Source organism: Streptococcus cristatus (genome assembly GCF_003943465.1).
Classification (GTDB): Bacteria; Bacillota; Bacilli; order Lactobacillales; family Streptococcaceae; genus Streptococcus; species Streptococcus cristatus_C.
In genome coordinates, this window is sequence record NZ_RJPR01000002.1 from 57,672 (window position 1) to 115,342 (window position 57,671).

The 57,671-nt window shown below is 38.8% G+C and carries 62 protein-coding genes and 2 pseudogenes (2 of these 64 cut by a window edge); 15 read left to right on the plus strand and 49 right to left on the minus strand.

Annotation, left to right across the window (positions count from 1 at the left end; genetic code table 11):
* The 26 genes from rfbB to D8793_RS02890 form a co-directional block, all read right to left on the minus strand.
* A protein-coding gene (gene rfbB / locus D8793_RS02765) for a dTDP-glucose 4,6-dehydratase (protein ID WP_125370492.1) crosses the window boundary here: on the minus strand, window positions 1-647 show its 5' portion. It extends 400 nt beyond the left edge of the window; the window shows 647 of its 1,047 coding nt (coding positions 1-647); the start codon lies at window positions 645-647; the stop codon falls past the left edge of the window.
* A 241-nt stretch (window positions 648-888) separates the two neighbouring features.
* The gene (locus D8793_RS02770; RefSeq protein ID WP_125370493.1) at window positions 889-1,482 is read right to left on the minus strand and encodes a dTDP-4-dehydrorhamnose 3,5-epimerase family protein; all 594 of its coding nucleotides are present in this window, start codon (window positions 1,480-1,482) and stop codon (window positions 889-891) included.
* A 4-nt stretch (window positions 1,483-1,486) separates the two neighbouring features.
* A complete protein-coding gene (gene rfbA, locus D8793_RS02775; RefSeq protein WP_061422743.1) occupies window positions 1,487-2,356 on the minus strand; it encodes a glucose-1-phosphate thymidylyltransferase RfbA in 870 nt (289 codons plus the stop codon).
* Between the two features lie 176 nt (window positions 2,357-2,532).
* A complete protein-coding gene (locus D8793_RS02780; protein WP_125370494.1) occupies window positions 2,533-3,003 on the minus strand; it encodes an 8-oxo-dGTP diphosphatase in 471 nt (156 codons plus the stop codon).
* A 98-nt stretch (window positions 3,004-3,101) separates the two neighbouring features.
* The gene (locus D8793_RS02785) at window positions 3,102-3,872 is read right to left on the minus strand and encodes a hypothetical protein (RefSeq protein ID WP_260471256.1); all 771 of its coding nucleotides are present in this window, start codon (window positions 3,870-3,872) and stop codon (window positions 3,102-3,104) included.
* A gap of 279 nt (window positions 3,873-4,151) precedes the next feature.
* Window positions 4,152-5,255, minus strand: a complete 1,104-nt coding sequence (locus tag D8793_RS02790; RefSeq protein WP_125370496.1) for an NAD(P)/FAD-dependent oxidoreductase — start codon at window positions 5,253-5,255, stop codon at window positions 4,152-4,154.
* An 11-nt stretch (window positions 5,256-5,266) separates the two neighbouring features.
* Window positions 5,267-6,064 carry a Nif3-like dinuclear metal center hexameric protein gene (locus D8793_RS02795; RefSeq protein ID WP_125370497.1) on the minus strand — a complete coding sequence of 266 codons (798 nt, stop codon included), beginning with the start codon at window positions 6,062-6,064 and terminating at the stop codon, window positions 5,267-5,269.
* Entirely contained in the window at window positions 6,051-6,740 is a 690-nt protein-coding gene (locus tag D8793_RS02800; protein WP_125370498.1) for a tRNA (adenine(22)-N(1))-methyltransferase, read from the minus strand. Before D8793_RS02800 ends, D8793_RS02795 begins: the two co-directional genes overlap by 14 nt.
* Window positions 6,741-6,963: 223 nt before the next feature.
* The gene (locus tag D8793_RS02805) at window positions 6,964-7,122 is read right to left on the minus strand and encodes a hypothetical protein (RefSeq protein ID WP_260471104.1); all 159 of its coding nucleotides are present in this window, start codon (window positions 7,120-7,122) and stop codon (window positions 6,964-6,966) included.
* Window positions 7,119-7,730, minus strand: a complete 612-nt coding sequence (locus D8793_RS02810) for a hypothetical protein (protein WP_125370499.1) — start codon at window positions 7,728-7,730, stop codon at window positions 7,119-7,121. Before D8793_RS02810 ends, D8793_RS02805 begins: the two co-directional genes overlap by 4 nt.
* Window positions 7,727-8,359 (minus strand): hypothetical protein, encoded by a 633-nt coding sequence (locus tag D8793_RS02815; protein ID WP_125370500.1) that lies wholly within the window; start codon window positions 8,357-8,359, stop codon window positions 7,727-7,729. Before D8793_RS02815 ends, D8793_RS02810 begins: the two co-directional genes overlap by 4 nt.
* Window positions 8,356-8,982 (minus strand): hypothetical protein, encoded by a 627-nt coding sequence (locus tag D8793_RS02820; RefSeq protein ID WP_125370501.1) that lies wholly within the window; start codon window positions 8,980-8,982, stop codon window positions 8,356-8,358. The genes D8793_RS02815 and D8793_RS02820 overlap by 4 nt, the downstream gene beginning before the upstream one ends.
* Window positions 8,979-9,590: a hypothetical protein gene (locus D8793_RS02825; protein ID WP_125370502.1), complete on the minus strand. Its 612-nt coding sequence runs from the start codon at window positions 9,588-9,590 to the stop codon at window positions 8,979-8,981. Before D8793_RS02825 ends, D8793_RS02820 begins: the two co-directional genes overlap by 4 nt.
* Window positions 9,587-10,216, minus strand: a complete 630-nt coding sequence (locus D8793_RS02830; RefSeq protein WP_125370503.1) for a hypothetical protein — start codon at window positions 10,214-10,216, stop codon at window positions 9,587-9,589. The genes D8793_RS02825 and D8793_RS02830 overlap by 4 nt, the downstream gene beginning before the upstream one ends.
* A complete protein-coding gene (locus tag D8793_RS02835) occupies window positions 10,213-10,821 on the minus strand; it encodes a hypothetical protein (protein ID WP_125370504.1) in 609 nt (202 codons plus the stop codon). The genes D8793_RS02830 and D8793_RS02835 overlap by 4 nt, the downstream gene beginning before the upstream one ends.
* Before the next feature lie 10 nt (window positions 10,822-10,831).
* Window positions 10,832-12,424: a virulence protein gene (locus tag D8793_RS02840; RefSeq protein ID WP_125370505.1), complete on the minus strand. Its 1,593-nt coding sequence runs from the start codon at window positions 12,422-12,424 to the stop codon at window positions 10,832-10,834.
* Complete coding sequence (locus tag D8793_RS02845) at window positions 12,415-12,774, minus strand: cingulin (RefSeq protein WP_125370506.1); 360 nt, start codon at window positions 12,772-12,774, stop codon at window positions 12,415-12,417. The genes D8793_RS02840 and D8793_RS02845 overlap by 10 nt, the downstream gene beginning before the upstream one ends.
* A gap of 1 nt (window position 12,775) precedes the next feature.
* On the minus strand, window positions 12,776-13,048 hold the full coding sequence (locus D8793_RS02850; protein ID WP_125370507.1) for a TIGR04197 family type VII secretion effector: 273 nt from the start codon (window positions 13,046-13,048) through the stop codon (window positions 12,776-12,778).
* A gap of 300 nt (window positions 13,049-13,348) precedes the next feature.
* Window positions 13,349-14,029 carry a DnaD domain-containing protein gene (locus tag D8793_RS02855; protein ID WP_062004960.1) on the minus strand — a complete coding sequence of 227 codons (681 nt, stop codon included), beginning with the start codon at window positions 14,027-14,029 and terminating at the stop codon, window positions 13,349-13,351.
* Window positions 14,030-14,038: 9 nt separating this feature from the next.
* A complete protein-coding gene (gene metA, locus D8793_RS02860) occupies window positions 14,039-14,980 on the minus strand; it encodes a homoserine O-acetyltransferase MetA (RefSeq protein ID WP_005590498.1) in 942 nt (313 codons plus the stop codon).
* Between the two features lie 100 nt (window positions 14,981-15,080).
* Window positions 15,081-15,593: an adenine phosphoribosyltransferase gene (locus D8793_RS02865; protein ID WP_005590499.1), complete on the minus strand. Its 513-nt coding sequence runs from the start codon at window positions 15,591-15,593 to the stop codon at window positions 15,081-15,083.
* 255 nt (window positions 15,594-15,848) lie between these two features.
* Window positions 15,849-16,112 (minus strand): hypothetical protein, encoded by a 264-nt coding sequence (locus D8793_RS02870; protein WP_125383876.1) that lies wholly within the window; start codon window positions 16,110-16,112, stop codon window positions 15,849-15,851.
* 273 nt (window positions 16,113-16,385) lie between these two features.
* Window positions 16,386-16,943, minus strand: coding sequence for a DUF6036 family nucleotidyltransferase (locus tag D8793_RS02875; RefSeq protein WP_125370508.1), 558 nt, complete (start codon window positions 16,941-16,943; stop codon window positions 16,386-16,388).
* A complete protein-coding gene (locus D8793_RS02880) occupies window positions 16,936-17,220 on the minus strand; it encodes a hypothetical protein (RefSeq protein WP_049476214.1) in 285 nt (94 codons plus the stop codon). Before D8793_RS02880 ends, D8793_RS02875 begins: the two co-directional genes overlap by 8 nt.
* A gap of 53 nt (window positions 17,221-17,273) precedes the next feature.
* Window positions 17,274-17,711, minus strand: coding sequence for a hypothetical protein (locus D8793_RS02885; protein ID WP_117281700.1), 438 nt, complete (start codon window positions 17,709-17,711; stop codon window positions 17,274-17,276).
* Window positions 17,704-18,618 (minus strand): IS1595 family transposase, encoded by a 915-nt coding sequence (locus D8793_RS02890; protein WP_125370509.1) that lies wholly within the window; start codon window positions 18,616-18,618, stop codon window positions 17,704-17,706. Before D8793_RS02890 ends, D8793_RS02885 begins: the two co-directional genes overlap by 8 nt.
* Window positions 18,619-18,973: 355 nt before the next feature.
* Here D8793_RS02890 and D8793_RS02900 point away from each other — a divergent pair, with 355 nt between their 5' ends.
* Both D8793_RS02900 and D8793_RS02905 read left to right on the plus strand, forming a co-directional pair.
* Window positions 18,974-20,938, plus strand: coding sequence for an HsdM family class I SAM-dependent methyltransferase (locus tag D8793_RS02900; RefSeq protein WP_002927814.1), 1,965 nt, complete (start codon window positions 18,974-18,976; stop codon window positions 20,936-20,938).
* A complete protein-coding gene (locus tag D8793_RS02905; protein WP_125370511.1) occupies window positions 20,931-21,929 on the plus strand; it encodes a restriction endonuclease subunit S in 999 nt (332 codons plus the stop codon). Before D8793_RS02900 ends, D8793_RS02905 begins: the two co-directional genes overlap by 8 nt.
* A gap of 103 nt (window positions 21,930-22,032) precedes the next feature.
* Here the strand turns inward: D8793_RS02905 and D8793_RS02910 are convergent, their stop codons facing one another.
* The 3 genes and pseudogenes from D8793_RS02910 to D8793_RS02920 all read right to left on the minus strand — a co-directional run bounded on the left by D8793_RS02910 (window position 22,033) and on the right by D8793_RS02920 (window position 25,427).
* Entirely contained in the window at window positions 22,033-22,512 is a 480-nt protein-coding gene (locus tag D8793_RS02910) for a hypothetical protein (protein WP_125386855.1), read from the minus strand.
* A 2-nt stretch (window positions 22,513-22,514) separates the two neighbouring features.
* On the minus strand, window positions 22,515-24,731 hold the full coding sequence (gene recJ, locus D8793_RS02915) for a single-stranded-DNA-specific exonuclease RecJ (RefSeq protein ID WP_125370704.1): 2,217 nt from the start codon (window positions 24,729-24,731) through the stop codon (window positions 22,515-22,517).
* A gap of 105 nt (window positions 24,732-24,836) precedes the next feature.
* Window positions 24,837-25,427, minus strand: a pseudogene (locus tag D8793_RS02920) (HD domain-containing protein).
* Window positions 25,428-25,583: 156 nt separating this feature from the next.
* Between D8793_RS02920 and D8793_RS02925 the strand changes: the two are divergent.
* The 10 genes from D8793_RS02925 to D8793_RS02970 all read left to right on the plus strand — a co-directional run bounded on the left by D8793_RS02925 (window position 25,584) and on the right by D8793_RS02970 (window position 37,670).
* Window positions 25,584-26,720 (plus strand): phosphoribosyltransferase domain-containing protein, encoded by a 1,137-nt coding sequence (locus tag D8793_RS02925; RefSeq protein WP_125386857.1) that lies wholly within the window; start codon window positions 25,584-25,586, stop codon window positions 26,718-26,720.
* An 11-nt stretch (window positions 26,721-26,731) separates the two neighbouring features.
* Window positions 26,732-27,823, plus strand: coding sequence for a cysteine protease StiP family protein (locus D8793_RS02930; protein WP_125370514.1), 1,092 nt, complete (start codon window positions 26,732-26,734; stop codon window positions 27,821-27,823).
* A 188-nt stretch (window positions 27,824-28,011) separates the two neighbouring features.
* The gene (locus tag D8793_RS02935) at window positions 28,012-29,580 is read left to right on the plus strand and encodes a YceG family protein (RefSeq protein WP_125383822.1); all 1,569 of its coding nucleotides are present in this window, start codon (window positions 28,012-28,014) and stop codon (window positions 29,578-29,580) included.
* A 15-nt stretch (window positions 29,581-29,595) separates the two neighbouring features.
* Window positions 29,596-30,726, plus strand: coding sequence for a toxic anion resistance protein (locus D8793_RS02940; protein WP_125370516.1), 1,131 nt, complete (start codon window positions 29,596-29,598; stop codon window positions 30,724-30,726).
* Between the two features lie 92 nt (window positions 30,727-30,818).
* Window positions 30,819-31,418: a TerD family protein gene (locus tag D8793_RS02945; protein WP_015605135.1), complete on the plus strand. Its 600-nt coding sequence runs from the start codon at window positions 30,819-30,821 to the stop codon at window positions 31,416-31,418.
* Between the two features lie 25 nt (window positions 31,419-31,443).
* The gene (locus tag D8793_RS02950) at window positions 31,444-32,139 is read left to right on the plus strand and encodes a TerD family protein (RefSeq protein ID WP_125370517.1); all 696 of its coding nucleotides are present in this window, start codon (window positions 31,444-31,446) and stop codon (window positions 32,137-32,139) included.
* Window positions 32,140-32,156: 17 nt separating this feature from the next.
* On the plus strand, window positions 32,157-32,795 hold the full coding sequence (locus D8793_RS02955; RefSeq protein ID WP_125370518.1) for a TerD family protein: 639 nt from the start codon (window positions 32,157-32,159) through the stop codon (window positions 32,793-32,795).
* A 99-nt stretch (window positions 32,796-32,894) separates the two neighbouring features.
* The gene (locus D8793_RS02960) at window positions 32,895-35,525 is read left to right on the plus strand and encodes a calcium-translocating P-type ATPase, PMCA-type (RefSeq protein WP_125370519.1); all 2,631 of its coding nucleotides are present in this window, start codon (window positions 32,895-32,897) and stop codon (window positions 35,523-35,525) included.
* Between the two features lie 263 nt (window positions 35,526-35,788).
* Complete coding sequence (locus tag D8793_RS02965; RefSeq protein WP_125386859.1) at window positions 35,789-36,571, plus strand: HAD family hydrolase; 783 nt, start codon at window positions 35,789-35,791, stop codon at window positions 36,569-36,571.
* 22 nt (window positions 36,572-36,593) lie between these two features.
* Window positions 36,594-37,670: an HpcH/HpaI aldolase/citrate lyase family protein gene (locus tag D8793_RS02970; RefSeq protein ID WP_125370521.1), complete on the plus strand. Its 1,077-nt coding sequence runs from the start codon at window positions 36,594-36,596 to the stop codon at window positions 37,668-37,670.
* Between the two features lie 48 nt (window positions 37,671-37,718).
* Here D8793_RS02970 and D8793_RS12425 read toward each other — a convergent pair.
* From D8793_RS12425 to miaA, 9 genes and pseudogenes are all read right to left on the minus strand, one after another.
* A pseudogene (locus D8793_RS12425) lies at window positions 37,719-38,701 on the minus strand (IS30 family transposase).
* Window positions 38,702-38,846: 145 nt separating this feature from the next.
* The gene (locus tag D8793_RS02980; RefSeq protein WP_125370522.1) at window positions 38,847-39,866 is read right to left on the minus strand and encodes an acyltransferase family protein; all 1,020 of its coding nucleotides are present in this window, start codon (window positions 39,864-39,866) and stop codon (window positions 38,847-38,849) included.
* Between the two features lie 38 nt (window positions 39,867-39,904).
* Window positions 39,905-40,615 (minus strand): class I SAM-dependent methyltransferase, encoded by a 711-nt coding sequence (locus D8793_RS02985; RefSeq protein ID WP_125370523.1) that lies wholly within the window; start codon window positions 40,613-40,615, stop codon window positions 39,905-39,907.
* A gap of 6 nt (window positions 40,616-40,621) precedes the next feature.
* A complete protein-coding gene (locus D8793_RS02990; protein WP_125370524.1) occupies window positions 40,622-41,377 on the minus strand; it encodes an SDR family NAD(P)-dependent oxidoreductase in 756 nt (251 codons plus the stop codon).
* 24 nt (window positions 41,378-41,401) lie between these two features.
* A complete protein-coding gene (locus D8793_RS02995; protein WP_125370525.1) occupies window positions 41,402-41,893 on the minus strand; it encodes a DUF7832 domain-containing protein in 492 nt (163 codons plus the stop codon).
* A 39-nt stretch (window positions 41,894-41,932) separates the two neighbouring features.
* Window positions 41,933-42,862 carry a ribonuclease Z gene (rnz, locus tag D8793_RS03000; RefSeq protein ID WP_125370526.1) on the minus strand — a complete coding sequence of 310 codons (930 nt, stop codon included), beginning with the start codon at window positions 42,860-42,862 and terminating at the stop codon, window positions 41,933-41,935.
* Window positions 42,863-42,872: 10 nt separating this feature from the next.
* Window positions 42,873-43,496, minus strand: a complete 624-nt coding sequence (locus D8793_RS03005; RefSeq protein ID WP_185760990.1) for a cystathionine beta-lyase — start codon at window positions 43,494-43,496, stop codon at window positions 42,873-42,875.
* Window positions 43,489-44,727 carry a GTPase HflX gene (gene hflX / locus D8793_RS03010; RefSeq protein ID WP_125370528.1) on the minus strand — a complete coding sequence of 413 codons (1,239 nt, stop codon included), beginning with the start codon at window positions 44,725-44,727 and terminating at the stop codon, window positions 43,489-43,491. Before hflX ends, D8793_RS03005 begins: the two co-directional genes overlap by 8 nt.
* A gap of 31 nt (window positions 44,728-44,758) precedes the next feature.
* A complete protein-coding gene (gene miaA / locus D8793_RS03015; protein ID WP_125370529.1) occupies window positions 44,759-45,643 on the minus strand; it encodes a tRNA (adenosine(37)-N6)-dimethylallyltransferase MiaA in 885 nt (294 codons plus the stop codon).
* An 82-nt stretch (window positions 45,644-45,725) separates the two neighbouring features.
* On the opposite strand from miaA, the gene D8793_RS03020 reads away from it, so the two are divergent.
* Window positions 45,726-45,896, plus strand: coding sequence for a DUF3042 family protein (locus D8793_RS03020; protein ID WP_005590510.1), 171 nt, complete (start codon window positions 45,726-45,728; stop codon window positions 45,894-45,896).
* Between the two features lie 262 nt (window positions 45,897-46,158).
* Here D8793_RS03020 and D8793_RS12110 read toward each other — a convergent pair whose 3' ends face one another.
* From D8793_RS12110 to D8793_RS03070, 7 genes are all read right to left on the minus strand, one after another.
* Entirely contained in the window at window positions 46,159-46,539 is a 381-nt protein-coding gene (locus tag D8793_RS12110) for a hypothetical protein (RefSeq protein ID WP_125370530.1), read from the minus strand.
* A gap of 359 nt (window positions 46,540-46,898) precedes the next feature.
* The gene (locus tag D8793_RS03040) at window positions 46,899-48,059 is read right to left on the minus strand and encodes an ABC transporter permease subunit (RefSeq protein ID WP_125370532.1); all 1,161 of its coding nucleotides are present in this window, start codon (window positions 48,057-48,059) and stop codon (window positions 46,899-46,901) included.
* Entirely contained in the window at window positions 48,056-48,919 is an 864-nt protein-coding gene (locus D8793_RS03045) for an ABC transporter ATP-binding protein (protein ID WP_125370533.1), read from the minus strand. Before D8793_RS03045 ends, D8793_RS03040 begins: the two co-directional genes overlap by 4 nt.
* Window positions 48,920-50,010: 1,091 nt before the next feature.
* Complete coding sequence (locus D8793_RS11805; RefSeq protein ID WP_142999379.1) at window positions 50,011-51,357, minus strand: sensor histidine kinase; 1,347 nt, start codon at window positions 51,355-51,357, stop codon at window positions 50,011-50,013.
* A 31-nt stretch (window positions 51,358-51,388) separates the two neighbouring features.
* Entirely contained in the window at window positions 51,389-52,120 is a 732-nt protein-coding gene (locus tag D8793_RS03060; RefSeq protein WP_061422713.1) for a response regulator transcription factor, read from the minus strand.
* A 1-nt stretch (window position 52,121) separates the two neighbouring features.
* Window positions 52,122-52,463 (minus strand): LytTR family DNA-binding domain-containing protein, encoded by a 342-nt coding sequence (locus D8793_RS03065; RefSeq protein ID WP_125370536.1) that lies wholly within the window; start codon window positions 52,461-52,463, stop codon window positions 52,122-52,124.
* Window positions 52,464-52,646: 183 nt separating this feature from the next.
* Window positions 52,647-53,219, minus strand: a complete 573-nt coding sequence (locus D8793_RS03070) for a TetR/AcrR family transcriptional regulator (RefSeq protein WP_125370537.1) — start codon at window positions 53,217-53,219, stop codon at window positions 52,647-52,649.
* A gap of 126 nt (window positions 53,220-53,345) precedes the next feature.
* On the opposite strand from D8793_RS03070, the gene D8793_RS03075 reads away from it, so the two are divergent.
* On the plus strand, window positions 53,346-54,188 hold the full coding sequence (locus D8793_RS03075) for a DegV family protein (protein ID WP_125370538.1): 843 nt from the start codon (window positions 53,346-53,348) through the stop codon (window positions 54,186-54,188).
* A 90-nt stretch (window positions 54,189-54,278) separates the two neighbouring features.
* On the plus strand, window positions 54,279-55,055 hold the full coding sequence (locus tag D8793_RS03080; protein WP_125370539.1) for an XRE family transcriptional regulator: 777 nt from the start codon (window positions 54,279-54,281) through the stop codon (window positions 55,053-55,055).
* 17 nt (window positions 55,056-55,072) lie between these two features.
* Here the strand turns inward: D8793_RS03080 and D8793_RS03085 are convergent, their stop codons facing one another.
* The 4 genes from D8793_RS03085 to D8793_RS03100 form a co-directional block, all read right to left on the minus strand.
* Window positions 55,073-55,501 (minus strand): hypothetical protein, encoded by a 429-nt coding sequence (locus D8793_RS03085; RefSeq protein ID WP_260471074.1) that lies wholly within the window; start codon window positions 55,499-55,501, stop codon window positions 55,073-55,075.
* Between the two features lie 116 nt (window positions 55,502-55,617).
* A complete protein-coding gene (locus tag D8793_RS12380) occupies window positions 55,618-55,752 on the minus strand; it encodes a hypothetical protein (protein WP_371259083.1) in 135 nt (44 codons plus the stop codon).
* Window positions 55,753-56,092: 340 nt separating this feature from the next.
* The gene (locus tag D8793_RS03095) at window positions 56,093-56,638 is read right to left on the minus strand and encodes a DUF1697 domain-containing protein (RefSeq protein WP_125370541.1); all 546 of its coding nucleotides are present in this window, start codon (window positions 56,636-56,638) and stop codon (window positions 56,093-56,095) included.
* A gap of 41 nt (window positions 56,639-56,679) precedes the next feature.
* Window positions 56,680-57,671, minus strand: the 3' portion of a protein-coding gene (locus tag D8793_RS03100) for a DUF2971 domain-containing protein (RefSeq protein WP_125386861.1). 859 nt of this gene lie beyond the right edge of the window; 992 of the gene's 1,851 nt are visible here — the last part of the coding sequence; its start codon lies off the right edge, out of view; it ends in the stop codon at window positions 56,680-56,682.

Consider the following 57,671-nt stretch of genomic DNA (forward strand, 5'->3'; position numbering starts at 1 on the left):
TTTGGCTTGATACCGCTCAAGATATTGGTGATTTGGCGCGGAATGAACTTCTCAATGTGCTGGTAAGGACCATAGTTATTTGAACAGTTAGAAATAGTCGCTTTGACGTCAAATGAACGCACCCAAGCTTTGACAATCAAGTCTGAAGCTGCCTTGGTTGATGAGTAAGGCGAGCTTGGATTGTACTTGGTTTCAGCCGTAAATTTCTCACCTGGACCTTCTCCATGACCTGGCAAGTCTTCACGCAGAGGCAAGTCTCCATAAACCTCGTCAGTCGACACATGGTGGAAACGAATGTCGTACTTACGAGCTGCTTCCAAAAGTGTGTAAGTTCCGATGAAGTTGGTATGGATAAATGGACTCGGGTCATTGAGCGAGTTGTCATTGTGGCTTTCTGCCGCATAGTGAACGATAGCATCAGCTTCAGCTGCCAGATTATCTACCAAGGCTGCATCAGCGATATCTCCAACAACCAACTCAACACGGTCGCCTAAAATTTCTTCAATATTGGCACGATTACCCGCGTAAGTCAGCTTGTCCAGCACAGTCACATGAACATCTGGAAAGTTATTATAAACATAGTGGACAAAGTTAGAACCGATAAAACCAGCTCCGCCTGTCACGATAATTTTTTTGTATTCAGTCATTTTTATTCCTTAAACTTTTTTATAATTGCCTTAAGTGGTGGGGACGCAAGCAAACCTCCGGTTTCATTGCTTATTTTTGAGCCTAATGTCTCAAAAATCCCCTGTCATGTAACAAACTAAACAATTTGTTACATGACTTACACCACAGCGGCAATCATTTCTTTAATTCGCTTCGCTCGGATTAGAGCTGAGCTAAATCATATATTTCAATATAAATTAATGCGTCAGAAAAGAATTCTTCTTACAAATCTTCTTTTCTTAGTGGTTTTACATCCTTGAGTAATGGATGGTTCTTGTCTGCTTCTGAGACTTCTGCTGCTTCTAGGTTTTCCCACTGGATGCCTAGAGCTGGATCTGCATAGTTGACAAAGGCATACTTCGGTTTAAGTTCCAAAGCCCAATAGTCATTCACCAGATAGCTATAAGAAACGGTGTCAGAAAGGACTTGGAAGCCGTTGGCTACGCCGCGTGGCACAAAAATCCCCTTACTGGCATCAATTACTGTCTGGTAGGTGTTACCAAAGGTTTCACCTTCACGCAGGTCTACCCAAGAACCCAGCACCTTACCGTCATCTGCAACAGAGATATACTTGTCCCAAGGCTCAGCATGAAGCCCACGCAGGACATTTTTACGAGAAAAGCTGACATTATTTTGCAGTTTTCCTTCTGCAAAGAAGCTTTCAGGAAAGCCTAGCGGCAGCATTTTTTCCTTTTGGAAATTTTCCTTAAACCAGCCTCGGTTGTCCCCGCGAACAGGGATATCAAATTCTAGCATTCCAGGAATTCCGGGAACTTCACGCGCTGCGAATTCCTTATCAAAAAATTGTTCTGTCATCTTCTTATGCTTCTCCAATCAAACGGAGCAAGTATTGTCCGTATTCATTCTTTTTCAATGGCTGCGCCAATTCATGCACTTGCTCTTTAGTGATGTAGCCCATACGATAGGCAATTTCTTCCAGATTTGCCACCTGCACGTTCTGCATACGCTGAACTGTTTCGATATATTGAGCTGCCTCTAAGAGACTTTCGTGGGTACCTGTATCCAACCAGGCAAAACCACGTCCCATAAGCTCAACAGACAAATCGCCACGATCCAAGTAAGCCTTGTTAACGTCAGTGATTTCCAGTTCTCCGCGAGGACTTGGCTTAATATTCTTGGCAATCTCTACAACATCGTTATCGTAGAAATACAGTCCTGTTACTGCATAGTTAGAGCGCGGCTGTTCTGGTTTTTCTTCGATGGAGATAGCATTCATATTTTCATCAAATTCTACAACACCAAAGCGTTCTGGATCCTTGACATGGTAGCCAAAGACAGTTGCTCCTTTTTCCTTAGCAGCAGCATTTTGGAGCATTTTGCTTAAACCTGGTCCATGGTAAATATTATCCCCAAGAATCAGCGCTACATTGTCATCGCCAATGAAATCAGCCCCAATGATAAAGGCTTGTGCCAATCCGTCCGGACTTGGCTGCTCTGCATAAGAGAGCTTGATACCAAACTCAGAGCCATCACCCAGCAGATCCTCAAAACGAGGCAGATCCGTCGGAGTGGAGATAATCAAGATGTCCTTGATACCAGCCAGCATAAGAGTTGACAGTGGATAATAAATCATGGGTTTGTCATAAACCGGCATGAGCTGTTTTGACGCAGCGCGGGTCAATGGATACAAACGTGTACCAGAACCACCTGCAAGAATAATACCTTTCATATGAGTTTCCTCTCTTAATGTATTCCCTTTATTTTACCATTTTTGAAAGCGGATGTCACCCTTTTCACTCTCTTTAAATAATAGTGCAACCCCATGTAAAAAGCCCAGCCAAGAACGCCTGCATAACCACAGGCTGCGATCGTAACCAGTCCATAACTTCTCCTTATTCTCTGAAATCAATCATACAAAATCGTCTTGGTTTCCCCGATACAGTGTTTTTCCTCATTCCAGTAATGAATCCGCTCGAAAGAGCCTTTCCTCCAGTAGAGAGGCAAACGTTCACGTATGTCGTTCTGCATATCTATTTGATCAAGTTCCGAAATCTTCCACCATTTGGACTCCCCTTCATGATCGTTTCCCCTAACTTGCCCCTCAAAGGCAGTACAAAGAAAATCGTAATACACATACCGTTCTTTTTTACTCGGATTAGTGAAACCTGAAATTCCCTTCAATTCCAAGTTTAGAGCAGTCAGCCCTGTTTCTTCTTTTAATTCGCGCCTTGCAGCTTCGAAAAAAGATTCTGGAAACTCCACCTTCCCGCCAGGTTGTATCCACCCTTTAAAGTTATCATGCTGGCGATTAAGCAGTAAAATTTCATCATCTTTTTTTACACAAATATTGACCCAATTCAAAATAGTTTCTGTCATATCAAACCTTCTCCACATGGAACTAGTAACTTTAAATCATACATTTGCACAAGCACAAGCTGTAATTGAACACAAGCTCCAAAAAAAATTATTCCAACTCAATATTCTTTATTTTGGATAGAAAATCGAACGATCTGATGATTTTGAACAATGACTTCGTATTTACCAAATCCAGAATACTTACTATGTTTCCCGACACTAATGGCCATAAGATAGCGTGCATTTGGTAGCTTCGTTAAATCTAGTTGCTCTTGTAAAATCTGCTTGATTTTATCGTCATTCTTCTGGTCTTGGCCAATACTAATGATAGATCCATCGTCTTGCTCCACGTTCAAAATTACCTTCATTTCAATGGCAAGAGCCTCTTTTTCCAACATGTCAGAAATAGGAATTGGATATAAGCCCTGCAAAGGCTGGCCTTCTGCCTGATTCTTCTTTATCAGGGCCTCGTATGCATCAATATTTGGCGCATCCTTATCTATCATAAAATCAAGGGATTCTAGATATAGTTTCTTCTTATCTGCTCTTGTGAAGCTATCTTTTACAGTTTCTAAAGTTTCACTATAGCCCGGACTCAGCTCTAGTCCCCTATAAGCGATACTAGGAAAAGCTTGATAAATCGCATATCCCTTTTCAAGCTGTAGGTCAATATCCGTTTTTCCATATTTCTCATCCCGAGAGATGTAGTACTCAATTCGGTCACCGATCTTAACCGTTTTCCCCTCAATTTCCTCAGAATACTCAGCACTGACTAAATAACCAGCAAAAGAGGTATAGTTTTTATTAGCATCTAAAACTCTGACCGTCCCTTCAAAACCACTCTTCTCATAAGAGCGCTGAACAGCCTGTACTATTTCATATTTCGGCACTCGTACAAAAACTCCCCACATATCTATGAAATTCAGAAACATAGAGACAAGAGCCATGAGAAAAACGATCACCACACTAGATAGGAAACAGCCCAAAACACCGAAGCCTATTTTCTTTTTTGTATTCTTTGCTAGTTCCTGATTTCCTCCATTATTTTGAGCAATAAGAGGATGTTGAGAACGACTTTTGTGTCTAGTAAATAGAATAAGTGGGATTGAAATTGATATTGATATTACTAGTAAAAGTAAAATGAGAAATATTATAATCATTTGTTTTCCTTAAGTGCCTTCTTCTTTCTCCACGTACCGTTCAATAGGATAGTCTGCTGGATTCAGCAGCCCCGCTTCTCCTAAAGCCAGCTGAGCTAATTGGCGCCCGATGATCGGACCAGTTGTCAGACCAGAAGAGCCTAGACCGCTGGCTGCGTAGGCATGCGGTAAGTCTGGCACAGCGCCAAAGAAAGGAGAGAAGTCGCTGGTATAAGCCCGCGTTCCCACGCGCTCGCCTAGAATCTCTGCAGTAGCCAACCTCAGCAAATAAGTTTCCGCTTCTTGCTGCAACTGATTCAGCACCGTCTTATCTACCGTCAAATCAAAGCCCTGATCATTTTCATGACTGGCACCAACACTCACCTTACCTGCTAGAAAAGGAATGATATCCAGCTCGCCCTCAGGCATCACAACAGGGTAGTCATCCGTCTTTTCAGCCAGCTTAAAATCACGCAGCTGTCCCTTTTGCGGTCGAACATCTGTCTCATAGCCCAGTGGCTGCAAGATTTCTCCCAGCCAAGCACCCACAGCTAAGATGGCACAGTCAAAGCTGCGTCCGTCCACAAGAAGTTGCTCTCCTTCTACTGTCAATCTTACCTTTTTCTCAACCAATTCTGCCTTGCTGGCTTTCAGAAGCGTCTCCGTCAAGAGCGCTCCCTCCACACGGGCACCGCCGGAAGCATAGAGAAGTCGCTCAAAGCCTTGCAGGTCTGGAAAATTCTCCTGCGCTTCCTGACGACCGAGAAGACTCAATTCCCCTATTAAGGGCGACTCTTCACGACGATTAGCAGCCAAATCATAAAGTTCCTTCAGCTTGCTCTCGTCCTTTTTCAGCAGATAAACACCTGTCTGTTGGTAAAAGTCTGTCTGGATTCCAGCATCTTTCAGTTCCGCAATCAAGTCCTGATAAAAATCAGCGCCCAGACGCGCCATCCTATACCAAGCCTTGTTGCGACGCTTGGAAAACCAAGGACTGATAATGCCTGCAGCTGCCTTGGTTGCCTGCCCCTTACCGTCATCAAAGACAGTCACCTCCACATCTGGGGATTTGGACAGATAGTAAGCCGCTGTTGATCCGACAATCCCAGCACCAATCACTGCTACTTTTTTCATGTCGCTCCCTCTCAAATATGTCGGAAAGGATTGGTCCAAGCCTGACTAGCCATAATCTCAATCTCCCATCCCTCTTCTGCCTTCCAAGTATCAAATTTTTCTTTCAATTTTTCCGTAAATAGAACTTCGATATGGTGTCCAGGATCAAGCGCCAAAAGCCCTTCTGTCAGCATTTCCTGAGCTGTGTGATAGTAAATATCACCTGTAATGTAGACTTGCGCTCCCTTAGCAATGGCCTCTGGATAAAAGGACTGACCGCTACCACCACAAATAGCCACACGATCAATCACACGTTCGAGATCCGCTTCTTCATAAGTGACCAGACGCACACTATCTAGTCCAAAACTTGCCTTGACCTTAGCCGCAAAGTCCCCAAAAGTCTGAGGCACAATCTTCCCCACACGACCAATACCATGTTCTGGGCTTGTCTGACTGAGAAAACTTGTCTCCTCAATATCCAATAATTGGCAGAACCAATCATTTAGTCCATCCTCCACAACATCAATATTGGTATGGCTGACATAAACAGCAATATCATGCTTGATGAGTTCTAGAATGATTTGATTTCGCGCCTTATCTGCCACTAGGTTCTTGAGCGGGCGAAAAATAGGCGCATGCTTAACAATAATCAGTCCAGCACCAGCCTCAATAGCCTCCGCCACTGTCTGTTCACGAATATCCAATGCCACTAGAACCTTGTCCACTTCTTTGTCCAAAGTTCCGATTTGCAGGCCTGAAATGTCGCCCTCCATGGACAATTCTTGCGGGCAATAGGCTTCATAACGGGCGATGATCTCACTTGCTAACATGGAGTACCTCCTTGATACTGTTGATTTTTTGGGACATAGCAGAGCGTTCTAGCTCATTTTTTTCTGGGATATGGGCTAAAGCTTCTTCAAATTTCTTCAGTTCTTTCTGCCATCTTTGTTTGAATACAGATGATTGTTGCTCTAATAAAAAAGGGCCGAAGCGCTTTTCTTGCTCTGTCAAAGTTTGCTGGCCTGCCTCAGCCACTAGGATTTCGTAAAACTTACCAGCCTCTTCTAAGATATCCTCAGCCAGCAAACGAAAGCCGTTAGATACCAGCCAGCTGCGGAGCTCATCCTCTCGATTATTGGGCTGCAAAATCAAGCGGGAAACGGACGCAAGCTTAGCTCTGCCATTTTCCAAAATCTCTGAAATCAAGCGACCGCCCATGCCAGCGATGACGATAGTGTCAATCTGGTCTTCCGCTTCAAAAGCCGCCAGACCATTGGCCAAGCGAACCTCAATCTGCTCCGTCAGCCCATGCTCTGCCACATTTTTCTGGGCAGACTGAAAAGGCCCCTCTACCACTTCACCGGCCAGAGCCTTCTCAATCCGTCCCTGCTGAATCAGGTAAATAGGCAGATAGGCATGATCGCTCCCAACATCCAGCAGCTTTGCCCCATCTGGAACAAAAGCAGCTACTCGCTCCAAGCGTTGAGAAATAGTCTTTTTTTGCATTGCTTACTCTTTTCTAAACGTTCTTCTATTCAGTATATCATTTCTGTGTCATCAAGTGAAATTATTTTGTTTTAGCTATTTGTACCTTCTATCTAAATTAAGCTTCCCCATCAAATCGTTTAACACTTATAGAATAGTGAGTTTTTTCTCAATAGCAAGAGGAGTAAAGGAATCCCCTTCAACATTATAAGTAACATCCACCTCTTATCAGCAGTGCCTTTCCTCAAGGATAAATTTGAGAAAAAATCTTCTTGTAGTTGCTCATTGTCTCCAGCATTTGAGTAAGATACTTGCTTTTCTTCTGGAAACCACATTTGCCAGCAAGCTCTAGATAACCATAAGGTACTCTTTTTGTATAATCACCTTTTAAATATAATTTCATTCGTCCTCGTCGTCCAACTCTACCTCTCCATGGATTTGGATATACTCCTCGCGCTTCCTATCCAATTCTTCCCAGAGTGGCTCGTCAATGGCTTTCATAACCTTTATCTCTTCTAAACTAATATTGACCGCTTCGTCGTAGGTCAAATGCAACAGTTCTGCATGTTTCGTTTTAAATTCTTCAATACTCAGCCAAGTTTCCTTGTCATCTTCGCTGATGTGACCGTCAATAGCAGTTGCCACCTCAATTGCTAGGATATAGAGAGCTCGCTTATCAACAGTTAGAATATCCTTATGAGTCGTGATGATTCGTAGATAGTCTCCTTTTTCTCGTCCATCGCTTTCATAGGAATCTTCAAAATTTAAATTTATATTTTCACGCTTAAAAGTCGCCCAAGGGTCGTTGCCTACTCTAAAATCAGCCATTCCCCAACGCTCATCATTCGAAGAAAATTTATCCAAACTAACGCTAAAATAAAAATCATCATCACGTGCGTAAGAAAAACAAACTTCCACACCTTTTCGTTCTTTGAACCACATTTTCCAAGGATATTCCATACTAGCTTGATAGATACTAGCTTCGTAGTTGCCTTTAAGATATAGTCTCACTCATCTTCCTCATCGTCATAAACTCGTTCACCATGGATTTTGATATATTCTTCGCGCTTCCTATCCAATTCTTCCCAGATGGGATCGTCAATAGCATCAATCGTTTGAATTTCTTCCAAACTCATCTCATTTGCCTCCTCAAAGGTTAGAGATAAGATATATTCGTGTTTTTCCTTGAATTCCTCAATTGTTAGCCATGTTTTCTTGTCATCTTCGCCAATTTGTCCATTAAAGATTGTGGCAATCTCAATAGCCATGATATAGAACGCTCTTTTATCAAGAGTGAGCAGTTCAAGATGGGTAGAGGCCAAACGTAAACAGTCTCCATTTTCGCGAAAATCTGTTACATAAGCATGCTCAAATTCCAAATTTAGGTCTTCATCAATTTGTGAAAAAAAGCGATATTTTAGCCCTTCTTGTATCGGAACATGCAACCAACGTTCATCATAATCCTGTTTATCTAGTTTTAGATGAATGGCTATATCATTCCTATCTCTGATTTTAAGAAAACCAGAATAGGAGAGAGGGATGCCTTCTCCTTGATAATTTTCAAACCACATTCTCTTCGCTAATTCTAAGTAATCAAATGGAATTTCTTTAGTGTAATCACCTTTGATGTAAATTCTCACTCGTCGTCCTCATCGTCATAAACACGTTCGCCATGGATAGCTATGTATTCTTCACGCTTCTTATCCAATTCTTCCCAGATGGGTTCGTCAATAGCGTCAATCGTCTGAATTTCTTCTAAGCTCATCTCATTTGCTTCATCAAAAGTCAGAGATAAGATATCTTGGTGCTTTTCCTTGAATTCCTCGACTGTTAGCCATGTTTTCTTATCATCTTCACTAATTTTCCCATCAATCGCAGTCGCAATTTCGAGTGCCATAATATACATAGCTCGTTTATCAACTGTTAATACATCTAGATAATTCGAAGCGATTCTTAGGTATTTTCCCTTTTCTCTACCGTCGCTTTCATAACTTCCTTCATAATCCAAATCAATATTTTCATACAATTGGGAATTGATTGCACTGCCACCTTTAACCTTGGCATCTTTCCAACGAGAACCACTTGCTCCCCACTTATCTAGCCGTAAAGATAGATAGAAGTCATCTTGTAGCATCTCATCATCTCCGACATTTGAGAAACTTATTTTTTGACCATTTCTTTCTTTAAACCACATCTTCCATGCGAGTTCTCTGTAGCCAAATGGCACTTTTCTAGTATAATCGCCTTTTAAATATAATTTCATTCTTCCTCGTCGTCCAACTCTACCTCTCCATGGATTTGGATATACTCCTCGCGCTTCCTATCCAATTCTTCCCAGAGTAGCTCGTCAATGGCTTTCATAACCTTTATCTCTTCTAAACTAATATCGACTGCTTCGTCGTAGGTCAAATTCAGCAGGTCTGCATGTTTCGTTTTAAATTCTTCAATACTCAGCCATGTTTCTTTGTCGTCTTCGCTGATTTGACCGTCAATGGCAGATGCTACTTCAATCGCCATGATATAGAGAGCTCGCTTATCAACCGTTAGAATATCCTTATGAGTCGTGATGATTCGAAGATAGTCTCCTTTTTCTCGCCCATCGCTTTCATAGGAATCTTCACAATCCAATATTAGATACTCATATTTAAATGAACTCCATAGATTATCTCCTATTTTAAAATCAGTCATTCCCCAACGCTCATCATTTGAAGAAAATTTATCCAAACTAACGCTAAAATAGAAGTCATCATCACGTGCATAAGAAAATCCAACTTTCACTCCCTTACGTTCCTTGAACCACATTTTCCAAGGATATTCCATACAGTTTTGGTAAATACTAGTTTCGTAGTTGCCTTTAAGATATAGTCTCACTCATCTTCCTCATCGTCATAAACACGTTCACCGTGGATTTTGATATATTCTTCTCGAAGCCGTTCCTCCTCTTCCCATAGAGGATCTCTTACCGGTACCATTGTCTTTAATTCTTCCAAACTGATTTCAACAGCTTCATCATAAGTCAGTGAAAGAACATCCTTGTGATATTCCTTAAATTCTTCTACACTTAGCCAACTTTGCTTGCCGTCTTCGCTAATCTGACCATCAATGGCAGATGCTACTTCAATAGCCATAACGTATAAAGCGCGCTTGTCAACCATTAAAATATCTACATGAGTTGAGGCAATTCGAAGAAACTCTCCTTTTTCGCGGTCGTCGGAAATAAAGGCATGTTCAAATTCAAGTTCAATATCTTCATATTGCAAGGACAACCAAGGATTGCTCGGAATTATAAAAGGAGCCTTATCCCATCTTTCATCAACTGAAGCCCATTTGCGCAACTCTGCTCCGAAATAAAAATCTTCTTGCAGCATCTCATCATCACCAACGTTGGAGTAACTTATTTTCTTGCCATTCCGTTCCTTAAACCACATCTTCCAAACTAGTTCTCTAGTAGTAAATGTTATTTTTTTAGCATAATCACCTTTGATGTATAGTCTCATAAATCTGAGATATCGCCTCCATGTGCTAGTATATATTCTTTTCGACGAGTGGCTTCTTCCTCCCAAAGAGGGTCGTCTACCACATCCATCGTTTGAATTTCAGTCAAACTTCGTTCATTTGCTTCATCAAAAGTTAGAGATAGAATATCCTCATGTTTTCTTTTAAACTCCTCGATTGTCAACCAGCTAGCCTTATTATCCTCGCTAATTTGCCCATCAATCACCTTTGCAATCTCAAGCGCCATAATGTACATAGCTCGTTTATCAACTGTCAAAACTTCTAGATGGGTGGTTAAAATACGGAGATAGTCTCCCTTTTCATTATAATCCGTAGCAAATGCATCTTCAAAATTAATTTCAATACTTTCCTTAATATGTGAAAAGAGTCTTCGTACCCCTTCCTTTAGGGGGACACTAGACCATCTCTTATCGGCAGTGCCTTTCCTCAAGGATAAATTTGAGAAAAAATCTTCTTGTAATGCATCATTGTTCCCAGCATTTGAGTAAGAAATTTGCTCATCTTCTGGAAACCACATTTTACCAGCTAGTTCTAAATAACCATAAGGTACTCTTTTTGTATAATCACCTTTTAAATATAATTTCATTGTTCACTCCTTATTGCGTCAAGTATTTAAAAGCTTTCCACATATTTTTGATAACTTCTTCTTTAGCTCCTTTTCCAAGTCCATTTAGTTCAGATTGTTCATTTACCCAGTTTACAATATCCTGCCTACTTGAAATAGTTGAGGCTTCAATATCTATGTCGAGGTTATAACCTGACTTTCCACTCCCCGATTGAACTTGGATTTTCCCACTATCTGGCTCCGCATCAACTCGAATATTATCGACTTTTTTACCGTTAACTCGTCCAGAAATCTTTTTTCCAAAAGACTTACTCGTCGGTTTATTTGCCTTCCAGCTGTCATAGCTCTGGGCAAAGCTGACATTCAAACTAGCATTAGCTGTCCAAGTCTTGATAATAGCATCATTAACGGCATATGTGCCACCAGCAATTATCGTCGCTCCTGTCGCAAAACCAGCCGCTGCCGCTGTTTCTATGGGAATAGTTAAAGTCCCAAAACTTGGTATAGAAACTACTAAGCCTGCCGCCCCTCCTCCTAAGCTTATTGTATCAATCATAGCACCAAGGGCAATACTTCCTAGGCCCGCTAAGAATTCTGCCGCATTTTCTCGGATACTTTCCCAGAATTGCCCACCTCGCTCATCATTCAGACGCCGAGTGTATTCTTCATCAAAATTACCATTTTTTAGAACAACCCACACTTCACCAACAACTGGGACATCACTAACTTTAGTAGGTATAAAAGTCAGTATATTCCCCTCATGGTCAAAGCGTAAAGATTGATTGAATTCTTGAATCAAAATTGGCCAGTCGCTAGAAGGTTTCCCCTCTAAGTAGGCCAGCAATTGTTTACGATAGTAAGCCGCTGCTTCATCAGGCAGCATCAATTCTCTGATACTCTGATTAATCAAAGAAATCTTAGGATCTACTCCTCTTCCATAAGTACGAATCTCTTCATTTTTCAGTTTTGAAACCCAAGACATGTCCGCACCATTTGTATAGTAGTTTCCTTCTGCATCAATTGTGATTTGACTCAATGACACTGCTCCTTGAATAGCTAGTCTCAAAATTTCTAGACTGTCTGTAAAGTATTTTGAAACATCTGCCACAAACCATTCAAGTTTGTCAATTTTTTCCTGAATTTCCCGAATGCCGATATTTAGCTGGTTTTCCAGCACTGTCAGAGCATTCGTCTTGGACAGATTGTCAGCTAATTCCCCTGCAAGTCCATCAATAATCCGGCGAAATAGAGATTGATACTCTGCTAGCTGAGCTTGGGTTTTCTCCAACATCTCCTGTTTTGTTTCCAACTGTTCTTTCAGCAAGTCAAGATCCAGTATCCCATACTCAGATACGGTGGAGTCAGCATATTTATAAGAATTCAGCTCCTCCTGAATATCATCAATAGCAGCTTGTAGCTTTTTGATAGCAGGAATTATAATTTCTGTAAATAAGCCCTTTCCCGCTGTATAAGCCGCTCCCTGCAGCTCACCCGACTCCAAAGAGGCAATCAAGTGATCGCAGCCACTAGATAGACGATCGGTCACCTGATTAGCTACCTGCAGGTTGCTAGTCATCGCTTGGATAAGCTGTGCTGAATCTGTTGCACTATATTTCACTCCCATGGCAGACTATTCCTTTCTTTGGTCAGTTTTTCTCGCTCTTCTTCAAGAGTCTTTCTTGTTTGACGACCGAGTTTTTCTAGTTCATCCATCTGAACATCCACATAGTTCTTAACCTGTTGGTTAAGATGCTGAGTCTCTGCTAAATCATGACTGAGGGCAGCAGTATTTTGCGGATGCTCATAAAGTAGATTTTCCATTCGATTCGTCAAATATTGGAAATCCGTCGCAAAATTTACCAGAGAATCTTCGTATTGATGTTTGAGAGCCATAAATTCATCTTCTTTTTCGTCAACTTTGAGAATTTTTTCGTAAAGTGCTTGGCGTTCTTTTTCGCTTTTATCTACCTTCATTTTAACTCTCCCAGCGCTTAGCCTGCTCTATATCGCGTTTCTCAATTTTTGCAGCAATTTCTGGAAATTTATTGGCCTGAGTTAGGACGGCCGAACTGAAGTCACTGATAGCCTGCAACATTTGATTGCAAGCTTGACAGCCAGCTTCCATTCCAGCAATCCCTGTTGTATAGAAAAAATTGACTTGTTGATTTTGTGCATTGCTGGTATCAACTCCAACTAGCTCGCTAATAGCAGATCCAGCTGAAATAGTGTTTGATTTAATTTGTCCCATCTTCGCTTCTCCTTTTATTTATAGAATTACCAAAATACCTTTTCATTATATCACAATTCCTCAAAATCATAGGTTCTAAAACAAAAAGAGACTGAAACAAAAATGTTTCAGTCTCGCCTTATTATGTTCAGAAACTATTAATATGGTTGATAATTGATCAATGGCCAGCGGTTGCTGAGCAATCACTCGGAGTTGGAACTATTTATAATGACTTGAAGATCTTTAAATCTGAAACTAGATAGTAGAAAGAAAAGCAAAATCTTCAAACATTTCGCACAACCCCACCGCACTTACTTGTAACTAGTCCTTCCACAAATTCATGGCATTGAGAAAATCATCCGAAACCGTTACATTCTGTGGATTACTTGCTTCACGCTCCGCCCGTTTGGCTTCTACTTGAGCTTGGGTTGTAATACCTTCCCGCCGCCAATTACGCAAGATTGCCTGGATATATTTCCAATTAGGCTTTCCATTGAAAACCGCTTCGCGTAAAGCAGCCTTGACCAGGTCTGGATTGGTTTGATCGTCCTTAATGGTCTTGGTTAAATCCTCAATTTCAAATGGAGTCAAAAGACGACCTAGCTCTTGCTGGAAGGTTTCAACCAGTTCCTTGAGAAGGTTACCATCCGACACTGGCCTTGACCCAGTAGGATCAGAAGTCTCCAAAAGCTCATCTAGCTTTTCTAAGGCTGGTGAAGCATCAAAAATTGCTTCAATTTCCCCATTCAGTTCAATGGTTCTGTACTGGAGCAAGCCTTTTTCTGTCAGATGGGACATGGAACGATTGACCTCGGACAAGGTCTTGCCAATATGCTCCGCAATCTGACTGGGCGCAAATTCCTCCAATGAGGTGGTATTTTGCAAATAGAAAAACTGCCAGACCAAAAAATCATCACTGGAATCAAAAATGTCTTTAAAATGCAAAAAGAGGGCACTTGGAAGAACCAAGTTGCCATTTTTGTAAGCTGCTAAATAAGTCATAGTACCTCTTTATAAATAAGCAAAGAAGGATGCATCATTCTCTGGACTTTGCCAATCAAATGGCGTTTCTTGATAGACTGCATAATTGACCCAATTACTGAAAAAGAGAGCTGCCGCCAAACTCCATCGCAGACAAGGAGTCGTATTCACATCATCATTCTTGAAGTAATTCTCAGGAATATGAGGATCCTTGCCCGCTTCCAAGTCACGGAAATACTCCTTGGCAAGGGTATCACGGTCGTATTCCATGTGACCAAAGCTATACACCTCTCGCAAGTCTCGGCTCGCCAAAACGGACAAGCCCGTGTCTTCTCCCTCAGAGAGAATTTCTAGATTGGTCAGATTCAGAATGTCTTCTTTCAGTACTTCTGTATGCCTTGAATGAGGCGTGATAAATTCATCATCAAAACCTCTAAAAAGTAGATTATTGCTTGGAGCCGACTGCTCGTAAACACCTGAGAGTTTCTCTTCCATCTGGTGCTTATCCACGCCATAGCGGGCATAAAGGCCAGCCTGTGCTCCCCAACAGATATGTAAAGTCGAAAAGACATGAGTCTTGGACCATTCAATCACCTGCTGGAATTCCTCCCAATAGTCTACTGCCTCAAAGGGTAGATGCTCCACTGGCGCTCCAGTGATAATCAAGCCATCAAAGAAACGATGTTTGACCTCATCAAAAGTCTTGTAAAAGGTCTGCATATGCTCCACTTGGGTGGTCTTTGACGTATGAGAAGTCATATAAAGAAACTCAATGGTCAGCTGCAAGGGCGTATTGGCCAAATGACGTAAAATCTGAGTTTCTGTCACCATTTTCTGGGGCATGAGATTGAGTATCAAGATATTCAAGGGGCGGATATCCTGATGATCTGCCCGGTCATCATCCATGACAAAGATATTCTCAGAGCTTAAAATTTCAACTGCGGGAAGCTTCTTATCAATCTTGATAGGCATGAAAATATCTCCNTTTGTTTAATATACTCATTATACTCAAAGGAGATATAGTTTTCAATTATACTTTTTCTCTAACTAGATATAGTAATAAGCTATATCTTTAGTAGTGCATCAATACCTTGTAGTCATAATCGCCGATTGCTTCGCGACCTTTAAGCTCATCCAGCTCGATGAGGAAGGCACAGCCAGCCACTACGCCACCAAGGCGCTCAATCATCTCAATGGTTGCCTTAACTGTTCCACCAGTTGCAAGAAGGTCATCAACAATCAGAACGCGTTGACCAGGTTTGATTGCATCCGCATGCATGGTCAAAGTATCTACACCGTACTCTTTTTCATAGTCAGCTGAGATAACTTCACGTGGAAGCTTGCCTGGCTTACGGACAGGAGCAAAGCCAACTCCTAATTCAAAGGCAACTGGACAGCCTACGATAAAGCCACGCGCTTCTGGACCGACGATCATGTCGATTTCCTTGTCAGTCGCATATTGAACAATTTCACGAACAGCATAGCTGTAGGCATTTCCATCAGCCATCAAAGGGCTGATATCGCGGAAGAGAATCCCTTCCGTTGGGTAGTTTTCAATAGTTGCAATATAATCTTTTAAATTCATAATGTTCTTTCTTTCAAAAAATTTTTTACTCTCTATTATACCACTTTTTCATCCAAATGGTAACAGAAAAACTTACTTTTTAAGGGGATAGATTATTTAATTTAAAAGAGTATATTTCATTCATTTATAGACCACCGTATTGAGGCTGGGATTGAGTTGGTTAATCTTTATAATCACTTCATAATCACTTCTTCTACTAACTCCAAGAACAAAACTTACTTTTCGCTAACAGGCTGAACCATGAGTTCTTGCTCTTTAATAATCTGTCTCCTTCGCTTTACCTACAAGTTTTGGAAAATAACTTTCAAAATATGCCTTAGATAAATTGGCCAAATAAACCTTTGTATTGTCTAACTTTATATAATGTTTCGGATAGCTATTGAGCCTACACTCTAATTTTAATTTATAGACATATTCATAACCCAAAACATCAATAAAATAAATTTTAACATGATCTATATCTGAAATTTTAGAGTCAAATTGTAAGAGTAGATTATTTGATGTCCCCTTATCAATCATAAATCTTTCATAAGGCTCTAATACATGCTCTCTATCTAATCCTTTAGAATCTTTATATTTTATTTTATCAATTAAAGCATGACCTGAACCAATGTTTCTAACCTTAATAAGAATAGACTTCGATAAGTTCTGGTCATTGCTACTATTTTCTTTTTGCTGACTAATTAATTTAGGGAACTATATACCTGTTTACACTAACCACAATATATAGTGCTTCCGAGAATATACAAAAAAAGGCGACTTCCAAAATGGAAACCGTCTTTTAATATAATATCAATAATACTTTCTAAGTTTATCTTGATTTTCTTTGAAAAAATCCTCTAACCAATCCATGCCATAAGCATAACTAAAACCTTCTAGGAGAACAGAGAAGTCAATGCTATCAAATCCCATTTTCTTCAAACCATCAAAGGTGTTGAATGGTGAACGAAAGTGCTTGTATTTAATAATTGCACCAATATCTTTTAAATCCTGTTCTCTGGTGCTGACCATTTTCATTCCTAACACATACTCAATCGGGGCAACTAAAACCGTTAAATTCTTAAACGAGTACAAAGTTTCACATAAACTTAACGGCGGCTGTTTGTTCATATTTGCCACATTATTGTTGAGCCACAGCTCTTCGTGAGTGTTAAGATTAAACTCTTGTCCTACCCGAGCGATAATCTCATTGATTTTTTGGCTTTCTTCATAAAAAGCATCCACATCTTGTGTCGCACGTAAACCATGATATTCCAAGACATAGCCACCAACACAGATAATGGTCAAAGTAAGATTTGCCTGAACCAATTCTTTATTCAAGGCTTCAAAGACAGGTTTCATTTTATCCATGTTTGTATTTCTCCATCATTTTCTGAACATTGGCTAATTTAGCTGGCTTATTTAACGAAATCACATATTCATGAGTTGGTGTGTGCTCTTGAATAGCATATTTCAAGCTAACTTTTTGAAAATCGGTCAGTTCTTTGGAGGCTAGTAATTTCTCAACATCCTCGTTTGTTAAATAAGAATGGTCTTCAAAAATAACTTTACGCAAATAACGAAACCAATGACTTGCATTGAAACGTGATTGCTTGGATGCATTTATCATATAATCATACCAATCCATCATCTTCCTCCTGTAAGATTTAGTTCATGTTATTGTCGTTTATATTCAAAAGTCTAACTTTTTCTCTTTCTTAACTGTTTATCTTCTTTAGGGTTATAATTCAAAGCCTGTTGTAGTTTTAAATCGAAATCAGAAAGTTCTAGTTTTTCCTCCTCAAAAGGAATATCGGGAAGTTTAAAACGAAATTTTTTATAAAAGAAAGTGTTGAACTCCTCTTTGTTATCTGAAATATCTACTAGAGTATCTAGTTCGGAAAGTCGATTCTGTATGCTGATTTTTGTAATATCGTCGAGCTTTTGGTAAATTGCATAATACGATAAATCTTGGAAAAATTTCCGATGCGATTTAACAACTGCCTGAGTATAAGGGCAATTATAATAACTGAGATATTTCTTGTAAAAATTATCAGAAAGAGAAATTTGGTAATCTACTAACTTATTGTCAATCGTTTTGGAAACTGTTCGCTCCATTTCTGCATGTAGTTTATCCATGGATTAGCTCCTTGTATTTTGTACGAACTCCTGAAGATGCTAGTAGAAGATTGAAGCGGTCATTATCCGCCATACTACGAGTATTATAGCGGAATACAAATTCATCCACGTAGTCCTGCAAATGTTTCTTAGACCATGAATGGTAAATTCCTAATACCCCTCGTTTAAGTCCTGCCCAGAAACCTTCAATCGTGTTTGTATATATATCATCAATGACATACTCATGAGCACCATGGTTTACAAAAGCGTGGTCATACATCTTCGCAACTTTATTATAACCTAACCATTCATCAGTGTAAAGTTGAGCGGTATCTTTAACAAATTTAACGACTTGTTCTGTCAGAGTTTTTATACCTGTATCACTTACCTTATGGGCATTTAATTTTCCTTCTCGTGCAACCATACCGACAACTGGAGTTTTATCTTTTAGAGAACGACCTTGTGCATTTTTGACCTTTTTAGAGTTATGACGATTCTTATTTTTACCACCGATGTAAGTTTCATCTACTTCTACAGTTCCATCTAATTCATTGTTATTTTCTGAACCAAAACATCTACGAATACGCTCCAGCATAAACCAGGCTGTTTTCTGAGTAACGTGAATATCTTTTGAAAGTTGAAGCGAGGAGATGCCTTTTTTATGAGAAGTCACCATCCAAATAGCAATAAACCATTTTTGAAGAGAAACCTTAGTATTATCAAACATTGTACCAGTTTTAACGCTAAAGTATTTGCCAGTATTCTTGCACCTGTATTTTCCATTCTTGCACTTATAAACCTTAGATGTTTCATCAAAAGGACTGACTACATAGCCATTCCAGCGAATTTTTTCTAAATGTTGTTCACAATGATAATCACTTGGGAAAGCATTCATCAAATCATACAATGACTTAAACTCACCTAACATCTCTCTGCTCCTTTTATATTCTAAAATCATTATATCATTTAAAACACAAAAGTCAATAAATTGGTGTAAAATTGGGTATAATCCTTTTCGAAACTAGTATTTTGTGATATAATAGTATTGTTATATAAGCAAGGAGAAAAATATGACAGAAATCAAATCAAATCAAATCAAATCAAATCAAATCAAATCAAATCAAATCAAATCAAATCAAATCAAATCAAATCAAATCAAATCAAATCAAATCAAATCAAGCTGATTATGTAGCTATTCAGTCTTTTTGTCAACCCCTTTTGAGGACTTTTTCACTTTTTTGTGAGGAGGTCTTTTATCATATAATCTCTAAATTGGAGGTTGTATGTTAGTAAGAAAAACAAACGAAAGTGATAGCACAGGTAAATTAGTTTATCAGCTTTTTTCAGAAGCTAATTTTTCGAACAAAGACTTCTATGTAGAAAACGCTGGTGAAGCAACATGGATAGAAGCATTAAAAGGAGCTTCTAAATCTCTAAAAGGAAAACAAGGAATTCCTGACTTCAATTTTCAATCTGGCAGATTTCACATACTTATAGAAAACAAAAAAGATTTTTCTAAATTGGAGACTTTCGACGAAAATGGTAATCTATTGATGGATGTTCATTCAATAAAAGAATATGCTGTAAATGGAGCCGTTCATTATGCAAAATGGATTGTTGAGCATTCTTCTATTTATGATAAAATCTTTGCATTAGGAATAGTTGGTTCTCCTAGACGATATAAAATACAACCTTATTATATTGAAAATAGGGAAGATGGTCTTGTTATAAAAAGACTTAGTGATGTATTAAGTTTTGAAAATTTTAAAGAAGAGAATATTGAAGAATATTATAAAGTTTCAGTTCTTGGTGAGCTATCTCTTTATCAAGAAGAACTGAAAAATATCAATGAAATTGCATATAGCATTCACGAAGATTTGAGAAATTATGGAAATTTAGGAGCAGATAATAAAGCAACTGTAGTATCAGCTATTTTGTTAGCACTACGACATGGATTGACAGCAAATCAACTAACTGGAGGTGTTGATAGTAGTTCAGATGGTAATACTATTTTTAGAGCTATCGAAGATGAGTTGAATAATTTGTATCAAGTTAGAAGCAAAAAAATTGGTTCTCTTTTAGATACTTTTCGATTTATTACTACTGATGTGCGATTGAATACTAAGTTAACAGAATTAGGCAATAGAACACCTTTGTGGTATTTTACAGACCGTTTAAGCAATGAAGTCTATCATAGGGTAGTTGGTGGTACTCCATTTGATATATTAGGTTCATTCTATAGCGAATTTGTTAAGTATGGTGGCAATGATGGTTCGGATTTAGGTATTGTATTAACACCGTTGAATATTACTTCCCTAATGGCTGACCTAATTGAAATAAGCCCTACCGACACGGTGATTGACCCTGCTACTGGTACAGGTGCTTTTCTAATTGCTTCAATGCAAAAGATGATTGAGCAGGTTGAAAAAGATGATGTCAATTATAAAACTAGTGAAGCTAAAAAACAAGCAATCAAAAAAATAAAGTCAGATAGGTTATATGGAATAGAGTTGAAGTCCAAACTATATGCAATATCAGCTACTAATATGATATTGCGAAATGACGGTCGTGCGCATTTAGAAGAAGGGGATATGTTTCATCTTTCTTTAGAGAACGATGGGAATTTCGATAAACTATTGATGAATCCACCGTATAGTCAAGCCAAAACAAAAGTTACTTCTCATTTATCTGAGATGAACTTTATGATAAAGGCTTTAGGTAGATTAAAATGCGGAGGTCGAGCAGCATTTATCGTCCCCCAATCAACAATGACCAGTGGTCCAAAAGCTATAAAAGATGCTGATTATAGAGAATTAAAACAAGAGCTGTTAGATAATAACAGAATAATTGCAGTGATTACAATGAATCCTAAGACATTTTATCCTTATGGGACAAGTCCGGTTGTTATCGTATTGGAACATGGTGTACCACAAAAGGATAGTAGAAGCATTTTGTATGATTTTAGAGATGACGGGAATATTCTTAATCCTCATCTTGGGATGTTAGAAGATGCTACAGCAACAGAAAAGAGGAAAAGACTGCTAGATACTATTAAAGATAAGATAGATATAGATGGTGTTAACTCAATAAAAACAACTCTGACAGCAGATGATGAATGGTTGCACAGTTATTTCTATTTTGATGATTCAATTCCAACTCCAAAGGACTTTTTATCTGCATTAAGAGACTATGCAACGTTTGAATACAGCATGAAAATTAGCGATAGAGGAGATATTTTTGATGACTGAAACTTTGAAATATCTACCTTTTGAATTATCAGATACCAGATACTTTAAGTTACACTCGACAAGCTCTGGTATTGATAAAGTGAGATTAAAGATTACAAATGACCAAGAATATTTTCCATACATTACTCGGACAGATAAAAATAACGGCTGTGATATGTTTGTAGGAAAGCAGGATAAACCACTTGATAAAGGAAATTCCATTACAATTGGTTTAGATACTCAAACAGTTTTCTATCAACCTACGGATTTTTATACTGGTCAAAATGTTCAAATATTAGAATCTAAGTTTATGACTAAAAATATCGCCCTATTTTTAATTCCACTAATAAAAAAACAACTAGTGTTACTTAACTGGGGAGGAAACGGAGCAACTTTAGGACGATTGCGTGTCAAGAAAATTGTTTTGCCAGTTGATGAAAAAAATGAACCTAATTGGGAATACATGGATAGTTTTATAAATAGTCAAATTAAGCCGTTAAAAGAACTAGCTAATAACTCTCTCTTGACTCCTCCGCTCATAGATTTGAATAGTGTTCCTTGGTCAGATTTTTATATATCAGATTTTTTTGAAGCTGAAAGAGGTAAATCTGGAGCAAAAGGAAAGCTCCAGAGCGGAGAAATCCCTCTTATTTCTGCCCGTAAGCAATTCAATGCTTTTGATAGTTTCGTTACAGTTGACGAAAGCAAAGTCTTCAAAGAATCAATATCAATAAACAATAACGGCGACGGTGGAGCAGGTTTAGCATTTTTTCACAACTATAAGTACGTTGCAACTCAAGATGTGACAGCACTAATGGAGAGGAAGTTTATGAGTAAAGAAGCTAAACTGTTTATATCTGTTTGCATAACTAAACAAGCTAACAAATTTGGGCACGGAAACAAACTGAACTCTAAACGTCTTCTTCATCAGAAGATAATGTTACCTGTAACGATTGAAGGAGAACCTGATTTCGAATTCATGGAAATGTATATATCATCAATATTAAGTTGATAGCAATTCCGCTTTTTATAAGTTGTTTAATATCTATACCAAAAGCGACCTCTAATATAGAAGTCGCTTTTTTGTATATTATCGGAAGCACTACATATTGTGGTTAGTGTAAACAGGTATATAGTTCCCTTAATTTATTATTAACTTTCTTTAAAATTCTTATATAATTGCATTGATTAAGTGTATATTCTTTTGTTACTGGATTAGATTTTTCTTTTCTATTTTCAGGATTTATAGTGCATATAATTGTATATTTTGGCTTTTCACTACTACTTCCCATAGATTCATAGTTTGTCCCTATATTAAAAATCGGCCTAACTGAATCACGTTTTTCTTCTTTGTATTTTTTATTTTCAAAATATAGAGTAAATACAATCAAATAACTTCCAATAAGCGACCCAAAATAAGATAACCAATCAAAATCTATAGTTTCTTTTAAATTAATCCTCAAATCTATTTTTAAATATTTTTTAGCCATCACATACAATACTGGCAACGAAGAAACTATTAAGAAAAGTAAGGTTAATTTTACTATCTCCTTGTTTCTGACAAACCTTATTTTAAAATTTTTTAAAAAAATCATTTTTATCCTTTCAAATAATCATAAATCTCCTGCACAGTACCCAGAGCCATGAGTTCTTGCTCTTTGACTAGACGCTTGAGGTCTTGGTAAATACGACTGCTTTCAATTTCTTTCTTTTCTGCTTCTTTATTAACTGTCATGACACCTTCGGTGATGCTGACAAAGCCCAGTTCTTCAAAAATCTGAATCATTTTGACTAAGAGAATCGGGTCGATTTTCAGGTAAGCCGCCAACTCTTTAAGTTTATAGCGAACATCAAACTCAGGGAACTGGTAGATTGTCTTGTAAAGTTTAGCAAATTGCTCACGAGTACCATAACCGGTCAGATAGTAAGGCTTGGCAATTTCATTCTTAAAGTATATCGCTTCGAAATCCTGAGACTGAAGAATATTCTTCAAATCCTGCAAGTCATCAGGCAGGTCATAAACCACAACTGCTCTGCTATTTGTCAAATCCGGCAATTCCTCTGTAAAACGCAAGACTGGAACCTTGTCAGGCAGCGTCGCATTTTTGCCTCGGATATTGAAAAGCTGAACGCCGTCCACACGGGCATCTACCAGCATAAGCTGAAGACTGGTCTGTCCATTCCATTTATTGACAGAGAGGCTGACAGCTAGCTCCAGATTCTTGGTCTGGGCAAATTCTGTCGCCAGGCTTCCTTGCCCAAAAGCTACTACTTCGAAAGATGCGTCTTCCTGAGAAATTTTTAGCTTGAGATGGCTATTGCCAGCTCCCATAGTCCGAGCATTGTCCACTTTAAAGTCTTTGAGGTAAAAAAGCGGCTTCTTATTGTCCATACCAAAAGGCGCCAGTTTTTCGAAGCTTTTGAGTGTATCAAGGGTCAGTTCTGGTAGCTGCAACTCCTCGTCTAAATAGAGTGTTGTTTTGCCAGTCAAATCCAAATCATTGTCTAAGATGTAGGCTGTCAGGATATCAGATAGCTCTGCTAGTTTGTCTGCTTCAAGGGTCATTCCAGCTGCTCCAGCATGGCCACCAAAGGCTACAAAGAGATCACGGTGACTGTCCAAGGCCTCAAAGATATTGACTGCTTCAATACTGCGGGCGCTGCCCTTAGCGATGCCATCCTCAATATTAAGCACTATGACTGGCTGGTGCAGCTCTTCCAGCAGGCGCCCAGCGACAATCCCTAGCACACCGGGATTCCAGCCTTCTTTGGCCAACACCTGCACTGGTCTCTTAGGGTCCAGCATGGTTTGTGCCTCTTCATAAATCTGCTGGACAATTTCCTTGCGCTCGTCATTTTTCTGGTTGATCATGAGAGCAATATCACGAGCTTCTTCATCGTCAAAGCCTGTCAAAAGCTCAACCGCCGGATTTGGATCATCCAGCCGTCCCAAGGCATTGAGTCGGGGAGCAAGCTGGAAACCAACTGTTTCTTCATCCAGTTCATCAGACTGAATACCCGCAATTTTGAAGAGTTCCTGAAGTCCTACTCGCTGGGTATTTTTTAGGACGGAAAGGCCGTATTTGACCAAGATCCGATTCTCTCCCGTCAGACTGACCATATCGGCAATGGTACCGATGGCAACTAAGTCCAAAAGTTCGACTTGGACTTCTTCCAGCAAGGCTGTTGCAAGCTTAAAAGCCACCCCGCAGCCAGCCAAATGCTTGAAAGGATAATCCGCTCCGCTATGTTCCGGATGGACAATCGCATAGGCATTTGGCAGCTCCTCAGGCATAGAGTGGTGATCCGTCACGATGACATCCACGCCCAGAGACTGGGCCAGCTCGATAGCTTCATGTCCCGCCACTCCATTATCCACTGTAATAATGAGCGAGATGCCTTGATTTTCAATAAAATACTTGTAAACACTGCTATTAGGACCATAGCCGTCCGTAAAGCGATTGGGCAGATAGACCTGACACTCAGCCCCCAGCTGCTCCAAGGCTTCCTTGACAATCGATGCCGAAGTCATACCATCAGCATCATAATCACCATAGATTAAAATCTGCTCATAATTCTCAATCGCTGAGCGAATGCGCTCCACTGCCCGCTCCATATCATGCAGGTCATAAGGGTCGTGAAGCTGGTCTAAACTAGGCTCTAAAAATTCCTGCAAAGCTTCTTCAGTCTGCACTCCTCTTTGGTAAAGAAGACTGGCAACAGCGGGTTCTAGCCCAGCCTTCTTAGCCTTTTTTAAAAATTTTTCATCTGTAAAATTTGTGGCAAACTGCCAGTCGTATTTTGAGCTAATCATGATAAGTGAAACACTTTCTCCGTTCAATCTTGTCTGAATATTATAACATGAAAAGACTGGTTCAACCAGTCTCAAACTTCTTATCTTCGAGTAAGGCTCTCAGCCTCACTCATCCAGGTATAGTCCCTTGGCAACGCTTTGGTCAATAACTTCCTGAGCCAATTCCCAAAGAGTTTCAGAGGTTTCTTGTATAAAGGATTTTTTCGCAATAACCTGCGACTTGGTCAGGCCATGAGGATTGTCATGGGGCTGTGCGACTTCCAAGTGATTGAGTAGGGGTACCAAAGCATCCATCACTCGGGCATATTTAGCCCCTATGCTAATGCCGGTTTCAAATTCCTGCCAGAGCTCTAAAAAGGAATCCTGATGATCTGACGGCAGCTTGTTCAAACTGATTTTCAAGGAGTCCAGCTCTCTATCGTAAGAATCGCTCTTGCCCGCGTCGTCAAAGATAAAGGTATCACCAGCATATATTTCTCCCAAATCATGAATCAATAACATAGACAAGACATTTTCCAGATTGACTTCTTAGGGGATATATTCTCGAAAGACTAGCGCCATAGGCGCTCCCTGCCAACTATGCTCAGCAGAATTCTCAAAACGATAGGCATCCAAGGTTCTGTTGTTCCTATGAGTGGCTTTCAGTTTTTCCAGCTCATTTGTAAAAGCTAACTGCTGCTGTAGATGTTCAAACATAGGGAAAATTCTTTTGAAATGTTTTTATTATTATATCACAATATCCTCAATATGATTGTCAAGATTTGTCTGAAGTATAAAAATGACAGTTGAAATAATTAGTGATATACTAAGACAATAAAGGTTAATTAATTGCAAACTTTGAAAGGAATAATAATGACCTATCTTTTAAAAGTAGAAGATTTTGTTAATATAGAAGAAAATAAGAGTTCCTTCGTTATCAATGATATNGTTGCTATTTGCAAGCGAAATAATAATCCCAATCGAGACTATTTATTTGTTAATAAATATCAAGCTAAGCATTATCCTGTTAAAGCCCATAACACGCTGCAGCTATTTTACGAACTCTATCAAGAAATAAAAAGGCAAATTCCTTCTGACAAGCGTATTTTGGTTGTTGGTTTTTCAGAGACGGCTACTGGGATCGCCCAGGCAATCATGCATATGGCCTTGGAAAATAAAGATCTGAAAACTGTCTTTTATTTACAGACTACTCGAGAAAGCATTAACACAGATATCCAAAATATCTCTTTCGAAGAAGAGCATTCACATGCAAGTACACAAAAATTATATTATCGCTCAGATATTCCTGACTACGATACTGTCTTGTTTATCGAAGATGAAATAACAACAGGAAATACAATTGTTAACTTTATTGAAAAATTTCAAAAAGTTAAAGACGGTATTTCTTTTGCAGCCGCTTCTATATTAAACTGGCAAAATACAAAGAATCGTAAGATTTTTCAAGAAAAAGAAATCAAAAGGATATACCTAGTCAGTGGACAAATGAGAGATAATACTCCTCTCATAGAACTGAAAGAAACAACACTGGAAAAACCAAGACTAACTTCAGACGTTCACTATCATTTATCTGACAACCTCAATCCTCGAACAGGTCTCACTAAAGAAGAGTTTTTAGTCTTCCAAAAAACTGCTCTAAATCGATTGACTTCGCAAGTCTCTCGGAAATCTAAAGAAGAAACAATAGCCGTCATTGGAACTGAGGAAAACATGTGGTTACCAATTAGACTAGCCCAAGAACTTGATGCAGAGGTTCGCTCCACCACAAGAAGTCCTATTTCCCTCTCCAGTGAAGACAACTATCTTTTCCATAACGGCATAGCTTTGGCCAGTGCTTACGAAACGAATAGAATGACTTTCCTTTATGATATTGAACGTCATTATGACCAAATTATCATCGTCTATGAGGTTATGACTGATGCATTTCGAACAGCTCTTCAAAATAAACTGCAGCCCTTTAGTAAGCAAACATTAATTTTTGTTAAACAATAAGAAAGGCTTTTATGAATTTAGTAAAAACTAGTTACCCTGAATCCGATGTAACCATCCTCTTACAAGATGTGCGTGGAAAGGTTCCTGTATTAGACACTGCTGAAAGAGAAAAGTTAAATCAACAGGGCGTTCACTATTCCGAAATGCTACCTCTAGAATATGCCCCAACAGAGCGCTATATGAAAATCTATCAAGAAAGCCTCGCAACTCTTTCTTTTGAGACTGCTAACGCTATAGCAAGTCTTTCTGAAAAGATTTTCAAGAAAAAAGGAGAAAATCTTGTTTTAGTTTCCTTAGCAAGGGCAGGGACTCCTATAGGTATTCTAATAAAAAGGTACCTTCACTATAAGTATCAGCTTGATGTGCCACATTATAGTATTTCTATCATTAGAGGTAAAGGGATTGACATAGCCGCCATGAATATTATAGCCAACAAGCACCATCCTAAAGATATTCAATTCGTGGATGGTTGGGTTGGAAAAGGAGCAATAAATACTGTCCTAGGAGAAGCCTGCCAGAGGTTAGCAGAGGAAAATAAACTCTTTTCCGAACTTGATCCTACTCTAGCTGTACTCAGTGATCCAGCTTCGGTAACACCGCTTTATGGTACTCGTCAGGACTTTTTAATTCCTAGCGCTTGCTTAAATGCTACTGTCAGCGGCCTCGTCAGCAGGACGGTCAAATTAAAAGAAATGAGTGACGACGAGCTTCACGGAGCCGTTTATTATGCAGAAAACGAAGCTTACGACCATTCATTGGAATTCTTAGATAAAGTGCAATCCTATTTTGACCAAGTTCAATTAGATTATTTTAATCCTTCACAAGAAGAGCTCAATGAGGATTTCAAAGGCTTGGACGAAGTTAAGAAAATCGCCCAATCCTACAATATTAGTGATATCAATAAAATAAAACCAGGAGTTGGTGAGACAACTAGAGTTCTGCTTAGGCGCCTTCCAGACAGGGTATTAATTCGAGAAAAGGCTAATCAAAAATACCTTAAACATATCCTTCAATTATGTGAAGAAAAGCAGATCCCAATCGAATATGTCAACTTACAGAAATATAATGTTTGTGGCATTATAAAGGAAGTCGCTGATTTATAGTTTATCTCTTGACAAAGACCATTTTATAAATATACAATGGTATCTATAAAGCAGGGGAGAGCAGACTTTAATAAGCTATCTCCAGTGATTTAGGAGGTACAAAGCAAACCATCTGCACTCTTCGTTTAACTTTTATACAAAGAAGACAAAAGATGTGACATTATAATCGTAGAAAGCAGGTATATTTCATGTCGACCAGTCTGCAAAATCTGCCCTTTGAACTTTGGCGTTCAATCACAGAACGAAAAGGAATACAAGCCACTTTCGCTCCTGTTTTTACACGATATATCGGGGTTGAAAATCAAAGTAAATATGATAGTGTATTAAAAACTATTTTGGTAAAAGCTCAAGAGGATTCAACTCACACTATTTACTTTGACGGCCAAATCCCAATGGATGCAGATTTTGATTTCATTAACAGCATAAGAAACGAGCTTGCTTCAATGGAAGTTAGTCAAATAGCCAGTCAGGATATTACACTCTTTGAAGATGCAGAGCTCAATCACCAATTTCTGATTGCTCTAGAATATATAACAAACCTTGCTATCCGTCAAGAAAATTTCCTGAATAACAGCGTGAGAAATAATTTTATATGCAAAATGCTACTCTATGCATACTTACATATTTTTAGCTTATCCTATCAAGATAGAGATTACCTTACAAACAAGTGCATCTACTATGGTAGTATTTCAAGACACGATATATATTTCTTGCTGTTACTAAATCGCTTTGGATTTGATGTCATTTATATCAATCCACTAAAAGATGATGAAAATTTTGCTCAAGTTGACTCTGATCAAATCAGTACTGTCCATAAAAACACTCAAATCCTGCCTATCCAAAGTTGGACAGAAAGAGCTAAAAATGGACAAATTATAGAGGAAAATCGTTCAATTACACTGGATATAGAAACACAAATTGAAGAACAGTTATTTACAAATTCTGGCATTTATAGGCCTTGGCAGTTCCGAAATGGAACGACAAGCCCCATTTTCTTCAATTCAACTTTAATTGATGTAGAACAAAATTGGAACGCACCCGCAAAAGTTCGGAACGGATTTAAGACCGTTGAGAAAACAGTCTATGTCCCACATTTCTTTTTTGAAATAGAGGGAGAATATAATCCAATTGACAAGTATGCCCATTTGGTCAATATCTGCTCTTCGTCTGATAATACGCTCGTTTTAACATCCAATGGTGATGAACTGATTACTCACGAAATTAATGATTCCGATAAGTATCAGCTTATGTTTTGTCAACTCAGTAATGGAAGTTTTGATATTGAGGAGATTATGAAGCTCCCATTCTATCGCTATGCTCCTTATAACGATGAAACAGAAAAATTCCTTCTCAATAAGATTAACGAAACCATTGCTGATACTCGACTATTCAAACAACCATTGACAGTATCCAAAGAAGAAATATTAAACTTTGCATTGTTGATTCTACAGTTGGATAAAAGAGTAATTCGACTCATAGATAGCTTTGATTTTACTGGCTTTATACCCAAGATTGTATTTTTCTTGGAAGGCGAAACTCAGTTATCAAAAAATACTTGCTATGTCCTTGCCTATCTTGGAAAAATTGGTTTTGACATCATCATTTTTTCACCTGCCGGCTTATCTGACCTGAACTCTTATATTAATGCAGAGTACTTTAACACTATCAGGTTAGATGTTATAAACTATGAGCAAAGTTTTCAAGCTATTCAACGAAAGCAGAAAAAACAAAATTTCTTCAGTAAACTTTTTAATTAAAGAAAGGAAAACAATATGCCCATCAACACAGGAAGTTTTGATTCGACTCCCCAAGAGATTAAATCAACTGAACTTGAACTTGCTAAACCAGAAGTGCTAGCTGACAATTTAGCCTATAAGCAGAAGCTGAGATCACTGCCTGAGGTTCAGAACCTCACCAATGAGATTGATATTACTAATGTCAACTCAATTATGGCTTTCGGTCAAAAACCGAGTGAAGGGATTTCTCAAATATCTGATGCTCTACTATCTTCTATGCGGAGAGTAGATGCAGAGGAAGCTTCTCGAATGCTCGTCCAACTCACTAAAATCATGGATAAATTCGATATTAAAGAAATTGAAAATCCAGAAAAAGCATCTGCTCTGCAAAAATTATTTGGTAAAATAAGGAATAATATTGATAAACTTTTTGCTAAATATGAAGATATGGGTAAAGAAGTTGATCAGATTTATACCATATTGAAGCAATATGAAGTTCAGATTCACCAAACCCAAGAAAATTTGGAAAAACAATATAAAACGAATGTGGCTTACTATGAAGAATTAGAAAAATATATTGTTGCTGGCGAGATCGCTCAAGAAGAAATCGAAGAATACAGCAATCAGATCGCGACTCGTACAGATATAACAGATCAAGAAAAACAAACTCAACAGCAAAAGCTAAGTATGATTAAAGACATGCTCGCTCAACGAACTTATGACTTGCAAATTGCTGAAAACGTGGCCATGCAAACCTGTCCTATGATTCAGACCATGCAAATGTCTAACTTTAATCTGATGCGGAAAATCAATTCTTCCTTTATTATCACATTGCCAATCTTCAAGCAATGTTTGGTTCAAGCTATTCAATTAAAAAGACAGGAAATTCAAGCTAAGTCTATCAAACAATTGGATGAAAAAACAAATGAACTTCTAATTCGTAATGCACAAAATACTGCTAATCAATCTGTTAATATTGCTCGTATGGCTGGTGGAAGCTCTATTCAAATGGAGACTCTTCGTACAACTTATGAGACAATCAAAAAAGGAATTGAAGAAACCAAGCAGATCAATAATCAAATTGCTGAAAAGCGAAAAAGTGATTCTATTGAGTTAGAACATATGAAATCTGACATGGCTGAAAAAGGTTTTATAAGCGGTCATTGATATCACTTAAGATATGGTAGCAATAACTCTTACTTGGCTTCCCTTAAGCTAAAGAGTTTTAAAAATATTATGATTCAGAAAGGAATATCTATATGGATTTCACTCATTTAAACTCTGGCAGCTCTGCTGCTCCTCTTAACCTCTCTAAAGGGAGCGTTTTAGATTTAACAAAGCAGGCTCCTGCATTAAAAAATTGTATTCTAGGTGGCGGATGGGATATGGCTGTTGCTGGACCCACTGCTGACCTTGACTTAGCTGCCTTCTTAGTTGAAGAAAACGGCCGCGTTGCACAAGTACCAAATGATGTTATTTTCTTCAATAATATGTCTGCAGCTGGAATTCGTCTTGAAGGTGATAACCGTACTGGAGAAGGCGAAGGCGACGATGAACGAATCCAAATTAATCTTGATGCAATTGAACCTCGAATTAAGAAAATTGTCTTCTTCATTACTATTTTTGATGCAGTCACTAAACGTCAGACTTTTGGCATGATTAAAAATGCTTTCGTCCGCCTCCTAGATGCTGATAATAACGAACAGGAAATCTGCCGCTATGAATTGAGTGACAGTTATTCTGCTGATACTTCTGTAACAGCTTGTTCCCTCAGTCGGACAGCTAATGGTTGGGCTTTTGAAGCTATCGGTGAGGGAGCTATCGCTGACCTCAACCAACTCTTGTCTCGCTATATGTAATTAAGAAAATAGAAAGGAAAATATTATGGGACTTTTTGGTAAATTATTCGGTGGAGATGAGCAACAAACCCAATCTCCTGCTGCTAACACACCTATTCAAACAGTTAGTACGGAAGGGCGTGAAGTTACACTCGATTTAAATAAAGGAGGCATGCTTAACCTCGCAAAGAATGACTTCCTTAATCTTTCTAAAACGGATTTCTCTTTAGAAAATATCCGAGTTTCAGCAGGATGGGATGTTAAGACAAGTTTCTTTGGCTCCGACTTCGACCTTGATCTTTGCGCCTTCCTTCTTGATGCTTCTGGTCATTTGACCCGTTCAGTTAATGGTCTTGTCTATTTCGGTAAAAAGAAATCTCAAGGTATTCAGTTAGATCATGATAACCTTACTGGTGCTGGTGACGGTGATGATGAAAACATGTTTGTGAATTTCAATAATATTCATCCAGATGTGGCTCAAATCGTTGTAGCAGTTGTTATCTATTCTGGTAAAAATCGCAAACAATATTTTGGCCAAGTAAAGAATGCCTACGTTCGTTTAGTTGATCAGGCACAACGTCCTGAAAAAGAAATCGCTCGCTTCAATTTATCAGAAGATGGTGGTAAAGCGACGGCCGTTAAATTTGCTGAACTTACACGCACTGTCAATGGTTGGACTTTCAAAGCAGTTGGAGAATACCTAAACGCTTCAATCCAAGACATTGAAAAATCTTACCGTTAATCAGAAAGGAATCTCTCATGGCTATTAATTTCACCTCACTTGGCGGACCTGCCAACCCTACTCCAACACCCACTGAAGTTGCTCCTGCAACGGGAGGTGTATCTCTTGATTTAGAAAAAAATACTATCCTGGACTTAGCTAAAGCTGCTCCAGGCCTTACAAAAGTTGACTTATGCGCTGGTTGGGATATCTCTGCCGGCGGTGCCGATTTTGACCTTGATATTTCTGCTTTCCTATTAAATGAAGCAGGTAAAATTACTTCTGCTAGTGATGTCATTTTTTATAATAACAAAACTGCTCCTGGGATTTACTTAAATGGTGATAACCGTACTGGTGCAGGAGATGGTGATGACGAAGTTATCAGTTTGGATTTAGCTACTCTCTCACCAAGTATCCATAAAATCATTTGTGCTATTACCATCGATCAGGCTATCGCCCGCCGCCAAACTTTCGGCATGGTTAATAATTCCTATGTTCGCTTAGTTAATGTCGAGAACAATTCTGAACTTTGTAAATTCCAGCTGAAAGATGATTATTCGACCGATACAGCTGTTGTCTTTGCAGAACTCGTAAGAGATGGTTCAACTTGGGCTTTCCACACCATCGGTGAAGGAAAACAGGCTGATTTAAATGGTATAGCTGCACTCTTTAGCTAAAGACAAACAGTAGCCATATCAAGTTTTATTGACATGCGAAAAAGAGACTGAACACTATTGTCTCAGCCTCTTTATTTTTAGAAAGGACAAATAAACCAAATGAATAACTTTAAAGGGCTAAGCTCAGCTGAGGTTGCAGCAAGTAAATCAGCTCATGGTGACAATAAACTTTCCAGTAAAGAAGCCAATTCACTTCTCTCCATTTTTATTGAATCATTTAAAGACCAGTGGATTTTGATTCTACTTGCAGCCTTAGGTCTCAAAATTATTTTCAACTTTATCGGTATGATTTTCCCAGGTATTGGTGAAGCAAATTGGTACGAAGCAATTTCCTTGATTTTTGCCATTCTTCTATCAACTGGATTTTCAGCTATCTCACAATATCAAAATGAGCAAAAGTTTAATACATTACAAGAAGAAGCAAGCAAAACTAATGCTAAAGTCTATCGTGACGGTAAACTTAAAGAAATTTTAGTAGATGATATTGTCAAAGGGGACCAAATTCTACTTCAAACTGGTGATAAAATTCCTGTTGATGGTATTATTCTTGCTGGGGAATTAAAAGTAAATCAAGCTATCTTGAATGGAGAAAGTGAAGACGCTACAAAAATCGCTTTAGGTGATCATGTAGAACCAGATAGTCAGGACCTCTTTACAGAATTAAAAATCTTCCGTGGAACTGTGGTAACATCTGGTGAAGCTGTTATGGAAGCAACTGATATTGGTGACCATACTGTTCTTGGAAGCATCAATACCTCTCTCCAAGAGGATGGGAAAGATTCTCCATCAAAAGAGAAATTGAACAAACTGGCAGAAAATATTGGTGTTCTTGGATACAGTGCTGGTGCGGCTTACTCTGTCATCAATCTTATTCTTGGTTTACTCGCTTTAAATGCCGCAAATAATTTAAATCTCTCATCTATTTTCTTATTAGTAATTGAAACAATTCTCTTTGCAGTGACTATCATTATCATGGCAGTTCCAGAAGGGTTGCCTATGATGCTGGCTCTTGTGTCTTCAATGAACTCAGGCCGCTTATTAGCTCAGAATATTCTGGTTCGCCATCCAGATACTATTGAAACAGCTGGTTATATGAATATCCTTTTCAGCGATAAAACTGGAACAATTACAGAGGGGAAACTATCTGTTGTTGATTTCTTCCTTGGCGATGGAACTCTTTATGAGACAACCGATGAGAGTTCTGCTGCTGATTTCTCTAGTATGTCTGAAAAGTTACTCAAGCAAGTTATTCATGGTATTGGTTTGAATAATGACGCTAATGTTGCAGACGGTATAGCTGTCGGAAGTAACGCAACTGACCGTGCGCTTTTAGATTTCCTAATCAACCGTAATCTCTTAGATTTCGATACAAACACTATTGCTGAAAAAGAACAGTTTAATTCTGCTAAAAAATATGCTAGTGTTACAACTAAGTCAGGCGAAATTTACATCAAAGGAGCACCAGAATTTATTTTAGACGATTGTCATTTCTATCTTGATAAAGACGGAAATAAGACCGCTTTTACTGCAGCTGATAAAGATAAATTCTCTGCTATCTCTTTGGAACAGGCTAATCGTTCTATGCGCCTTCTCGCTATCCTTAAGAAAGAGGGAGCAGACAAAATCTTGATTTCTGTTGTATGTATTCGAGACAATGTACGAGATTCCATTAAACAGACTGTTGAAACAATGAATAAGGCTGGAGTTCAAGTAGTTATGGTTACAGGGGATCGTAAAGAAACAGCTGTCGCTATTGCTAAAGAAGCCGGAATTGTTACCAGTGATACAGACTTAGTCCTAACCCATGATGAGCTAGAGAACCTCTCTGACGAAGAATTAAAAGCGCAACTCCCTAATATGAAAGTTGTAAGTCGTGCCTTACCAATGGATAAGAAGCGCTTAATTGAAGCAGCACAAGATCTTGATATGGTTTGTGGTATGACCGGTGATGGTGTCAATGACTCTCCTGCTCTTAAAGCTGCTGATGTTGGTTTCTCTATGGGGGATGGAACTGAGGTTGCCCGTGAAGCTTCTGATATAGTTATTTTAAACAATAGTTTGACTTCTATAGAAAAAGCTGTACTTTACGGTCGGACAATGAGCAAATCAGTTGGCAAATTCATTATTTTCCAGCTGACAGTTAACGTAACTACTATTGCTATGTCTCTCCTCTCTCCTCTTTTTGGTCTGAAAGAACCATTTACAATTATTCAAATTCTTTGGATTAACCTCATCATGGATACTCTAGCTGCTCTGGCATTTGGTGAAGAACCTACCTTAAAACGGTATATGAATGAAAAGCCAGTAGCTAAAAAAGCTAATATTCTGACAAAATATATGAAGTCTGCTATTGGAGTTGCTAGTATCTTCATTACTCTTGTCTGTCTAGCTATTCTTAAAAATGTAGCTGGTATTCAAGATTTCATCACTAATGGAACTGGAAACTTTGAAATGGTGACTACCTTCACCTTTACTGTGTTTATCTATGCGATTATCTTCAATTCCCTCAATACTCGCAGTACTGGTCTTAATGTTTTTGAACATATTTCGGAAAACAAAAAATTCTCAATTGTCATGATTTCCATTGCTATTGTTCAATCTTTAATCATTCAGTTTGGTGGACAGGTCTTTAACACTGTTCCTATGGATATTGAACACTATATTGTAGCTCTTGCGATTGCTGTTCTGATTATCCCAATAGACTTCATTCGAAAAGCTCTTACAAAATAAATGTTAGTTATAGAAAGGCTGAAACACTAGTGTTTCAGCCTTTACTTATCGGATCTTTTATAGTAAGATTGGTATAGTTTGATGAATTTACACACTTCGATAACTAAAATTTATTCTCTTAAGTCATTTAAGTTTGACCAAAAATTTAAGATAATCAATCTAACTTTAATAAGCTTTAAATATAACTACTTGAAATTAAAAAAGAAATTTTTGTTTTCTATTAAAATTTTACACCTATCAGTCCCAAAAAAGAGAGGAATATTATGCTTTTTGCTACTGATTTAGATCGAACCGTCATTTATTCTAATAAGTTTGTTGAAAATTATCAGACTGTGTCTTGTGTAGAACATCTAGCCGGACGTGAAATCTCCTATATGAGTCATAAAGCATTGGAATTACTGGCTCAAGTCAAAACTCGCTGTGATATCCACTTGGTTCCAATTACAACTCGCTCGCTAACGCAGTTCTCACGCATTATCCCCCTACAAGACTGCCCTTATGCTGTTGTTGCTAATGGTGGAATCATTCTACATAAAGGCCAACCTTTAAAAGTCTGGCAGGAACACATCGAAAGAACTAGACAAATACAAGCTTTAGATTATCCTAAAATCTTAGAAATTTTAACTAAATATCAAAAATACTTAACTAGAACTCCGTCTTTGGTTGACAATTTATTCTTTTTTACTAAAGTTACCGAAGATCAGGATATTGTTCAAGAGTTTATCTTGCCAAATCTTGAAAAAGATTTAAAAAATTTAGAATGGACTTTCACTCTTCAGGGGCTTAAACTTTACATCATCCCTAAAGAAATTTCTAAAGAAAACGCTCTTTCTTTTTTAAAAGACTATNTCAAAGAAGAATTTCTAATTACTTCGGGTGACGGAAAATTAGATGCTGGCTTCTTATCTTTAGGCGATATAAAAATGATACCAAAGAACAGTGAAGTTTACCAGCTTATCGATAATAAAGATAGCTATACGATTGTTAACCAAGGAATAGAAGGCGCTGAGGATATTCTTTCAGTAGTCCTCGAACAAAAAACTTAAAAGTGTTGAATGGAAGATTTGAATGAAATTTACTTATAATTCTATACCTCTATTTAAAGAAGGTTGCCAATTTAATCAAAATTCCCCAAAAGATTTATTGCAATATGCAATATCTGGACTTCTTTATATGCCCGCTCATCGAACTCAGATAGTTGATGAAATCATTGCTGGCCTCCATCCTTGCTGTAGCTCAATCTGCCTAGATCTAGAAGATTCTATTGGAGATGGAACTGTTCACCAAGCTGAATTACAACTCTTTGAGACTTTAGACAAACTGAATCAAGCCTTGGAAACTGGCCAGCTAGATTTTGATTCTCTCCCTTTAATTTTTATCCGAGTCCGTTCTGCCCAACAATTTAATCAAATGCTCGACCATTCTTCTCCTGATATCTTTAAAGTAGTTTCTGGATTTAATTTTCCTAAATTTGATTCTACTACTGCTCCTGCCTACCTTCAAGTTTTCGACAATTTTAGCAAAAGAACAAATCATACATTTTACATAATGCCAATTCTTGAAAGCAAGAGCATCATGAAAAAGAATACCAGAATGGAAGAACTTCTTTTTATATCAGAGTTATTAAAACCCTATAAAGAGCAAGTTTTAAATATCCGTGTGGGTGCAACTGATTTTAGTAATATTTTCGGTATTCGTCGTAATGTCCACCAGACTATCTACGATGTTAAACTTATTGCTGACTGTTTAACAGATATCTTAAATATTTTTTCCGCAGATTATATCTGTTCAGGACCAGTATGGGAATACTTTAATAGCCAATTTCAAGACGGGAATTGGGCTCATGGATTGAAAAAAGAGCTAGAGTTAGACAAACTTAATGGATTCATTGGAAAAACTTGCATCCATCCTTCTCAGCTAAGCCTTATTGCTGAGAATAACATTGTTAGTTTAGAAGACTACCAAGATGCTCTGACCATTCTTAATACAAATCAGCAGCAAATTGGTGTAATAAAAGGATATAAAGAAAACCGGATGAATGAAGTGAAGCCGCATAGCAAATGGGCAAAGAAAATTATCCAGTTAGCAGCAGTCTATGGCATAGCTGAAGGAGATAATACAAAGGATAATTCACTGAAATCGTAGAAGGACATACAAAAGTGTTCAGCCTAACTTTTTATTTGACTTGAATTGTCAAAGTAAGTGCACAATTTTACCATAAAATACTTCATAAGGAGTTTTCCAGTTGAGACACTTTCGTAGTCTATTATTTAGTTTGTCTTCCCACAGCTGAATGGTGTGCTCATCAATGAATGTCAAATCACTCCCTTTGGAAAAATATTCTCGTAGTAATCCATTGGTATTCTCATTGGTTCCTCGTTGCCAAGGCGCATGAGGGTTTGGGAAATAGACCTCTACCTTTAATTTGTCGGTCCAATCTTGATGATTCGTGAATTCTTTTCCTCTATCTGGAATGACGGTTTCTTTCGGCAAAGGCTCCAACATTTGTACCATAGCCTCTATGACAAGTTTGCTTTTCTTGACCGCTACCTTCTTGATTTTAAGAAAACGAGAATAGCGATCGGTTAGAGTCACTAAACAAGCTTTTCCAGTTTTCCCTGCAACCGTGTCTGCTTCCCAATCACCGCTCCCTAGTTCGCTTGTTTGCTTCTTCGGGTCTTTCATGAATGGTATGAGAAATAAGAATTTTCCCTCTGTTTTCAACATGACCTTTCGTATGACGTGTTTTCCCAGGATGAGGGAGTTTGCGAATCACACCACGAGCACCATGTGAAAGCTTGTCTCCAAAATGACCGCGATAGATGGCTCTGTAAATCGTTTGATAACTAATAACAGATTTCCCATATTCTAGGCACAACCGGCCGTCTATTTCTTCAGGAGACCATTGGCAATCGAGAAAAGGTGCTTGACGGTATTGCTTAAATGATGATCTATTTCAAGCTTTTTCTTTCGCCCACAGTGTGATTTTGCAAGTTTATAAGATGCTTGTGCTTTGTTGGGAGAATAACTTCCTGATTTTGAATGTCGCTTCCACTCCCGACTAATGCTGGAAGGATGACGATGAAGTAACTTAGCAATTTGAGAAAATTTAGGCCTTGCATATGGTAAATGTGAATACTTTCACGCTCATCTATGGTAAAATGGTTATAGCTCATAAGATTTCCTTTCGTAACTAGTTCGTTCAATTCTATTTTACTAGAAAATCTTATGAGTTTTTATTGTGCACTTATATTGTATATTCAAGATATAAAGAAATAGTAACTATTCATCTTAAACATGCCAAATTCTTTAGCGATAAATTTAACCCTTCCTTCGCCAGCGGATCACTAATTCTGAAGTCAGATGAGTCAGGATAATCGTCAGAAGGAAGACCCAACGGCCCTTTTCCCACTTGGGCAGATGCTGGAAATTAAGAAGAAAAAAAGATAACTCAATGAAGATGGGATGAAGGAAGAAATAAAAGATACTTAGGTCTTTTAAATGTCTCCAGTTTTTTTCTTGCTTCCATCTAGTTTTTAACAGCCAATTGAATAAGAAAAAACTAAACGGAATAAGAGCAAAGAAAAAGTTTTTATCTAATCCCTGCCTGAAGTAAATCAGCACTCCTTCTGCTACTAGCAAGAGACTTGATAGCAGAAGTAAAAGCCTGCATTTTTTGTGTAATAACTCTATATGTCTATAATCAGCTAGAAAGTAGCCTAAATAGATAAAAATAGGCGTATAGAAGAGACCATTTCTGCTAGTAAAAAAGAGCTTAGCATAAGCATCATACCAGTCTGTTAGAAGACTAGGAGCCAGATAGGCGTGATAAGTCTCAATAGCACCTAAGGCATATAGAACCAGTAAAAGGACAAATGTTTTCTTGGGGCCTAATTTCTTATATAAAAAATGGACCAACAGTAAGCCTAATAGAAAGGCTGGAATGTACCAAAGTTGATAACATAAGCCGATATACAAAAGCCCAGCCAACAAGGCCAAAGGAGCGTAATGTTTTTGAACTGGCAGGGTCCAAAAATACGCCAAGGCATAAGGAACATAAATCCCGCTCCACAAAAGATACTGCTTCAAAATACGCTTAACGTACAGCTTCATATCCTGCTTCTTAGCCAAGCTGGATTTTAGCATAAAAGCTGATGAAATCAGAAAAAATGGCACTGCCATGCGACCAAACATGCTTTTCTGAGTAAAATGCAAGACTTCATTTTCAAAAAGTCGCTGACAATGCACCAAAATTACCAAAATTGAAGCTAGGTACTGAAACAAACTGAGCATGGCATAGTTGACCGGCTGCTCAGGCTCTCTGACATTTCTTTCTGCCATAAATACTCTCCCTAGGAAGATATGCTTAATAAATAGATTTAGTGCTTGCTCAGCCAAACATGCTGAAAAGCAGCAATATCCCGATAAGGCGATTGGTTGCAGACAGCCAGCTCCATTTCAAGCATCTTTTCAGCCCAGTCAGGGGCAGTTTTATAGTCATTGGCCTGTAAGCCGTAAAAAATTCGTACTCCCTGATAATCCTCAATTTCTAATGGCAGACCTGCAATCACTTCTTGGACCTGATAGACCTTAGCAGCTCCCATGCTGTGGGTTTGATATTCCTCACCTGCCAAAAGCTGCTGAGCCTTCTCAGTGTCATTTTCAAAAACCACCGTATGCATAATGCGCCCAACCTCGTGATGCTTGACCAGAGAAATTTTTCCATCCTTTTTTAAGAGACGGGAAAATTCAGCTAAATAAAGAGCTGGCTCAGACACATACTCTAAAACATTATGACAGATGATGACATCAAAAGACTGGTCTGGCAATGTTTGTAGAACTTCTAGACTGCCTTGCAATTGCTCATAGGAAAAGTCCTGCTTGCGCTCGGCAATCATTTCTGGGTTCGGCTCGATGGCGGTCACTTGGTTCTTTTCCGCTAGAAAATCAGCCACAATCCCAAAACCGCTGCCGAAATCAAGGATTTTCTGGCCCCTCAGCGACTCTAGAAAGGCAAAAATAATATCATACTGAAGCTTGCCCCAAGGCGCCTGCAGATGGGCCTTGTAAGCTTGTAGATTAGCTGTCATAAAACCTCACTTATAGTTAAACATATTGGCTGCCATCTTGTCAGCAATTCTTGGAAAAAGGGTATAAAGCTTGTGCGCTAGATTGAGAATTCCAGGTAGATTCATTTCCCGCTTCTTTTTGCCAAAAGATTTGACAATTTTGCCTGCTACAAAGTCTGGCTCAAGCATATATTTGTCGACTGCTTTTACATAGGATCCGTCAGGATCCGCTTGATCGAAAAAGGCTGTTTTGATAGGACCTGGATTTACCGTCGTGACATAGACACCAAAAGGCAGGAGTTCCAAACGCAAGGCGTTAGAAAAACCAATAGCTGCAAACTTGGTCGCCGAATACAGACTAGACTTGCTACTGGCAATGAGACCGGCCATACTAACGATATTAACGATATGGCCTCGGCCTGCCCGCTTCATGCGAGCCCCAAAGATACGGGACAGGTTCATCAGGGCAAAGGTATTGACCTCAAACATGGCCTCGATATCATTTGAGCTGATTTTGTCAAATTCTTCAAAAATTCCATAGCCAGCGTTATTAACTAGGACATCGACTTGGCCGTATTGCTTGTCAATCCGCTCAGCAAATCTTTCCAAAGCTGAGCCATCTGTGATATCCAGCTCCACTAGGTCAAGATTTTCCCTTTCTCCATATAATTTTTCCAGCTTAGCCTTGCTCCGTCCGACCAAAATCAGTCGATCCTTGGGCAAGAACTTAACCATTTCCTGAGCCAGCCCACCGCTAGCCCCTGTGATGATGATGGTGCGCATTGTTCTGCCTTTCGTGTTGTTAATTTAATGAAATCTTTTTCCAGCTAAATAGTCAGCATAAGCTTGATCAATGACCGGAGCAAAAAGATGATAATCCTCCCAGCTACCTAAAAATTCCAAAGGTAGGTCGTACAAGTCATTGACTACAAATTCGGAATAATCCTTCATGTACTGATGTTCATAATAATTGTTCACAAAAGCCTGAAAGTCCTTTTTGACATCCATTGTTCCCAATTTTCCGTCACACCAGTCTAGAACATAATCCACACCCAAAGTTTGCTCGTCTTTGACACTCTGGAGTGATGTTTCTTCATCAGGACTCATCATTTCCTTTGCATCATGCTGGATGAGCCAAGTCACAAAGAAGCCAATATGATTCGCAGCCCAACGATGAATCTCTCGGTAATCATCTTGTGTCAATTCCTCATTTTGTAATTGGTAGCTATAAAGATAGTTGGTTAATGCATCCTCAAAATACCAATCAGCTTTATCTAATAAACGATTTTCAACTGCCATTTTATTTTCCTCTCAACGAAACTATCCGAGACTGTAAAATTATAACTCAACCTCTTCCAGGTCCTTGACCACGTGGACATTGTCAAAGACAGCACTGGCATCGCGCCGCATTTGGCTAATATCTTTCGATAAGAAACGTGCGCTGACATGATTGAGCAAGAGGCGTTTGACACCAGCTTCTTTGGCTACCTCTGCGGCTTGCATATTGGTCGAATGACCATGCTTGCGGGCCATCTTTTCATCTCCCTTGCCATAGGTCGCTTCATGAACCAGCACATCCGCAGCCACAGCCAAGCGAACACTTGAGTCAGTCTTCCTGGTATCACCCAAGATGGTAATAGTTTTACCCGGGCGAGGAGCTGAGATGTAATCAGCCGCGATAATCTTCGTGCCATCTTCGAGAACGATATCCTGACCATTCTTGACCTTTCCAAAGAGAGGGCCAAAAGGAACGCCCGCCTCACGCAGCTTATCCGCATCCAGCGTTCCTTCCAAATCTTTCTGCATCACCCGATAGCCCACACAGAAAATCGTGTGATCCAGCTTATCCGCATAAACAGTGAACTTGTCCGTTTCCAGAATCTTGCCCAGACCGTTTTCATCAAACTCATGAAAATCAATTCGATAGGGCAGACGAGAACCAGACACGCGCAAGCTTGTCATCACAAAGCTTTTGATACCGACTGGTCCATAAATTTCCACATCCGTCTGCTCTTCATTGGCCTGAAAAGCTCGGCTAGAGAGGAAACCCGGCAAACCGAAAATATGGTCGCCGTGTAGGTGCGTGATGAAAATCTTTGAAATCTTACGAGGTTTGATGGTGGTTTCCAAGATTTGATTCTGGGTACCTTCGCCGCAATCAAACATCCAGACTTCATTGATTTCCTCCAAAAGCTTGAGGACAAGGCTAGACACATTGCGAGCCTTGGACGGCTGACCGGCTCCAGTTCCTAAAAATTGTAATTGCATATTTTTCTTTCTAAATGATATAAATCATAGCAGAGCGATTCTGCGAGTGATAGTATTTTTTGCCAGCATAGGACTGGGCTAACTGATTGACTTCATCTTGATTGTAGCCCAGAACTCTCTGACTGCCATCCGCCAGCTGCTGCCAGTCGGTCAAGGCAGTCAGCGCCTGACTGTCCACGACTTGAGACTCAGGTCTGAGAGGCATCAATTTTATCTGACTTTCTTCTTCAAAAACCAAGTACTGTGGGAAGACTTGGGCGATTTCAAAGAGCAAGTCAGCTGATACCGGCTCTGGATTTTCAGGGAAGACCAAGCCGACTTCCTCGTTCTCATAGCAAAATCCGTAGGACTTGCCAGAAAGATTGAGCCGGACAAAAGGCTTGCTTTCTACAAAGCTAGGCTCAGTATTCCACAAATCGAGCGCTTGCGTAATTTCTAGAAAATAAACTGTTGCGGCTTCCGGACTTTTCTTTTGATAAAGCTCAGCAAAGTAAGCATTGATAACGCTGGGCGGCGGTGTGATGAAGCTAAGCTTCTGCTCTTCTGTCAGGCCAGCCAATACTTGCTCTAAGTAAACCCTGTCTAGGCTAGTAAAACCGCCGTATTTGAGGGCCAAGTCAATATAATCAGTCATAAAATTCTTCCAGTTTCCATTTATTTTTTTCGGCAATCCAACCTGAAATCGTTTCGACATCGTCTATGTATTCTCGATGTCCGATAATTGCGACCTTCTCTAAATCATGAATCTTGTAGGCTTTAGCAGGAGCTACCTTGATGGTAAAAGGCAAAAAGAGCTCTTTCATCCGCTCCAGCAGGACTTGCTGCAAAATAGCTCTGCTATTGTCCGCCTTAGCCGAAATCAAAGAATAAGGAGTCAGGGTCGGGGTGAAATCCTCAGCCTTATCCGCTTTGTTATAGAGAGTCAGCCGGGGAATATCCAGCATATCCAACTCTTTCATGATGTCAAGGACAGTCTTTTCATGCTCCTCATGGTGAGGGTCGCTGGCATCAATGACATGGACCAGCAAATCAACATTTTTGCTCTCTTCCAGTGTGGATTTAAAGCTAGATACCAGCTCTGTCGGCAAATCCTGAATGAAGCCAACTGTGTCCGTCAGAGTGACATTGAGCTGGCCACTGAGGTTGATGTTCTTAGTAGTGGCGTCTAGCGTCGCAAAGAGTTCGTCCGCCTCATACTGGCTCTTGCTGGTCAAGCAGTTCATGATCGTAGACTTGCCAGCATTGGTATAACCGATGAGGCCGATTTTGAAAATACTGGATTCCAGCCGTTTTTCACGAACGGTTGCCCGATTTTTCTCCACTGCCTTGAGCTGGCGCTCAATATCATGAATCTGATTGCGGACACTGCGTCGATTGAGCTCCAGCTGACTTTCACCAGGTCCGCGAGAGCCAATTCCACCAGCCTGACGGCTGAGCATAATGCCCTGGCCAACCAAGCGAGGCAAGAGGTACTTGAGCTGGGCCAGATGCACCTGAAGTTTCCCCTCATGACTCCTAGCCCTCATGGCAAAAATATCCAAAATGAGCTGCATACGGTCAATGACCTTGACACCAAAGCTTTCCTCCAGATTGACATTTTGCCGAGGTGTCAAGCGGTTATTGACAATAACTGTCGAAATCTCTTCGGCATCAACCATCTGTCGGATTTCTTCTAACTTGCCAGATCCGACAAAGGTCTTGCTATCATACTTTTCCCGCTTTTGGCTATAGGAACCCACTACCTCTGCCCCTGCGGTCTCGGCTAAACTTTGCAGTTCTTCCATGGATAGGTCAAAATTCTCCGTGTCTGGTAGTTCCACACCGACCAGAAAGACACGCTCTATTTTTTTTTCTGTTTCTATCATTTCATATCCTTACTAAGACTTGGTGAGCCAGTTATTTGTCCAAAAATTTCCTGATGTCTTCCATAACCTGCTCTTTGTAGTCTGGATTTCCCACCTGATAAAAGGTCACGGCCATCCGATTGCGAAACCAAGTCAGTTGCCGCTTGGCGAAACGGCGGGTATTCTGCTTGAGCTTGTCCACGGCCTCTTCAAGACTTATCTGGCCTTCAAAGTAGGGGAAAAGTTCCTTGTAGCCGATGCCTTTGCTGGCTTGACTGGTTGGAGCATTCTCAAACAGCCAACGGGCTTCTTCTAAAAGTCCGGCTTCTATCATCAGATCAACCCGCTGATTGATTCGCTCATAAAGTTTTTGTCGCTCATCATCTAGGCAAATCAGCAGGGCTTCATAGTCTGGCTGGCTGTTTTCTAGCGAACCTCCTAGATGAACAATCTCCAGCGCCCTCATAGCCCTGCGTCGATTTATCTGAGGAATCTCGATGCCCAGCTCTGCTATTTTCCCAAACAAAGCTTCATCTGACCAACTATCCAGCTGCGCCCGATAGGCTAAAATCTCCTCATGAGAGACAGAGCCGCCCAGATGATAGCCCTCGAGCAAACTCTGGATATATAGCCCTGTGCCACCGCAAATGATGGGAAGCTGTCCTTGAGCCGCAATCTCACGAATTGCTTGAGACGCCTCAGTCACAAAATCATAGGCAGAATAACTCTCGCCGACCTCCCGCACATCTAGCAGATGATGGGGAATGCCCTCCTGCTCTTCAGGACGAATCTTAGCCGTGCCAATATCCAAGCCACGATAAACCTGCTGGCTATCACCGCTGATGATTTGGCCATTGAAGCGCTTGGCTACCTCGATACTCAGAGCCGTTTTCCCAACTGCCGTCGGCCCCACTATCACAATTATTTTGGTTTTCATCTTTTTTCCTTGAAAAAATTTTGATTTTTCGTTACTATTAATTATAACATAAATAATAAAAGTTCAGAAAAGGAGAAATCACATGGCTAAAGGATTTGGAAAAGGCGTTCTTACAGGTGTAGCAGGTACTGTCGCTGCTCTTGCTGGTGCAGTCTATGCCTTTAAGAAAAAAGTCATCGAACCTGAGGAACAAAAAGCAGCTTTCATCGAAGAAAACCGTAAGAAAGCCGCTCGCAAACGTGTAGCACACTAAGCCTGCACATTTTACAAAAGAGAGTGGGACAGAAATCGTTAATTCGTTAGAATTCGATGTCGTCGTCCCACCTCCGCACAGTTGAGTAGGGCTGTAAAAGCTGATGAAATCAGCCTAGTAGAGCCCACTCAACCACTGCGTCTTGCTCGATAATCCAAAGACAATTGAGAGGCTAGGACTTTTGTCCCAGCCTCTTTTCTTTTGTAGAAAACAGCAAGCTGAATAACTGCTATAGATAAAACAACTAATCTTTTACATTTCTCTATTTCTTAGATGGCTGAATGCCATGAGAGCTAAAGATATAATTGCTTAAGAGCAAGAATACTAACAACCCAAGCACAAAAAATAAATTATAAGTGGACTCAGAGGACAGGAAAACGAAAGGAATCGCGAGACACAAAATTATGACATAAAAGACTTTCAACTGCTTAATATAAAGCCAGAAGAGTTCAATACTCAGACTGCCACTGATCTGCGACTTAGACTTACTTTTCGAGTACCAGATGATAAATGTTTCCGCGAAACAGAATAGACTTAGCAAAAATACCATGCTCCCAAAGCGAATCTGCAGTAGAATGCCCACTGCTAACAATAAGATGAGGCCTAAGCTCGTAGCAGCTACTGATCGCCTAGTATTAGTCATAAAATCAACTCCTTTAAAGGATAAATTCAAAGAATGTCTTTAGCACTTTTTTCCTTTTTATTCTCAAGTAATTCAAAAAATCAATTCCTATTTCTATGATGAGAACTAAGAACTATAAGCAAAACCATTAAAAACGAGACAATTAGACCTACCGTAGTTTGGTTTAAAAACGGATAATTGAAAAATAAATAATTACAGAGTGTTAATAATAGACCTCCTGCCGTTAGCATAAAAGATATAAGCAGACAAATTTTATAAACCAATTTTTTTCCATATTAGTGACCTCTTTTTTCCTTGTATATTCCATCAGAAAAGCGAAACTACTTTTCTAAAATAAACTAAAATAGACAACAGCTAGTTTAAAGTCCTCTTTTTCGGATGATCCGATAAGTCATCAGACAGCAGAGGAGCATGAGAGAGAGCCGGATCATGATTACGCTGACACCATTTGCGGTAAAATCACTGAAGAAAAATCCTTTGCTATTGGAAAGTTTCAATAAGATTCCTTCCGTTCCATCGGTTGAAATTGAAAAAATAGTTAGTATCTTATTCATCAGGCCATCTCTGAAGATATTCATCAAAAAGTCTGGAGCCAAGAACATCCCTACAGAACTTGCAAATGTTGCTAGCGGCGACTTTGTCAAACTGGATATGAGAACCATCACCCCAAGAATAAAGAGTAAACCAACAAACTGGAATAGAATAAGGCGAATCAACAATTCTAAGAGATTCATATGGACAGGAAATTGCAAAATATTATAAATAGTCGAAATCCACTCCAAGTTCATCTGGACGCTGGTATCCCAACCGCTCCAACCGAAGTAGGTCCCAAACACCAGCAAAACAAGGCTGTTAACAAGGGCAAATGTTAAAGTAGCAATTCCAAAAACAGATACGATTTTTGCAATCGTTAACTGGTTGCGACCATATTTAGTCGTTAAAAGCAATGAATCCATCTTTCTTGCTCGATCACCTGAGAAAACAGAGCAGCAAATATAGATCACAAATACCACCATTAAACTAAAAGCAGCATTTAAGGTATTAAACAACTTATGCCAAGGAGCAAAATTTCCCAGCTTTAACGTTTTTAAAGGGAAATGAGACTGCAGCTCTTCTTGTGACTTGAGGCTAATCCGGTCATAATGTAAGACATCGTCAGATTTATAAGTATCTGTTAAAATTTCTTGAGAATTCGATACGAGGCGATCAATGGCATACCAGGAAAACATATCATACAAATCATTCTGTTTGAAATAGGGCATATTCGCTGCATAGTCATTAACGATTTTATCCATTAACTCATCAGATAAATAACCAGTATGCTCTTCAGCAATCTTTTGTTTGATCACAACTGCTTGTTTCCCATGTATTCGATCAGCTGAAGATCCGCTAATCTGTCCATCATTAAAAAAATTTGCATAAAACAATCCAGCTAAAACCAGTATAATAGCCAGGACTGCACCTAAAACTGACTTCTTTTTTAGTAATTTTTTCAATTCAAAAGGAACTAATGCTATCATCCATTTACCTCCTCTCTAAAGTAATAAATATACAAATCTTCCAGACTCGGAATCACTCGTTGCGCCCCTTCGACAGGACCCTTATCGCTAATAACCCGCAAGACGATACCGTCTGGTTCTATCCGCTCATTCACAATTACATAATCCTTTGCAAAACGCTGCCACTCACGTTCGGAAACACGAAATTCCCAAACTTGCCCCTCGATAAGTGAAAGAAGTTCCTTAGCACTACCTCTTTCCACAAAATTTCCATCTTTTAAGATTAGGATTTCCTTGGCTATCGCTTCTACGTCCGATACGATATGGGTAGATAAGAGGATGATTTTATTAGCCGATAGCTCACTGATAATATTTCTGAATTTCACCCTTTCCTTGGGATCCAGTCCCACAGTCGGCTCATCTAAAATCAATATTTTGGGATTGTTGAGAAGTGCCTGCGCAATGCCCAGTCTTTGCTTCATACCACCCGAATAGGAAGCAATCTTCTTTTTCCGAACATCGTATAAACCAGTAAGTTTCAAAAACTTATCGCTCTCTACTCTGGCTTGTTTCTTCGTCATTCCCTTAAGAGCGGCCATATATAAAAGGAAATCGAGCCCCGTAAAGTTATGATAATAAGAAAAATCTTGAGGCAAGAATCCGAGATACTGGATATACTCTTCTACATGCGAGGCGCCATCAAACTTTATCCTTCCTTGGCTCGGCTTTATGAGATCACAAATGATATTCATCAAGGTCGTCTTACCCGTACCATTTGCCCCAAGCAAACCATAAACTCCCTCAGTAAATTCGCAGGAAATATCTTTAAGAACAGACTTAGAGCCATAGCTCTTGCTAATGCCTATCATTTCTAACTTCATAGATGCCCTCCATTCCAAAAAGCGCCATTAGATATAGCAAATCACCTTTTTCCAAAAATTATAAACGATTATTATACTGTTATTATAACATAAATTTTTGATTAAAAGTTTTTTTAATAGACTTCAACCATTTGTAAAGTCAATCTTAATCTGCTTAGATTATAGCGCACTTTCTTCAAATAACAAGCCGAAAATCATAAACAGTCTGTATTTCATCCTAAATGGTCATTTGAAGAAAAAAACACAGCACTTGCTAGAAGCAAATGCTGATTTTATTGAAAAAATAAAATTTAAATTACAAAGAGCATAAGAAAGAATTGACCAGCAGGATATTCCATATCGTCTTCTTGGAAAAATTCTATAAGAAATATTCTTAGAAAACATTACGAAAAAGTAAGACAGAGAGAGTATAGCGATATACCGCTCAATTTTAGCAAATCTAATTTGTTTTATGTTTTCTATTAACCATCTTGGCATATTTTATTCCCCAAATTAGTAGAATAAGTAAGATAAATAATAGAATAGTGGATATCAGAGCAATTAATTTTTGAAATTCATCACTGATCGTTATCAGTCTGTAAGAACTAAATATAAACAGAGCCAAAGTCAAAATAGTAAAGAAAATTTGGTTTGATAAGATGTCGGAACTGCTTTCTTTTTTTATTTGGTTCATAAAATAAAGATTTAACACAAGATTGCTCCCAAGTATCAAATAAAAACAAATCTGGACTAGAAGCGATGCTTTAAAAACCTGGTTGCTTAAAATCATAATGAATAAAGCCAGGCTAGGAAGCTGGGCAGTTAAAAATCGCATTAGATATGTATTGCTATATAATTTCTTCATTTCTTGTCACTCCTAACAATTAAATAACAAAAAAACCAGACAACACTTTGAGTTTACGTTATATTTGTCTCTAAACAAGGCATTTCTCTTAGTGCCTTCGTATTCTTAGACCCTATATTAATTATAGCACTTTTAAACAGGTGTGGCACTAAAAATCTTAAATTGTCTTTTTAACTCATAAACAGTTCTTGTTACTCTCATTGAGTTAAATCAAGTGGCAAATCTAATCATTCGCAATCTAATAAATTCATTTTATCTCCAACTCTTGTCTAAAAGAGTGATCATGACTAATGGTACGCAGAGAAACATTGGGATAGTGACTGATAATATTTTGAACATTGGAGAGACCAAGCCCTCTATTTTCTCCTTTAGTGCTAAAGCCCTTTTTAAAAATATTATCGGAATGGATAGAAAACTCTTTTATTGTATTCTCAACAATAAAAATCTGTCTACCTTCCTGCTCCAAAAAGGCAAAAGAAACTACTGGATGACTAGTCTCCACTGCTGCTTCTATAGCATTATCAGCCAGTATGGAAACAATCGTGATAAAATCAAGCAACTCCATTCCTTGAGGTTTGATTTCTTGAGGAACTTCCAAGCCAATTTCTATTCCCTTGCTCTGAGCTTCTAGAAATTTTGCTGACAAGACGCTCTTGAGAGCATCATTGTGGATATTGGATAGACGACCCAAATCATATTTAGATTGGTTGAACGCTTGACCTGAGTCTTTAAGAACTTGGTTATAAATCTGCTCGATGGCTGGTAAATCATGCGTATCAATTCCTAACTTCAGACTCCTTAAAATATTGATGTAATCATGCCGGAAACTTCGCAACTCATTATAAAGTTCTTCAATGTGCTGACTGTAATCGGACATATTTCTCAATTGTAACTCTCTTTGTTCACTTAACTGCTGTTGAATTCGCTCTCGCAAATTACGGTCTAGGATATTTATCGAACTTAGAAAGAGAATAATATAAACAACTACGATTATTTCACGATAATATAAGTTAGGTGACTGCTGATACATTTCGATATAAGTAAAATATTTGACAAATATATAATAAAGAATCATGGAAATATTTAGAAAAATAATTAATTTTATATCTTTTTTTCTTAACTTATACTCTCTTAATCGTTTAAAATCATAATACAATAGTCTAGGTAAGAATAATGATAATAAACTAGCTAGAATTGCTGAAATATATATAGTATATTTATTAGGATCTATCTGAACTTGAACATGGGGATGTATTATATTTCTTAAAAAGAAAGAGAATAGACGATATAGAACATTCCAAAAGATAACTGGAAAAAGACCATAGAATATAGAAAGAACCTTTGGTATATTTTTGTTTATCAATAAGGAAAAAATTAAAAAATAGATAGGAAGCGTTAAGAAATTAACATATGAAAAAAATTTATTCTCAATCACTAAGTCTATGATCGCAAGCAAAATCCCTATAAAATTCAATCCTAGAGTTGCTAATAGATACTTTTTCCAATTCATTTTTTCGCCACTGATATTTGAAAAAAGAATAAATAAAGCTAAAACCTGAAATATTAATGCTACAATTTTCAATCCTATGAACATAAACTCCTCCTACTTCTATCATATTACTTCCCTACTGCCTTAAAGCTGTCCGTAATCCTTTCATCTTGAGGCGTGATACATAGCAACTAGCGCCATTAGGAAAATAGGCTATGTTTTCTATCTTATCCAGCTGAGAGATATTCGCTGGATTGACCACATAAGAGCGATGGCAGCGATAGAGACGCTTGTCCTGCTTTGTAATCTCAGAAAGCTGTCCGTAAAATTCGATCCGCTCTTTCTTGGTATAGAGAACTAGTCTATGAGGCACTTCTGATGTCTCAAAATAATAGATTTCATTAAAAGGCACCTGAAAATCTGATTTGGAATTTTCAAAGAGAAAAGTTTCCTCAGCTTGAAAACTGTCCTTTCTCTCGTAAAGATAGGCCAAGTCCTGCTCAATCTGCTTGATAAAATCCTCCTCAGGCAAGCCTTTGTCAATAAAGTCAAAAGCTGATACCTGATAACGAAAAGTCAGGGGCATAAATTCTGAGTGAGTCGTCACAAATACAATCAGAGCATAGGGATCCAACTTGCGAATCTTTCCTGCTACCTCTAGTCCTTTCTGAGTCTCTTGCTTAATCTCAATATCTAAAAAGAAAATCTGATGGCTCCCCCGTTCCCTTACTGCATCAATCAGCATGTCCGGCTTGCCATAGATTTCTAAAAACTGGCATTCCCAGCCGTTCTTTTCCAAAATTCCCTGAATGGTTGACTCCATATAGGCTTGTTGCTTAAGATCGTCTTCTAATACAAAAATTTTCATCTTATTTTCTTCCTTCCTGAGACCAGCGCTTGATAAGACTGGATAAATGACGCCTTGAGCAGACAATATCTCCTAAGTCAGACTGCTCAAAGAACAAGCTTTTACGCTCCCTGTCAAATCCTTGAACCTTGGCTAAATTGACCAGTGTTTGACGATCACAGTGAACCAGCTCATCAGGATAGAGCTTAGCCAGCTCAGTCAGAGAAGCCCTAAGGCTGTAGTTGCCTTGTCCAGTGACGATAAGAACGATGTGCGGCTTTTGAGGATGGGACTGGACATAGTAAATTGTTGAAAGATCCAGCTTTCGAAGAGTGCTGCTGTCTTTGATTATGATAGTAGCCATTTGTCTACCTCCTTTGCTCTAGCATAGCACAGGTCGCATCGCAAATGACTCCCAAATCCTAAACGGTAGCTGAGAAGTCTTAAATGGTTCAAGAAGCACTAAGTAAAAACTTACTTGTTAGGTAAGTTTTCACTATCTATTATTTCAGTCTGATGTATTGGTGCCAAACAGTTGTATAAACTCTTACTTTTTCTTTTTCTGTGGGAAAAGAGGCATGCCCAAAGCTGCAATCTTTTCAGCTGGCACCTTCATGCCTTCTTTGATCCATTTGGAAAGCACCGAAACAACTGCAGAACTCCAGAATGAATTCATATAGGAATTAGCTGTCTTCTTCCCACCTTTGCTACGCTTTTCAAGGAAATCAAAGACCGCCTGCGTCAGCAACTTTTCAAAATTATAGTCAATGGCCAGACTAATGACACGCGCTTCCTTCTTGGCTTCCTTAAAAAGAAAAAGCCAAATCTGGTACATTTCTGTCTTGAAATTAAACTGCTCCAGCTTGTCGACAATTCCATGAACCGTATTTTTGAAAATCCCCTCTAGAATCTCTTCTTTAGAGCTATAGTTACGATAAAAGGCTGCGCGCGAAACCCCAGCTCGCTCGACTAATTCAGAGATGGTAATCTTTTTCAAATCTTTCTTCTCTAGCAATTGCATCAGAGAAATTTCCAAGGATTCCTTTGTAATTCGATTAGATTCTTGATTATAAGTTTTTAAATTTGCAAGGGATTTTTCTGATATTTTCTTTTCCGCCATAACAATTTCTTTCTTCCTGTATCAGCCGAGAATTAAGGCTTTATATCAAAGCATCTTCATGTTATAATTGTAAGAAAAGACATGTTTTTTGTCAATGTAGAGAACTGATAGAGCAGGAGAAACTAAATGACTTGGAAAATTGTTGCCGATTCTGGCTGTGACTACCGTAAGATTACAGATCTGGCCAACCAGACAAGGTTTGAGAGTGTGCCGCTGACCATTCAGATTGATCATGAAATTTTTGTGGATAATGCGCAACTTGATATTGATGGCATGATGGAAAAAATGTACGCTACTTCAAGTGCTTCAAAATCAGCCTGCCCAAGCCCTGATGACTACCTCAGAAGCTTTGAAGGGGCTGAAAATATCTTTGTCGTGACGATTACAGGCTCCCTTTCTGGTAGCCACAATAGCGCCCAGCTAGCCAAAAAGCTCTTCTTAGAAGAACATCCAACAGCAAATATCCACGTCATTGATAGCCTATCGGCTGGTGGTGAGGTCGATCTGATCGTCAAAAAATTGAACGACCTCATCAAAGAAGGGCTTTCTTTCGAGCAAGTCGTGGAAGCTATCACCCACTACCAAAAAAACACAAAGCTTCTCTTTGTGCTGGCTAAGGTTGATAATCTGGTCAAAAATGGCCGACTCAGCAAGCTGATTGGTGCAGTTGTCGGCCTCCTCAATATTCGTATGGTGGGCGAAGCCAGCGATACTGGTACTCTGGAGCTTCTCCAAAAAGCCAGAGGGGCTAAAAAGGCCCTGACTGCTGCTGTTGATGAAGTTCTGAAAGCTGGATATAAGGGCGGCCGCATTATCATTGCTCACCGCAATAACGAGAAATTTTGCCAGCAATTTTCGGAAGTTATCAAGGAAAAATTCCCAGCTGCCGACATTTCATTCCTACCAACTTCTGGACTTTGCAGCTTTTACGCAGAAGAAGGCGGCCTCTTGATGGGCTACGAAATTTAATCCTCTCCTTTTGAGCTGAATATCTGTATTCAGCTCTTTACTTTTTCGATTTAATTCGTTAAAATAGAAGAAAGAAAAGGAGTGAATATCATGGCCAGAGGACGCGGTGTCGCTAGCCCCCAGGATAAGGAGGCAATGCGGCTCATTTCTAAAAAAATCAAAACTTTATTGAAGCAAAAGCAAATCAAACAAATTGAACTTTCTCGAGGAACAGGAATCCCAGCCAGCACTCTTACTGGCTATATCAAAGGAAATTCCCTGCCTGTCCTCGAGAATATGCAAAAAATTGCAGACTTCTTTGATATGGATGTTGAAGAGCTGGATCCTCGCTATTTATCAGTTCATAGCCCTACACCATTTTCGCTAGAGTTCACGGATATTTTCCAATCCCTAGACCAACCTCGCAAGCAAGCTGTGACAGACTTTGCTAAAAAAGAGCTGGAAAATCAAACGACTGAGGAAAGATTAAAAGATGACTATTTTCCTTACAAGGTCTATGAAAGCTACCAGACTTTCTTGAACAAGCCTGAACAAGCTGACATCGTCTGGTTAGACAAAGAGCTTGACTATGATATTGCCCTCTGGATCCGGACAGATTCGCTGGAACCCAAGTATCCGCAAGGTTCTGTAGCACTCATCAAGAATACACACTTTGAATTTGCAGGCGCTATCTATGCCATTGATTATGACGGGCAAACCATTTTGAAAAGAGTTTTCAACGATCCAACTGGCATTCGCCTCATCTCTCTCAATAAAAAATACAGCGACAAATTTATCCCGCATCAAGAAGAACCCAAGGTCATCGGCCGTGTCATGGCCGCCTTTATGCCCTTAGATTTATCAGAACAAGCACAAAAGCCACTTTAGTACATAAAGCGGCTTTTCTATTTTTTCTTACTTCCTTTGCTTGCAATCGTGATGACTGCTGCTATCAGAAAGAAAATAATATAAGTGGCAATTGGAAACCAGACATAGCGATGATCCAAAGTAAGCAATGGTAACAAAATAGTTCTATGACGGCGGCTCTCCACTCCAAAGTAATGAAACAAAAGAGCTAGAGGATTTATATAAAGGAGAGGATTGACTAAGTCTTTCAAAGAAGTGACCCTCCTTGCACTATTTTCACGTAGGATAGAACCATAGGCATAGTACAGTAAAACAAGAATATTTATAAACAAAGGAAAAACATAATTACTCTTTAAATATGTAGGAAGAAAGGGAATTTGAAAAACTAGGATACCCGTAATCATTGCAAAAGCATAAGGACGGAGAAATCCAATAACCAAGCTAGAAAACCATGGCACTTGAGCCATATATTCACTTTATCTAGCCACATCCACTCATTCCTATTTTTATTCACATCCATATACCTCCCTCTACTAGCTTGTTTGAACGGGCTTTTGAGCTAGATCCATTGACAAGACCTGCATCAATCAATATAGCGAACACGATTGACCTTGGTTTTCATGATATAAGGATTGACTAAATCATGGTATTCATCATATTCACCTAATAAATAGCCTTTTCGTAAAATAACTTCTCTCCCCTCTATCCCGTAATCCATATTGATTGGGACAGAATTTTCTGATTTGACTATAGAGAAATGAAAGAAAATTGCAAACCATATAAACAATGCAAGAGGTATACTCAGAATCCCCCAGATGAGATGGAACCAGCGAAACTTTCTCTTTTTCAAAAAGAGAAACCATAGGTGACAAAATACGACCACTGACAGAAGAAAAAGCCAATTGTTCCACAGCAGGGGCGTAAAGGCCAAGCCAAACGGACTCAAGCTAAAATGTAGCAAGACAAAGATAAACAACAAGATATAGAGCACTAGCCAAATAACTTTAGAAAACTTCCAGCGCTTCGCTTTTTCTTCCCTTGTCTCTTCCAAATGTAGCTCACTCATTTCCAACCAACTCCACAATCTTCTGGAAAGTCTTGCCATTTCGGATAGTCAGTTGCTTATAAAAACTAGACTTGAGCAGTTTCTTATGGTAGTTGGACTTGAGATAGTCCGCTTGGTCAGCATTGCTATAAAAGAAAGCTGTCTGCCCAAAATGTAACTTTTCCTTGTCATTCGCCCAGTCGCCTGTTAGCTCTTGAACGCTTTCCCTGTCTACCTCTGGCAGATAAAAGAGAACATCTCTCCTAAAGGCTGTCTCATCCTGCCACCAAGTAGGCAGATTTGCTGTTTCTTTTTGAAGCATGGCAGAACTGACAAGGACAAAAGGCAAAGAAAAATCATAAGACCGACTAAAATAATCCGTCAAAATCTCCCGAATCCTCTCCTCCTGCTCTTTGCTATCAAAGAAAAGATTGCCACTATTGATGTAGGAAACTGGATTTTCAAAACCCAAACCAGCTAAATCTTTCTTCAAATCAGCCATAACAACCTTGTTTTTTCCTCCGACATTAATGCCGCGGAGTAAAAGTGCATAACGCATGTGTGCTCCTTATTTGTATGTTTTAAAAATAGTTATTTTCTTTAACGATACGGAATTTTCGAACTTTCTATCTCTATATCAGGATCAACAAGTTTCAAGTATGGAGCTATATAGTCTGGATCCGTAACTCTTGGTCCCAATATTACTTTTGAGTATTTCAACGGTAGCAAATTGATGTATACAAATAAATCGTATCTACCATTGCGTTTTGGACTTAAAACTATATACTTCCTAAAATCAGTATAATTAACTTTATCAAAAATTTCTAACCCAATTTCTTCCTTCTTCAGGTAATTCTCATTTGACGATAAATTATCATCTCTATTAATAATATTCTGTATAGCTGTATCATCTAAATTAATTAAAATACGATACTCCATCTCATACTCATAATCTTTAACTTTAAAAAGGTAAGAAATCTTCTTTAATTTCTCAGCAAAACCTATTAATTCTTTTTCAGCTTCAAGTTCCTGCAATTTTTTAAATATCTGTTTTAAAGTATCAAGAGATTTACCAACATCTGTTTCATCCTTATTCTCTGACATTAAATCTAAATAATGAACTTTAACAAACTCTATAGATTTATGAGCAACTATATCTTCCAGATAAGTCATATCGTATTCAAGAAAGGCACCCCGAGAGGAATCAGCATACTCCTTCCACATAGGTAAACTATCAGATACAGTGGTTAGAGAAGATATAAAAACATTGGAAGTTTGGTATTGTTGGAAAAATGTATTATCAATACCTAAATAATCATATATTACTCTTCCCTCCATTGGGTCATTTAACTGTTTTAAATTAGTAAGTCGTAAATAGGGAGATTTCACTTTAGAATCATTGTCATCATTGTCATTCTTCCAGTCGGCTTTTATGAGGTAGTTTGTTAAAGTGTCAATCTTAGTATAATGTCCAAAGGAACCAATTTCTTTCAACTCATTTGCATCAACAGTTAATTTAGAGCGAATGTAGTATATAATCTTATCCGCTTGTTCTAAAAGTTGCTGAGCGTCTAACGAGGAGATTGATTCTA

Coding starts and splice junctions, on each gene's coding strand:
- D8793_RS03045 (WP_125370533.1), bottom strand. CDS start 48,919: ATGAAGTTAGAAATGATAGGCATTAGCAAGAGCTATGGCTCTAAGTCT.
- D8793_RS02850 (WP_125370507.1), bottom strand. CDS start 13,048: ATGGGACAAATTAAATCAAACACTATTTCAGCTGGATCTGCTATTAGC.
- recJ (WP_125370704.1), bottom strand. CDS start 24,731: ATGATTAGCTCAAAATACGACTGGCAGTTTGCCACAAATTTTACAGAT.
- D8793_RS02790 (WP_125370496.1), bottom strand. CDS start 5,255: ATGAAAAAAGTAGCAGTGATTGGTGCTGGGATTGTCGGATCAACAGCG.
- D8793_RS02890 (WP_125370509.1), bottom strand. CDS start 18,618: ATGTTAGGTGAGTTTAAGTCATTGTATGATTTGATGAATGCTTTCCCA.
- D8793_RS03065 (WP_125370536.1), bottom strand. CDS start 52,463: ATGGCTACTATCATAATCAAAGACAGCAGCACTCTTCGAAAGCTGGAT.
- D8793_RS12110 (WP_125370530.1), bottom strand. CDS start 46,539: ATGACTAATACTAGGCGATCAGTAGCTGCTACGAGCTTAGGCCTCATC.
- D8793_RS02805 (WP_260471104.1), bottom strand. CDS start 7,122: ATGAAATTATATTTAAAAGGTGATTATACAAAAAGAGTACCTTATGGT.
- D8793_RS02985 (WP_125370523.1), bottom strand. CDS start 40,615: ATGACAGCTAATCTACAAGCTTACAAGGCCCATCTGCAGGCGCCTTGG.
- metA (WP_005590498.1), bottom strand. CDS start 14,980: ATGCCTATCAAGATTGATAAGAAGCTTCCCGCAGTTGAAATTTTAAGC.
- D8793_RS02995 (WP_125370525.1), bottom strand. CDS start 41,893: ATGGCAGTTGAAAATCGTTTATTAGATAAAGCTGATTGGTATTTTGAG.
- D8793_RS03070 (WP_125370537.1), bottom strand. CDS start 53,219: ATGGCGGAAAAGAAAATATCAGAAAAATCCCTTGCAAATTTAAAAACT.
- D8793_RS02930 (WP_125370514.1), top strand. CDS start 26,732: ATGAATTTAGTAAAAACTAGTTACCCTGAATCCGATGTAACCATCCTC.
- D8793_RS02905 (WP_125370511.1), top strand. CDS start 20,931: ATGACTGAAACTTTGAAATATCTACCTTTTGAATTATCAGATACCAGA.
- rfbA (WP_061422743.1), bottom strand. CDS start 2,356: ATGAAAGGTATTATTCTTGCAGGTGGTTCTGGTACACGTTTGTATCCA.
- D8793_RS02885 (WP_117281700.1), bottom strand. CDS start 17,711: ATGGATAAACTACATGCAGAAATGGAGCGAACAGTTTCCAAAACGATT.
- D8793_RS02880 (WP_049476214.1), bottom strand. CDS start 17,220: ATGGATTGGTATGATTATATGATAAATGCATCCAAGCAATCACGTTTC.
- D8793_RS02970 (WP_125370521.1), top strand. CDS start 36,594: ATGAAATTTACTTATAATTCTATACCTCTATTTAAAGAAGGTTGCCAA.
- D8793_RS02940 (WP_125370516.1), top strand. CDS start 29,596: ATGCCCATCAACACAGGAAGTTTTGATTCGACTCCCCAAGAGATTAAA.
- D8793_RS02945 (WP_015605135.1), top strand. CDS start 30,819: ATGGATTTCACTCATTTAAACTCTGGCAGCTCTGCTGCTCCTCTTAAC.
- D8793_RS02980 (WP_125370522.1), bottom strand. CDS start 39,866: ATGGCAGAAAGAAATGTCAGAGAGCCTGAGCAGCCGGTCAACTATGCC.
- D8793_RS02935 (WP_125383822.1), top strand. CDS start 28,012: ATGTCGACCAGTCTGCAAAATCTGCCCTTTGAACTTTGGCGTTCAATC.
- D8793_RS02800 (WP_125370498.1), bottom strand. CDS start 6,740: ATGCAAAAAAAGACTATTTCTCAACGCTTGGAGCGAGTAGCTGCTTTT.
- miaA (WP_125370529.1), bottom strand. CDS start 45,643: ATGAAAACCAAAATAATTGTGATAGTGGGGCCGACGGCAGTTGGGAAA.
- D8793_RS02990 (WP_125370524.1), bottom strand. CDS start 41,377: ATGCGCACCATCATCATCACAGGGGCTAGCGGTGGGCTGGCTCAGGAA.
- D8793_RS11805 (WP_142999379.1), bottom strand. CDS start 51,357: ATGTTCATAGGATTGAAAATTGTAGCATTAATATTTCAGGTTTTAGCT.
- D8793_RS03095 (WP_125370541.1), bottom strand. CDS start 56,638: ATGCGTTATGCACTTTTACTCCGCGGCATTAATGTCGGAGGAAAAAAC.
- D8793_RS03075 (WP_125370538.1), top strand. CDS start 53,346: ATGACTTGGAAAATTGTTGCCGATTCTGGCTGTGACTACCGTAAGATT.
- D8793_RS02870 (WP_125383876.1), bottom strand. CDS start 16,112: ATGATTGATAAGGGGACATCAAATAATCTACTCTTACAATTTGACTCT.
- D8793_RS02845 (WP_125370506.1), bottom strand. CDS start 12,774: ATGAAGGTAGATAAAAGCGAAAAAGAACGCCAAGCACTTTACGAAAAA.
- D8793_RS02835 (WP_125370504.1), bottom strand. CDS start 10,821: ATGAAATTATATTTAAAAGGTGATTATACAAAAAGAGTACCTTATGGT.
- D8793_RS02910 (WP_125386855.1), bottom strand. CDS start 22,512: ATGATTTTTTTAAAAAATTTTAAAATAAGGTTTGTCAGAAACAAGGAG.
- D8793_RS03040 (WP_125370532.1), bottom strand. CDS start 48,059: ATGATAGCATTAGTTCCTTTTGAATTGAAAAAATTACTAAAAAAGAAG.
- hflX (WP_125370528.1), bottom strand. CDS start 44,727: ATGATAGAAACAGAAAAAAAAATAGAGCGTGTCTTTCTGGTCGGTGTG.
- D8793_RS03080 (WP_125370539.1), top strand. CDS start 54,279: ATGGCCAGAGGACGCGGTGTCGCTAGCCCCCAGGATAAGGAGGCAATG.
- D8793_RS03005 (WP_185760990.1), bottom strand. CDS start 43,496: ATGACTGATTATATTGACTTGGCCCTCAAATACGGCGGTTTTACTAGC.
- D8793_RS03060 (WP_061422713.1), bottom strand. CDS start 52,120: ATGAAAATTTTTGTATTAGAAGACGATCTTAAGCAACAAGCCTATATG.
- D8793_RS12380 (WP_371259083.1), bottom strand. CDS start 55,752: ATGGATTACGGGATAGAGGGGAGAGAAGTTATTTTACGAAAAGGCTAT.
- D8793_RS02950 (WP_125370517.1), top strand. CDS start 31,444: ATGGGACTTTTTGGTAAATTATTCGGTGGAGATGAGCAACAAACCCAA.
- D8793_RS02960 (WP_125370519.1), top strand. CDS start 32,895: ATGAATAACTTTAAAGGGCTAAGCTCAGCTGAGGTTGCAGCAAGTAAA.
- D8793_RS02780 (WP_125370494.1), bottom strand. CDS start 3,003: ATGACAGAAACTATTTTGAATTGGGTCAATATTTGTGTAAAAAAAGAT.
- D8793_RS02840 (WP_125370505.1), bottom strand. CDS start 12,424: ATGGGAGTGAAATATAGTGCAACAGATTCAGCACAGCTTATCCAAGCG.
- D8793_RS02875 (WP_125370508.1), bottom strand. CDS start 16,943: ATGGATAAAATGAAACCTGTCTTTGAAGCCTTGAATAAAGAATTGGTT.
- D8793_RS02795 (WP_125370497.1), bottom strand. CDS start 6,064: ATGTTAGCAAGTGAGATCATCGCCCGTTATGAAGCCTATTGCCCGCAA.
- D8793_RS02830 (WP_125370503.1), bottom strand. CDS start 10,216: ATGAGACTATACATCAAAGGTGATTATGCTAAAAAAATAACATTTACT.
- D8793_RS02770 (WP_125370493.1), bottom strand. CDS start 1,482: ATGACAGAACAATTTTTTGATAAGGAATTCGCAGCGCGTGAAGTTCCC.
- D8793_RS03020 (WP_005590510.1), top strand. CDS start 45,726: ATGGCTAAAGGATTTGGAAAAGGCGTTCTTACAGGTGTAGCAGGTACT.
- D8793_RS02855 (WP_062004960.1), bottom strand. CDS start 14,029: ATGACTTATTTAGCAGCTTACAAAAATGGCAACTTGGTTCTTCCAAGT.
- D8793_RS02955 (WP_125370518.1), top strand. CDS start 32,157: ATGGCTATTAATTTCACCTCACTTGGCGGACCTGCCAACCCTACTCCA.
- D8793_RS03085 (WP_260471074.1), bottom strand. CDS start 55,501: ATGGCTCAAGTGCCATGGTTTTCTAGCTTGGTTATTGGATTTCTCCGT.
- rnz (WP_125370526.1), bottom strand. CDS start 42,862: ATGCAATTACAATTTTTAGGAACTGGAGCCGGTCAGCCGTCCAAGGCT.
- D8793_RS02820 (WP_125370501.1), bottom strand. CDS start 8,982: ATGAAATTATATTTAAAAGGCGATTATACTAGAAAAGTGCCATTTGGC.
- D8793_RS02900 (WP_002927814.1), top strand. CDS start 18,974: ATGTTAGTAAGAAAAACAAACGAAAGTGATAGCACAGGTAAATTAGTT.
- D8793_RS02865 (WP_005590499.1), bottom strand. CDS start 15,593: ATGAATTTAAAAGATTATATTGCAACTATTGAAAACTACCCAACGGAA.